The organism is Flavobacterium gelatinilyticum, assembly GCF_027111295.1.
Classification (GTDB): Bacteria; Bacteroidota; Bacteroidia; order Flavobacteriales; family Flavobacteriaceae; genus Flavobacterium; species Flavobacterium gelatinilyticum.
Map to the genome: position 1 here is coordinate 3690973 of NZ_CP114287.1, position 57671 is coordinate 3748643.

Sequence of the window (57671 nt, forward strand, 5' to 3'; positions counted from 1 at the left end):
GCATATCGAAGTTCAGCTCAACTCTTTCAGTCGTTAAATACGTTTGGTTGGTAATTAAACCACGTTTTTCGATACATAAACTCATTACATTTCCAACGAAGTCAGCTTTTGTAATGATGGTAGCTTTAATAAACGGCTCTTCAACTCTGTCTAGTTTTGAAGGTTCTGGTAAATCTGAAGGATTGTTTACAACGATTGCCGTTTCTGGATGTTTCTTAGTGTAAGCCAAGTACGAAACGTTAGGAACTGTTGTAATTACAGTCATATCGAACTCACGCTCTAAACGTTCCTGGATAATTTCCATATGAAGCATTCCTAAGAATCCGCATCGGAAACCAAATCCTAACGCCGCAGAACTTTCAGGAGTAAAAACTAATGAAGCGTCGTTCAATTGCAATTTTTCCATTGACGAACGTAAGTCTTCATAATCTTCCGTGTCAACAGGATAAATTCCGGCAAATACCATTGGTTTTACATCCTCAAAACCAGCAACCATGTTTGTTGTAGGCACTTTTGCATCTGTAATCGTATCACCAACTTTTACCTCACGAGCTTCTTTAATTCCGGAAATCAAATAACCAACATCACCGGCAGAAACGATATTTTTAGGAACCTGATTTAATTTTAAAGTTCCAATTTCGTCAGCAAAATACTCATTGTCAGTCGCCATAAATTTAATTTTCTGGCCTTTTTTGATTTCACCGTTTACAACTCTAAAAATTACCTCGATTCCGCGGAATGGATTGTAAACCGAGTCAAAAATTAAAGCTTGTAATGGTTCTTCAGGATTTCCTTTTGGAGCAGGAATTTTTTCGATAATGGCAGCAAGAATGTTCTCAACACCAAAACCGGTTTTTCCGGATGCATGAATAATATCTTCTAATTTACATCCAAGTAAATCGATAATATCATCACTCACTTCTTCCGGATTTGCACTTGGTAAATCAACTTTATTTAAAACCGGAATAATTTCCAAGTCGTTTTCAAGAGCTAAATATAAGTTTGAAATCGTTTGTGCCTGAATACTTTGTGCTGCATCAACAATTAATAAAGCACCTTCACAGGCAGCAATAGATCTCGAAACTTCGTATGAAAAATCTACGTGGCCGGGAGTATCAATTAAGTTTAAGATATATTCCTCGCCCTTGTATTTATATTCCATCTGAATGGCATGACTCTTAATGGTAATTCCACGCTCACGTTCCAGATCCATGTTGTCAAGCAATTGAGCTTTTTCTTCACGCGCTGTAACAGTTTGAGTAGCACTTAGTAATCTGTCTGCCAGTGTACTTTTACCGTGGTCAATGTGTGCAATAATGCAAAAGTTACGAATCTTCTTCATTGTTTTATATCAGTTCTCTATCGAGTTTTAAGTATTTTTTTGATGTAAAGTGCGTTCCTGCAATTGCTTTAACGCCTCTTATTAAGGGGCAAAGATAGCGCAAAGTTTTGGATTCTGGAATTTAGTTGCGGGATTTTGATTTTTGATGGCAAAAACCTGTTTCTCAGAGTGTAATATATTCTAATTCAAGCCTTGGGTCAGGATTAAAATTTTAAAGAATGAATTTTTTCTTAATACCGTAATAATCAATCTTTACCAAATAAATAGTAAAAAATGAAATCAGATGATAAATCTGTATTTTTTGTCAGAATAATTGTCTTTTTGGCTAAATATGATTATACTTGTAGTCATATTTACCATAAGATTGATCACCTCATGGTTTTGAATGATTTTTAAATCTGTGTACAAGAAATTATTAAATCATTCAAAGACTATTTATTTACTAATTAAACCACAAACTATGGAAAAACAAACTCTTAAGCTTGCTGAAAAATTTGGTAAGCTGACAAAAAACGAAATGAAAAATATTACCGGAGGGGCATTAGGAACTGTATGCGGACCAAGAAATGGCGTGCCCACTTCGATCTGCCCGAGCGGAAAAGGAGTAGCCGCAAATTCCGGAACCGAAGATCCTGCGAGATTCCGTGGGATTGTAGGAGGCTATTGCAACGTAATTATTACCTGTATTCCTTAAAGTATACTAAAAATGCCTAAAATTTTCTTTAGGCATTTTTTTATTAAAACTCAAAATTAAAACCTTTCTGAGTCAGTTTTTTGTAAATTTCATCATCAAACTTGTAGAGTTTTGCTGCGCGATGCGAAACGTCTTGTTGTTTTTCATCAAGTGCAACGAGCAGTTTCATGTGCAGAATTTTTCTTCGAAAATTTGATTTGTCAAGTTCAATACCCAGAATTTCTTCGTAAAGATGCATTAACTGCAATAAGGTAAATTTCTCAGGCAAAAGATTAAAACCTATCGGCGCCTGACGTACGCGGTTTCGAAGATGCATTAAGCTGAAATCTAGAATTTCATTGTGGTCAAAAATCAGATTAGGGATTTCATTGATTTTGCACCATTTGGCTTCTCTTACAGCCAGACTCGCTTTTACATCATAATCTTCCTGATTTATTAAAGTGTAATATCCAATGGTTACGACCCTGCGGTCCAGAACACGTTTGGGATCTGTAAAAGCTTTAAGCTGTTCCAGATAAATATTATCAAGACTGGTAAGTTCGTACAGGATTCGCTGTGCAGCGTCATCGGCGCTTTCTTCTCTTTTGAGCCAGCCTCCAAGTAATCCCCAGCTTCCTTCACTTTCTCCCTCGGCATGTTGTACCAAAAGTACTTCAAGACTTTCTTTCTTAAATCCGAATATCACACAGTCTACTGTGATACCCTCTATGGCAGGCGCAACGGTGTTTGAAGCCGTTTTGCCTTCAGATTTAGAAACTTTTTTTAACGATGATGCTTTCATTTGCTTAATAAGCAGATTTAAAATTCAAAATTAAACCCTTTTTCGGTTAGTTTTTTATAAATATCGGGATCAAATTTATAGAGTTTTGCGGCACGATGCGAAACATCCTGTTGTTTTTCATCCAGATCGGCCAGTAATTTCATGTGCAGAATTTTTCGTCTAAAATTTGATTTATCCATTTCGATCCCAAGAATTTCTTCATATAGGTGCATTAACTGCAGCAAAGTAAATTTTTCCGGCAGCAGATTAAAACCAATAGGAGCCTGGCGTACCCTGTTGCGAAGATGTTTTAGGCTGTATGCCAGGATTTCGTTGTGGTCATAAATCAAATCAGGAATGCTGTTAATTTTATACCATTTAGCATCAGCAGCGGTAAAACCGGCTTTAATGTTATAATCTTCTCTTTTTACAAGTGCATAATAACCTATTGTAATAACACGGCGGAGCGGAAAACGATCAGGATCGCCAAAAACTTTTAGCTGTTCAAGATAAATATTGTCCATGCCTGTAAGCTCATTCAATAAACGATGTGCTGCATCATCAGTACTTTCTCTTTTATAGATCCAACCACCCGGAAGTCCCCATTTTCCTTTACTAATTCCTTCTGCGTGCTGTACTAAAAGTACTTCCAGACTTCCCTTATCAAAACCAAATACAACGCAGTCAATTGTGATTGCATTCATTGCATTTTGTTCGCTTTTTGCAACAGATCCCGCATCTACTTTATTCTCCATGTGCGAATTAATTTTGACAAATTAAGCAAATAATCTGCATTAACTGTCCTTATTGATTACTTAATATTTTTTTAACAAATCAAAAAATTGATAATCAGCTGTTTGTAATTTTTTTAAAAAAACCGGTTTCTAATTTTTAAATCCTTAAACTATTGATTGTCAAAATGCTAGTTGATGTTTTTTTTCGATAATTTTTATTTCACAATACACTTTGTTCTTGTTAGATTAATAAAAATGAATCCGTATAAATCACAATCAAAAAAAAATAACCTTAATATTTTGCTAAAATAGAAAAAAAGTTTTACACTTGTAGTCAAAATTACCATAAGATAAGTTCAAGATGACTATAAGTTTTCAGCATACTCGTCTTTCTCTTTTAAAAACCAGCAGAAAATATTTCATTACAACTGTTTTTTGCAAAAATGATACTCTATGAAACTTACACTATAATCAATATAAAAAACCGTAACTAACTTAATTTAAATCAACTCTTATTTATTATGAAAAGCAAATATTGTATTAAAACACTGCTTACGTTTTGTACGGCCGTGTTTTTTAGCTTATTTATGATGCAGTCGGGTTATGCGCAGGCACAATCCAAAACTGTAAATGGAATTGTAACATCGGCTGTGGACAAAATGGGTGTACCCGGGGCCAGTGTTGCAGTAGAAGGAACAAAAGCAGGCGCCGCAACTGATTTTGACGGGAAGTATAAAATAGAAGCAAAAGAAGGCGATGTCCTTGTTTTTACTTTTATTGGATTCAAAACTCAAAAAATAACCGTAGGAACTCAAAGAACAATCAACGTAGTTTTACAGGAAGAAACTTCAGAACTTAAAGAAGTAGTCGTAATTGGGTACGGAAGCCAGAAGAAAACCCTTGTAACCAATGCTGTTGCACAGGTAAGCGGTGAAGCTCTTGCCAAAACAAATACGACAAACGCATTGCAGGCACTTCAGGGGCAGGCAGCCGGACTTCAGGTTACGTCTACTTCAGGACAGCCGGGAGAAGGTTTAAATGTAGTGATCAGAGGGGTTGGATCTACTGCGGGAAGTACACCGCTTTATGTAGTAGACGGAATCCTTACCAATGATATTTCATATCTGAGCAACTCAGACATTGAGTCTATCTCAGTTCTAAAAGATGCCGCTTCAGCAGCGATTTACGGTTCGCAGGCTTCAAACGGTGTTGTATTGGTAACTACTAAAAAAGGAAAAAGAGGTTCAACAGGACAAATCACCTTCGACCAATATTATGGTGTACAGTCAGTTGCCAGAAAAGTAGACCTTTTAGATGCAAGGGAATATGCTACTATATTAAACGAAGCAAGAGTAAACTCTGGTAATACTCCTTATTTTACAAATGCTCAGATCGCTGCAATGGGATCAGGAACCAACTGGATGGATAAAATGCTTACTGATAATGCTGCTACAAAAAACTATTCTTTTGGGGCATCAGGCGGTTCAGACTCATCAGTTTATTCAACTTCATTGTCTTACTTAGGACAGGAAGGTGTTGTAGGCGGAAAAGATTTGTCAAACTATGAGCGTTACAATTTCAGATTCAACTCAGAACACAAATTATACAAAGATGTTGTTACGATTGGTGAAAATTTAAATTTTGCTTACGTAAACAAAAACGGAATTGGAGTAGGAAACCAGTACAGCAACTCGTTAAGAAGCGCTTTTCAGGTAACTCCTTTACTGCCAATGTACGATGCAAACGGGAATTATTTTGACACATCAAACAGCACAGAGCCTTGGTTAGCCGGTGTGGCCAACCCATATGCTTTAATGACATACAATAACCAAAATGAAAATAATACTCAAAAATTATTAGGTAATGTATATTTACAGATTGCTCCACTTAAAAACCTGACTTTCAGAACTACTTTAGGTCTTGATTATACAGTTAACGAAGGACACTCTTATTTCCCTGCTTATAGATTGTCAACTTATGCAAACGCGGCTTACGATAAAGTAACTCAGTACATGAACAAAAACAAAAGCATCAACTGGGACAATTTATTAACCTATAAGTTTAATGTAGCAGACAGTCATCATTTTGAAGCTTTGGCCGGAACATCTTACATCAAGTACGATTCAACTGCAATCGAGGCATCAAATGGAGATTCTTATTTTAATGACTTAGAGCATGCGTGGTTAGACACTACTACCAATAAAGACGGTGCCAGAATAGCATTGGAAGGAAACAAATTTGAGAACATTTTAATGTCTTATTTTGGAAGGTTAAACTACAACTTCAACGAAAAATACCTTATTAATGCTACCCTTAGAGCAGATGGTTCATCAAAATTTGCAGAAGGACATCAGTGGGGGTATTTTCCTTCAGTATCAGGAGGATGGGTGGCTTCAAACGAAGAGTTTTTAAAAGATTCGAAAGTTTTAAATTTCCTTAAATTAAGAGCAAGCTGGGGACAGGTAGGTAACCAGAGTATCAGATCTTTTCAGTTTTTAGCAGCTGTAGAAGGAAAAAATGTTAACTACAGCTTTGGTGACAAAGAAGGGGTATTGACTCCGGGAGCATATCTTTATAATATTTCAAATCCTTCTCTGAAATGGGAAACATCAGAACAGATTGACCTTGGTTTTGATGCGAGATTCTTAAACAATGCCCTTAGTGTAAACTTTGATGTGTATAAAAAAACAAACAAAGACTGGTTAATCCTGGCTCCAATTTTAGCAACTGCGGGAGCTAATCCGCCATATATTAACGGAGGAGACGTAGTGAATAAAGGGGTTGAGCTGAGTTTAAATTACCAGAATAAAATAGGAGACTTCAACTACAGTGTTACTGCAAACGGAGCGTACAATAAAAATACAGTGGGCTCAATACCTACTGCAGATGGTATGATTCACGGATTGAACAACGAACTTTATGATAATGCAGGTGAATTTTACAGAGCACAGAATGGTTATCCGTTAGGATATTTCTGGGGGTACAAAACAGGAGGAGTGTTCCAGAATCAGGCACAGATTGACAACTACAAATCAGCAAACGGAGTAGTGTTACAGCCAACTGCAGCACCTGGGGATTTGATTTATGTAAATACAAACGGAGATGATAAGATTGATGCTTCAGATAAAACAAGCATCGGGAATCCAAACCCTGATTTTACATACGGTTTCTCTTTATCTGCAAGTTACAAAGCATTTGATTTCTCTCTTAATGCAAATGGTGTGGCAGGAAATCAAATCGTTCAGTCGTACAGAAATCAGACGGGAGCTTTCGGAAATTACACTTCAGCTATTTTAAGCCGCTGGCATGGGGAAGGTTCTTCGAACACAATGCCTAGAGTAACAGAAGACAACAGAAACTTTACACAGTTTTCAGATCTGTATGTTCAGGATGGTGATTTCTTAAGAATCAACACCGTTACCTTAGGATTCGATTTAGCAAAAATGAAACAGTCAAAACCATTCTTTGCAAGCCAGTTTAGAGTTTACTTCTCAGTATTAAATCTTTACACTTTTACAAAATATGATGGTATGGATCCTGAAATAGGATTTGGTTCTTCAAATGATGATCAGAAGTTTTCATCAGGTGTTGATGTAGGGTATTATCCAAGACCCAGAACATTCATGTTAGGACTAAATGTTAAACTTTAATAAATAAAAAAATGAAAAAATCATATTTATATATATTCTGTTTGAGTTTATTTACTCTTGGTTCTTGCAGTTTAGAAACAGAACCTTTGACAAAGCAGACGGAAGAAAATTTTTATAAAGATGCCGATGACGCTTATATTGCATTGGTAGGATGTTATGACGGAATGCAGGTTGCAACTGGAGGTGCCGGTAAAGGAGTTCCGGTAGTAAGTGAGATTATGTCTGATGATTGTTTTGGAGGAACCGGAAATTCTGATAAATACGATTATGCGGCAATAGACGAGTTTGATATTTCACGCGCTCCCGCAGAAATAGATATGTTCAATGATAACTGGATTGCCTACTATAAAGCAATTTACCGTTGTAATGTTCTTTTATCTAAAATGGATGTAATTGACTGGAAAGGCGATACAGGATTAAGAAACCTATACGAGTCTGAAACCAGATTCATCAGAGCCTATTTGTATTTTGAAATGGTACGCCTTTGGGGAAATATACCGTTATTGACAGAACCTTCTACTGAAAATATTCCTCAGGCAGCACCGGAAGAAGTGTACAAAGTAATTGCACAGGATTTAGTTTTTGCTTCAGAGCATTTATCATCAGTATCATACGCTGCAACCACAAGCGGACGTGTTACAAAATGGGCAGCAAAATCATTACTGGGACGTGTGTTTTTATATTATACAGGATACTATGGAAAAACTGATTTAGCAGGAGTCGTAACAAAAGCACAGGCTTTAGCACATTTAGAAGATGTAATCGCATCAAGCGGACACGGTTTGGTTGAAGACTTTTCAACATTATGGCCGGCTGCTTCTGTAGATAAATATGCAGGCGAAAGCAACAAAGAAATTGTATTCTCTATTAAATACACTTTTACTAGTGATTACAACGGAAATACAGATGGTAACCACTGGCTGGTAATGTTCGGAATGAGAGAGTTTTCATCATACCCTTATGGACGAGGCTGGGGTGTTACAGTTAATTCTAAATTATGGAATGCGTATGCTGCTAACGATACAAGACGTACAGCTTCTATTATTGGAATTACAGAAGAGGATATCAAATTTGATAAAATCAGTAATCAAAGAGAATACACAGGATATTACAACAAAAAATATTCGCCTATGGTTAACGAAGAAGGGATAGATTTACCGCTTACAATGGGAAGCCAGTTTTGGGATATCAGCCAGTTTCAGGATTACGTAGTATTACGATATGCCGACGTTTTATTGATGGCGGCAGAATTAGGAAGCGGCGGTGCACAGAATTATTTTGATGAGGTAAGAAGAAGAGCTTACAAAACAGGATTTGTAGCATTAGCGGCAAATCATGACAATATCATGAATGAAAGACATTTAGAATTTGCGCTTGAAGGAGTGAGATACTGGGATTTATTACGTCAGGGAGTTGGAAAAGCTTCTGCTTCTATTGCAGAATCAACAAGTCTGCTTAACGGAGGTGTTGCTACAACAAAAACAATCTCTGCAGGAAATATCGAGAAAACGAAAGGATTACAGCAAATCCCGAACACGCAGATTACATTGTCTAATGGGGTTTTAAAACAAAATGCCGGCTGGTAATTTTAACTAAAAATCAAAGAAAATGAAAAATATTAAACTAATAATCACATCATTTTTGATGTTAGCAATGCTAATATCATCTTGTTCGCCTGACTCTTATTCGTTAGACGCCCCGACAGATAAATCGGATATACATTTTGAAATTACTCAGGATCGAAATGCCGATGCAGGAGGAAATACCGTGATCCTGAAAAACACAACTCCGGGAGTGGTTTTAAACTGGGATTACGGAACAGGAAAATCAAACAAAGCTACAGAAGTTGTAAAATATGCTTTTAAAGGTACCTATACCATTAAAATTTCTGCTGTTACAAACGGTGGTCTTGTAGAATTGGATCCGGTAGACATAACTGTAACAGATGATAACCTGACTTATGTAAACGATCCGCTCTGGACTGCATTGTCAGGAGGAGTTGGAAAACAAAAATCATGGATTCTGGATACGGGTAAATTTGGTCTGGCAATGGGAGCAATGTCTTATGCAGATCCAAGCGGTACTGTTGAATTCGACAACTTTAAACCAAACTGGGAACCGGAAAAAATGCCTCCTGGAAGTACAGATGCTGATATGCACTGGGGAAGATACATGACATTCAGCCTTGAAGGAGGTCCTTTTATGACAGTTCATGAAGCTGACGGGACTAAGATCGAAAACGGAACATATTTCTTGGATGCCACTGCACACACTTTAACTACAACAAATGCTACGATTTTAAGAGCAGACAACTTTATTGCAAGCGCGAGCAACTGGAATAACGGTATCAAAATATTGAAACTTACCGAAAATCAGCTGCAGATTGGAATCATGAGAACAAACAGCGAAGGACCTTGGTGGCTGATCTGGAATTTTGTTTCTAAAAGCTATGCAGATACTTATGTGCCTCCTGTTACCGTACCAACTTTTGATGAAGGATTTAATCCTAAGTTTGCTTCAGGAGAATTATTAAAAATGATTACCGGAGGTGTTGGATCAGGAAGAGTTTGGAGTTTAGATGCGAAAGGAAATCCGGTTGACTGGATTGGTAAAGGAAAAGGATGGACTGTTGATGCAACAAGTTCGTACAACTGGGGATGGAATGATGACTGGACTGCGGCAGCAGGAAATTCATGGATTCGTTTTGACCAATTTGGCGGTAAACTTAATTACACCAGAAGTCAGGACGGTGTTGTAACTACCGGATTATTTACAATCGACGAAGAAAAGAACGAAATTAATTTAGGAAGCAACGTACTTATCCAGAATTCGACAAGCTGGATGAACCCGACAACTAGTGTTATTAAAGTCGTAAAAGCATTTAATAATGATTATCTTTCTAAAGGTATTTGGTTTGGAACATCTTATGATGCTGCAAAAGATGAGTGGTTCGTTTTCCACTACATCATACCAAAAGGATAAAAAGATTTTTAGTTTACTAATAACCCGGAAGCAGTAAAACGCTGCTTCCGGTTATTAAATTTACCCTACTATGTTCAAGCTGACTTCATACAAAAAAATAGGATTACTTTTCGCAGGCTTTCTACTAATGACAGCATGCGGAACATCGACGGACCAAAAATTTAGCAGCCGAAAAGTTTCTTTTAATTCAGACTGGAGTTTTCATCTTAATGACAGTCTTGTTGATAAAGATACCATTGGCGCTTCGACAAAATGGAGAACTTTAGACGTACCGCACGATTGGAGCATCGAAGGAAATTTTGATGAAAAAAGTCTTGCAGGATATGGAGGCGGATCCCTTAGCGGAGGTCTGGGCTGGTATAAAAAAACATTTAAAACAGCTCCGGAAGACAGCACAAAAATAATATCAATTACTTTTGACGGCGTTTACAGAAACAGCGAAGTCTGGATAAACGGGCATTACTTAGGAAAACGTCCAAACGGATACATTGGTTTTCAATACGAAATTACTCCCTACTTAAATTACGGAGACAAAAACAACGAAATAATTGTTAAGGCCGACAATTCAAAACAGCCAAACTCACGCTGGTATTCAGGTTCCGGAATTTTTAGAAACGTCTGGATCGAAACCACAGATAAACTACATGTTGGACAATGGGGAACCTACATTACAACCCCAAAAGTTACAGCCGAAAAAGCTTCTGTAAATATTGAAACTACGATCAAAAATCAGTACAAAGAAGCCAAAAAAGCAACTGTAACCACAACTATTTTTAAAGAAGACACCAAAGTAACATCGGTTACCCAAGATATAACAATTAATGCAGCTGCCAGTCAGACGATCAAACAATTGGCAGAAGTCGAAACCCCGGCATTATGGTCAGATGAAAATCCGGAATTGTACACAGCAGTTACAGAAATTTCGCTTGACGATAAAATCATAGATCAATACAAGACCACTTTAGGAATCAGAGATTTTAAATTCGATTTGAACAAAGGTTTTATTTTGAATGGAAAACAAGTCAAAATAAAAGGAGTCTGTATGCACCATGATTTAGGACCATTAGGTGCTGCAATTAATACACGTGCCATTGAACGTCAGCTGGAAATTCTCAAAGAAATGGGCGTAAACGGAATCAGAACATCACACAATCCGCCTGCTGCAGAACTTTTAGAACTTTGTGATAAAATGGGTTTCATTGTTATGGATGAAGCTTTTGATATGTGGAAACAAACCAAAACCAAATACGACTACGGAAACGATTGGGACAAATGGCACAAACAAGATCTAATAGATCAATTGTTGCGCGACCGAAACCACGCCAGTATTTTTATGTGGAGCATAGGAAATGAAATTCCGGAACAATGGAATGAAACGGGTATTGAAATCGCCAAAGAATTAGCTGCAATTACACGCGAGTACGATAAAACGCGTCCGCTTACAGCAGGAATGAATCCGCCGGTAAATATGAATATTGATGAAGTGACTTTGCAATTTGAGAAAAGAAATGTTTCGATTAATCCGCTTGCCGGATCCGGAGTTTTGGATTTGATAGGATACAATTATGCACATCAAACATTCGAGCATCATTTAAAAAATTTCCCAAATACACCTTTTATCGCAACCGAAACTACTTCGGGTCTTCAGACAAGAGGATATTATGATGCCGTTTCAGATACTATCAAAAAATGGCCGGTAAGATGGGATCTTAAATTTACAGAAGGAAATCCAGGAAACACAGTTTCAGCCTACGATCAGGTACAGACACCTTGGGGATCTACACACGAAGCAACCTGGAAAATTATTAAAAAACATGATTTCTTAGCCGGAATGTACGTTTGGACAGGTTTCGATTATATCGGAGAACCAACTCCATACGAATGGCCATCAGTAAGTTCCTATTTCGGAATTGTTGATCTGGCCGGTTTCCCGAAAGATGTTTATTATATGTATCAAAGCGAATGGACGAACAAAACGGTTCTTCACGTTTTCCCACATTGGAACTGGAAAGCCGGACAAACCGTTGACGTTTGGGCTTACTATAATAATGCAGATGAGGTTGAACTTTTCCTAAACGGAAAATCAGTTGGAAAAAGAAGCAAAAAAGGAGACGATTTACACGTAATGTGGAGAATTCCTTTTGAAGCAGGAACATTAAAAGCCATTTCCCGAAAAGGTGGAAAAGTAGTTTTAGAAAAAGAAATTAAAACGGCTGGAAACCCGTCGCAATTAAAATTAACGGCTGACAGAAGCACCATTAAAGCAGATAAAAATGATTTGTCATTTGTAACCGTAGATATTTTGGATGCCAACGGAACAATTGCTCCAAATGCCAATAACGAAATCAACTTCTCTTTAAAAGGAAACGGAAAAATTGTAGGCGTTTGCAGTGGCGATCCGGTAAGCCACGAACCGTACAAAGGAACTAAACATACAGCCATGGCAGGAAAATGTTTGGTGATTGTTCAATCTGGAGATAAATCCGGAAGATTGGAATTAACCGCTAAAGCGAATGGATTAAAACAATCTACAATTGTAATTACAGCAGAATAAGTTGAGTTTACTTTCCTAACGGGTTTCCAAAACCTGTTAGGTATAATTAAACTTTTTATTGAGATATTAAGTAATACTATGTTCCTGCAAGGTTTCCAAAACCTTGTAGGTATAAATTATAAGTTTCGAATAAATAACAAACCTACAAGGTTTTGGAAACCTTGCAGGACGGAAAATATAAAAATTAACCCATGAAAAACTCACAACTAACCGCACTGTTTTCGGCCTTTATGTTTGGATGTGTTCTGACGCCAAAAGCATCAGCCCAGATTCAAAACGCAGATGTGCTCAATGCGCCAATAGATATCAGTAAAGATTTTCAGAACTATCTGAATACGTTCTATTTCGCAGATGAACTGGCTTCCTTTGATCCTGCAACAGCAAAAGGAACTATAAAATACCTGAGATACAATTATAAAACACGTCAGGCCTTCAACAACATGATGATGAAGCCGGATGTAGAAAAAGCAAACGAATTCCCAACAACAGAATACGAAGAATCTCCTGTTCTGCCATTCGAAATTCAGTTTGTTTCAGACAGAACAATTCGTATCAAAACCACTTCGGGACCACAGTTTCATCCGCAGAAAGAATCCTTAATGCTGATTAATGGAGTTGCGCCAAATCATCCGGAATTATGGAAATATTCTAAAATCGAAGGCGGACACAAATACACCAGCAAACACGGAGTTGTCGAAATTCTAACAAAACCGTGGCATGTAAAAATCTACGATGAAAAAGGAAAACTGCTGACAAGCACACTTCACGATACTGATTTTAAAAGTACCTATACGCCGACACTTCCGTTTTCGTATGTTCGCAGAAACAGCGATTACTCAAGAAGTATGGGCGCTGCTTTCAGTTTAGAACCAGACGAAAAAATATTTGGCTGCGGTGAATCTTTTACACAATTCAACAAACGCGGTTCAAAAGTGGTTTTATGGACAGATGATGCAAACGGAATTCAGAATGAAACGATGTACAAACCAATTCCGTTTTACATGAGCAGCCGCGGATACGGAGTTTTCATGCACCATTCAACGCCTATTACAGTTGACTTCGGGAAGTATTTCTCAAGTGCCAACGAAATGTACATTGGAGATGACGAAGCCGATTTGTTTTTCTTCATTGGAGATCCAAAAGAAATCTTAGATCAGTATACAGACTTGACCGGAAAAGCAGCTATGCCGCCACTTTGGTCATTTGGTTTCTGGATGAGCCGTATTACGTATTTCTCAGAAAAAGAAGGGCGTGATGTTGCCAGAGATTTACGTAAATACAAAATCCCGACAGATGTAATTCACTTCGATACTGGCTGGTTTGATGTAGACTGGAGAAACAACTACGAGTTCGCAAAATCCCGTTTCCCGGACGCAACAAAAATGATGGCCGATTTGAAAAAAGACGGTTTCCAGGTTTGTCTTTGGCAGTTACCTTATTTCACGCCAAAGAACACTTTGTTCCCGGAAATTATGGATAAAAACTTAGCGGTTAGGGACAGAAAAGGAAACCTTCCGTACGAAGACGCTGTTTTAGATTTCTCAAATCCAGAAACGATTTCTTGGTACCAAGGAAAATTAAAAAAGTTATTCGATGAAGGCGTAGCCGTTTTCAAAGTAGATTTTGGAGAAGCCGCACCACCAGACGGAATTTACCATTCAGGAAGAACAGGTTTTTACGAGCACAATTTATATCCGTTACGATACAACAAAGCCGTTGCAGAAATTACTCAGAAAGAAAAAGGATATACCTTAATCTGGGCGAGAAGCACCTGGGCTGGATCGCAGCGTTACCCTTTACACTGGGGAGGAGATTCTGAAACGACCAACGGAGCCATGTCGGCAGAACTACGCGGCGGACTTTCATTAGGTCTTAGCGGATTCAGTTTCTGGAGTCATGATGTTGGAGGTTTCGCCACTAAATCTCCTGAAAATATTTACAGAAGATGGACACCATTCGGAATGCTGACATCTCACGTAAGAAGCCACGGAGAACCGCCTCGCGAACCTTGGTTGTACAGCAAAGATTTCCTTGAAGGATTTAGAAAAGCAGATAACATGCGTTACGAATTAATGCCATACATCTACGCTCAGGCAAAAGAAAGTTCAGAAAAAGGATTGCCAATGATGAGAGCTTTATTTGTAGAATATCCAAACGATCCTGGAGCATGGTTAATCGACAATCAATATTTATTCGGGTCAAGCATGCTTGTTGCACCACTTTTTGAAGAAGTTACAGAAAGAGACGTTTACCTTCCGGAAGGAACCTGGATCGATTATCAGACTAAAAAAGTATATCAGTCAGGCTGGCATAAAATCAAAGCAGGTGAAATCCCGATCGTAGTTTTGGTAAAAGACGGAACTGCAATTCCGCATATCGGTTTAGCGCAGTCTACAAAAGATATGGACTGGAGCAAACTAACCTTAAAAGTATTTGCAAGCGATAAAACAGCATCGGCGTCAGCCAAAGTATTTTTACCAAACGACAATACCGTTCAGGAAATAAAAGTAACCAAAAACGGAAACAATTTTGACCTGAGTGCAAACCCGTTAAACGGAAAAACCACTTTTAAAACCGAGTGGGCTAAATAAAAAGTTAAACACGACCCGGGCAATAGCGAACAGCCACAGCAATTCCACGAATTAAATTTGTGATAATTTGCGGAATTCGCGGCAAAAAATAAAATTGTTGGTTAATAATTCTTAACACATAGAAACATAGAATTTATCTCTTTTAAAGAGTAAAAACAGAAACAATGCGAGTTTGAGTTAGTAAGAACACCTTATAAGTTTCTTAATCTATGATTCTATGTGTTTTAAAAAATGACTATAAAAATATAAGCCACAGATAAAATTCTCTAATCTGCTGCAAAATAAAATCCGATAGGATAAAAAATTAGTTTTTGTTGAGTTTGTAAATCGGGTTGAAGCATTTGCCAAACCCGGTTTATTGTAATGAATTAAGAAAAAATGATCATGAAAAAACACCTTATTCTCCCTGCCTTATTACTTTCAGTCTCGATTGGATACAGTCAGAAAAATAAAAACGCGTACGAACTGGCATCGCCAAACGGACAAAACAAGATTAAATTCGAACTGGTAAAAAACACTCCAAAATACGCCGTTTCTCACGGAAAAAGCGAAGTGATTTCTCCATCAGACATGGGATTTTTACTGAAAGGAAATGAAGACCTGAGCACAAACTTCGAAATTAAAGGAGCAAAAACATCTACGTTTGATGAAACCTGGGAACAAGTTTGGGGAGAAAAGAAAAATATTAGAAACCACTACAATCAATTGGTAGTTGATTTACAACAGAAAACGGGAAACAAACGTAAATTACAAATTCAGTTCCGCGCTTTCGACGACGGAGTAGCGTTTAGATACGTTTATCCAAAACAAAATGTAAAAGATAGTATTTTCATCATGGATGAAAAAACGACTTTTAACCTGAAAGAAGACGGAAAAGCATGGTGGATTCCGGCAAACCGAGAAAACCGTGACGAATATTTATTTGAAGCGGCACCGGTAAGTAAATTAGATACCGTTTTGACTCCATTAACAATTGAAAGCAAAAACGGATTGGCGATCAGTTTTCATGAAGCAAACCTGATTGATTTTGCCAGTATGACATTGGTAAACACAAAAGGAACCGAATTAAAATCAGATTTAGTTCCTTGGGCCGATGGTGTAAAAGTTCGTGTAAAAGATACTTTCACTTCATCATGGAGAACGATTCAAATTGGAGAAAATCCGGGAGAATTAATCACTTCTTATATGGTTTTAAACCTTAACGAACCAAACAAATTAAAAAACACAAACAGCTATTTCAAACCCTACAAATATTTAGGAATCTGGTGGGGAATGCACATTGGTAAATACACGTTCTGGGAAAGCGACAAACAAGGCGCCACAACCAAACACGCAGAAGAATATATCGATTACACGGCAAAAGAAGGTTTTCACCATTTACTAATCGAAGGATGGAATAAAGGATGGACACCGGGCTGGTACGAAAACCGTATGCACATGTTCAGCTTTACCAAAAATGCCGACAATTTTGACTTAGAAAAAGTAGTGGAATATGGCAAGAAAAAGAACATCGAGTTAATCGGATATCACGAAACAGGTTCAAACTTAATTAACTACTTAAAAGAAGTTGACGAAGGTTTCGCTTTATACAAAAAGCTGGGAATCCACACCGTAAAAATTGGTCACGTAGGTTCTAAATTGAACATGAAACAAATGCACTTCGGACAATTTGGAGTGAACTATTTCAGATACATTTTAGAAAAAGCGGCACAATATGATTTAGCCGTTTTATACCACGAATCAATTAAAGATACAGGAGAAAGAAGAACTTTTCCAAACATGGTTTCGAGAGAAGCAGCACGTGGACAAGAATACAATGCATGGAGCGAAGGAAATCCGCCTAATCATTTAAGCATTATTCCGTTTACAAGATTACTTTCAGGACCAATGGATTTCACGCCTGGAATTTTTGATGTTGAAGTAAAACAAGGATATCCGGGAAAAAGAATTCAGGGAACTGTGGGGCAGCAATTGGCATTGTACGTTACGATTTATTCGCCAATCCAGATGTTAGCCGATCTTCCTGAAAACTACGAAGGAAAACCAGCGTTACAATTCTTAAAAGATGTACCTACAGATTGGGAAGACACAAAAGTTCTGGAAGGGAAAATTGGTGAATACATCACAACAGCAAGAAAAGACAGAAACAGCGCCGACTGGTATTTAGGAACCTTAACAAATGAAAACCCTAGAAAAGTAGACGTTTCATTATCATTCTTAGATCCAAACGCAACTTACGAAGCTCAAATTTATGTAGATGCCGAAGGAACAGATCAAAAACACAATCCGGAAGCCGTAGCCATTTCTAAGAAAACAGTAAAATCTACAGATTCTCTAAAATTGAATTTAGGAGGAGCCGGAGGAGGTGCTGTAAGATTTAAGAAATTGTAATTGAGCTTAACGGGTAAATGTTAAATGTAACAATGCACTTGTAGAGACGCACCGCAGTGCGTCTCCTTATGAAAAACATAAACCCAACACACTTTTAAACCCTATCAGGTTTCAAAACATAGAAATAAAAATTATCCTAACAGGTTTCCAAAACCTGTTAGGTATTTAATAAAGACAACCCAAAAAATTAGTCCTTCCAACAAAAAATGAAAAATAGTATACTCTATATCTTTTTTCTTTTATCTGCTAATTTGATGTTATCACAGCAAAAGCAATATCCTTTTCAGAATCCGGATTTGGATACTGAAAAGCGTATTGATAACTTGTTGTCATTGATGACACTGGACGAGAAAGTTCAGGCTTTAAGCACAAATCCATCAGTAAAAAGATTAGGACTTACAGGTACAAGTCATGTTGAAGGCTTACACGGACTCGCTCTTGGCGGGCCCGGAGAATGGGGAGGAAAAAACAAACAGCCTTTAACTACAACCACTTTTCCGCAAGCCTATGGTTTAGGAGAAACCTGGGACGTTGAAATACTGCAGAAAGCAGCACAGGTTGAAGGTTACGAAACACGTTACGCTTTGCAGAAATACAATCGCGGCGGATTAGTAGTCCGTGCTCCAAATGCTGATATTGCAAGAGATCCGCGTTGGGGACGCACCGAAGAAAGTTATGGCGAAGATGCTTTTTTTAACGGAACCATGACCGTTGCTTTTATAAAAGGTTTACAAGGAAACCATCCAAAATACTGGCAGACCGCTTCGCTGATGAAACACTTTTTGGCTAACAGCAACGAAGACGGAAGAACCTACACATCATCCGATTTTGATGAAAGACTCTGGCGTGAATATTACGCACTTCCATTTCAGATGGGAGTGGTCGAAGGAGGATCGCGCGCCTATATGGCTGCCTATAATAAAGTAAACAGAATTCCGGCAATGGTACATCCCATGCTGAAAAATATTACTCAGAAAGAATGGGGACAAAATGGGATTATTTGTACAGATGGAGGAGCGTTTAAACTACTGCTTTCAGACCATAAATATTATGCAGACCAATATCTGGGAGCTGCAGCAGCTATAAAAGCAGGAATTAATCAATTTCTGGATGAATTTACAGAAGGCGTTTACGGAGCACTTTCAAACGGATATTTAAAAGAAAAAGATCTCGATGAAGTTTTGCGCGGGAATTACCGAGTAATGATAAAACTTGGAATGCTGGATAATGCCTCGGATAATCCCTATTCAAAAATCGGAAAAGAAAAAGATACAATTGATCCGTGGAAAACAGAAGCACATAAAAAAATCGCTTTAGAAGCCACCCAAAAATCGATCGTTCTTTTAAAAAATGAAACCGGATTACTGCCATTTCAAAAAGAAAAAATAAAAACCATAGCCGTTATCGGACTCCGTGCGGATGAAGTGCTTCTGGACTGGTACAGTGGGACGCCTCCTTATGTGATTACACCTCTGCAGGGAATTAAAAATAAGTTAGGCAATAACGTAGAAATCCTTTATGCAAAAAACAACATCGACGGTAAAGCAGTCCAAATAGCAAAAAAAGCCGATGCCGTAATTGTAATTGTGGGGAACCATCCGGTCTGCAATGCCGGCTGGGCGAATTGTCCCGTTCCGAGTGAAGGAAAAGAAGCCGTTGACCGTCAGTCCCTGACATTAGAACAGGAAGATTTAATAAAAGTGGTCTATCAGGCCAATCCAAAAACGGTGGCTGTCCTGATAAGCAGTTTCCCGTACGCCATCAACTGGACGCAGGAAAATGTTCCGGCAATTGTACACATGACACAAAACAGTCAGGAAACCGGAACCGCCCTGGCCGATGTTTTATTTGGAGATTACAATCCTGCCGGACGTTTAACGCAAACGTGGGTAAAAGACATTACCGATTTACCGGAATTACTGGATTACAATGTAAGAAACGGCAGAACCTATATGTATGCCAAAAAGAAACCATTATACGCTTTTGGACACGGATTAAGTTATACGACATTTAAATACAATTCGGTTGAAACCAATTCAGAAACCATTGCCAAAAACGGCGAAATAAAAGCAACCGTTTCAATCACCAATACCGGAACTAAAGACGGCGATGAGGTAATTCAGTTATATGTAAAACAATTAGAATCAAAAGTCGAACGTCCTCAAAAAGAATTAAAAGCATTTAAAAGAGTTTTCTTTAAAGCCGGAGAAACCAAAAAAGTCGATTTGGTTGTAAAAGCCAAAGATTTAGAATACTGGAACACAGCCAGACAAACATTTGAACTAGAAAAAAATACAATCGAAATCCAGATTGGAAGTGCTTCGGATGCAATACTTCTCACAAAAAAAATAACCACACGATGATAGAGAAGAAAAGATAATCTATTAAAAAAACTAACTATGAAAAAAAGCCTGATATTATTTTTCGTTTTTGCCGGATGGATTGCAAATGCCCAAACCAGAACCATTAAGGTGGATTATACCAAAACAGCCGGAAAACTAAACACCATGTTTAAAGAATGCATTGGTGCCGGAAGAGCAAACGAAGGTCTGCGAGCCGACTGGCAGCAGCAATTGGCCATGGTAAAAAAAGAATGCGATTTTAAATACATCCGTTTTCATGGCTTACTGACAGATGATATGGCCATTTACAGAGAAGATGAAAAAGGAAATCCCGAATACAATTACCAATACGTAGACGTGCTGTTTGATTATATCCTGAGTCTCAAAATGAAACCATTTGTTGAATTAGGATTCATGCCCTCAGCATTAGCAAGCGGAAAAGAAACCATTTTCTGGTGGAAAGGAAATGTCACACCACCAAAAGATTATAAAAAATGGGAAGATTTAATTAAAAACCTAACGGCACATTTTACAGAACGTTACGGTGTAGAAGAAGTAAAAACCTGGTATTTTGAAGTCTGGAACGAACCCAACCTTTCACCGGGATTCTGGAGCAGCACTCAGGAAGAATACTTCAAACTATACGATTATGCTGTTCGGGGCGTAAAAAGCGTAAACAAAGATTATAAAGTAGGCGGACCAGCAACAGCAGGAGCAGCCTGGGTTCCGGAAACAATCGAGTTCTGCCAGAAAAATAATGTACCAATCGATTTTATTTCAACCCATACGTATGGCGTAAAACATGGCTATCTGGATGAATTTGGAACATCGGGAACCATATTAAATAAAGACGATTCAAGTGTAAGCGGTGAAGTTATCAATTCACGTAAGCAGATTTCAGAATCGGCTAAGCCAAACCTTGAACTGCATTACACAGAATGGAGTTCATCCTACACACCTGCAGATCCTATTCACGATAGTTACCATTCAGCAGCATATATTCTGCAGAAATTAAAACAAGTTGGAAATGCTGCGAACTCTATGTCGTATTGGGTTTTCACCGATATTTTTGAAGAAGCAGGTCCAAGATTTACGCCTTTTCACGGAGGTTTCGGATTGTTGAATACACAAGGAATCAAAAAACCGGCCTATTTCTCCTATTACTTAATGAACAAATTGGGAGAAACCGAACTTCAAAATACCGATTCATCTTCATGGGTAAGCAAGAACGAAAAAGGCGATGTACAGCTCCTTTTTTGGGACTTTACCAATACACATCCCGGAGATAAAGTTTTAAACCAAACCTATTACATTCAGGATCTGCCTTCTAAATCAAAAGGAAATATCAAGATTGAACTGAACAATTTGCAAAAAGGAAATTACAATCTCGAAATCTATAAAGTAGGCTACAAAGTTCACGACGTTTATGCCGATTATCTGGCCATGAACAAACCGGCACAGCTGAACAGAGAACAGGTAAATACATTAAAAGAGAAAAATAAAGACTGTCTGCTTTCGACAGAAAAAATAAAAATCGATTCAAAAGGAACATTCAATAAAGAAATCGCCATTAACGAAAATGATGTGTACATGTTCCGCTTTGTAAAACAATAAAAACCTAACTATAATCACAAAAACTAAAAACTATAATCAATGAAAAATAGAATATTAAAATTTTCTGCGGCACTGGCAGTCATGCTGTTGGTTTCGTGTAAAAACGATGCGCAGAATACAGGTTCTGAATCCGTAAAAGCTGAATACGTGGGAAAAGAAATAGGCTCTGAATACGATGCCGAAATAGATAAATTAGTTTCTCAAATGACACTTGAGGAAAAAATAGGAATGCTTCACGGTAACAGTATGTTTACCAGCGGCGGTGTAAAACGCTTGGGTATTCCGGAATTAAAAATGGCCGACGGACCGCTTGGTGTTCGTGAAGAAATTTCGCGCGACAACTGGGCACCGGCGGGATTAACCAATGACTTTGCAACGTATTATCCTGCCGGAGGAGGTCTGGCAGCAACATGGAATACCGAAATGGCTTATACTTTTGGGAACAGCGTTGGACAGGAAATGCGCGCCAGAGACAAAGACATGTTACTTTCGCCGGCAATCAATATTGTAAGAACACCACTTGGAGGAAGAACTTACGAATACATGACCGAAGATCCGTTCTTAAACAAAAAAATCGCTGTGCCGTTAATTGTTGGTTTACAGGATAATGACGTTATGGCCTGCGTAAAACACTATGCAGCAAATAATCAGGAAACCAATCGTGATTTTGTAGATGTGCAGATCGACGAACGTACCCTTCGCGAAATTTACCTTCCGGCATTTGAAGCTGCTGTAAAAGAAGCAAAAGCATACAGTATTATGGGGGCTTATAATAAATTCAGAGGCGAATATTTATGCGAGAACGACTATATGCTCAATAAAATCCTTCGTGACGAATGGGGATTCAAAGGTGTTGTAGTATCAGACTGGGCTGCGGTACATTCTACAGTAAAATCATTGCAAAACGGACTGGATATCGAAATGGGAACGCCAAAACCATTTAATGAATTTTTCCTTGCCGATAAATTAATCGCGGCAGCAAAAAACAAAGAAATTTCAGAAGCAGAACTTGATAAACACGTAAAAAGAATTTTACGCGTACTGTTTCAGGTAAAAGCGATGGGCGGAAAAGAACGTGTTAAAGGAAGCATTGCTACAGAAGCACATTATCAGGACGCTTATAAAATCGCAGCAGAATCGATAGTTTTATTAAAAAATGAAAACAACGCACTGCCTTTAAAAGTTGACGGAATCAAATCGATTGCCGTAATCGGGAACAACGCAACCAAGAAAAATGCTCTTGGCGGATTTGGTGCCGGAGTAAAAACAAAAAGAGAAGTAACACCGCTTGAAGGTTTAAAAAACAGACTTCCGGCATCGGTAAAAATCAATTATGCCGAAGGATACTTAGAGCGTTACGATGAAAAAAATAAAGGAAACTTAGGAAACATTACATCAAACGGTCCGGTAACGATTGATAAATTAGATCCTGCTGCATTGCAGGCTGCCATCGAAGCTGCTAAAAACTCAGATGTCGCGATCATTTTTGCAGGTTCAAACCGTGATTACGAAACAGAAGCTTCAGACAGAAGAGATTTAAAATTACCATTTGGGCAGGAAGAATTAATTCAGAAAGTATTAGCAGTTAACCCAAAAACAATTGTGGTTATGGTTGCCGGTGCACCTTTTGAAATCGAAGACATCAGCAAAAAAACAACAGCCTTAGTCTGGACGTGGTTTAACGGATCTGAAGGAGGAAATGCATTAGCCGATGTACTATTAGGAAAAGTAAATCCGTCAGGGAAATTACCTTGGACAATGCCTAAAACCCTGAATGATTCTCCGGCACACGCAACAAACAGTTTCCCGGGAGACAAAGCAGTAAACTATGCCGAAGGAATTCTGGTAGGATACCGCTGGTTTGATACAAAAAATATTGCACCTTTATATCCATTCGGTTACGGATTATCATATACCACTTTTGGGTTGGAAAAGGCAAAAGCAGATAAAGAATCTTACACAACAGACGAAACGATTTCAGTTTCTGTAGAAGTAAAAAACACCGGAAAAACAGATGGAAAAGAAGTAGTACAATTGTATGCTTCTAAATCAGATTCAAAAGTAACACGCGCTGCCAAAGAATTAAAAGGATTCAAAAAAGTATTGGTAAAATCAGGCGGTTCAGAAAATGTTACCATTAAAGTTCCGGTAAAAGAACTGGCTTATTACGATGCTGCATCAAAAAAATGGGTGGTAGAGCCGGGAAAATATACTTTGAAAGTAGGAAACTCTTCCAGAGATATTAAACAAGACATTGCGATTACGATCAAGTAACAAAACGATTATATTTTTTAATGAGTACCAAAGCAGCGCCGGCAGTAAAAAGCCGGCGCTGCTGCTAAAATTTTAAATGATATAGAATGAAAAAGACAGTAAAAGATTATTTGTTAAGCATACTTTTAAGTTTTGCTTTTTTAGGAGTTTTGGCTTGCAGTTCAGACAAAGAAACCACTCCGGAAACAACCATTAAATCACTTACCGCAAGTACAACTAAAATTGATTTCGACAGCAAAGAAAATGTATCGGATATCACGGTAAACTCAGAAGCCGCGTCATGGACAATTGCCAGTTCTGCAAGCTGGGTAAAAGTAAGCCAGACAAGCGGTACAAAAGGATCGGTTATTGTACGAATAACAGCTGAGGCAAATACAGAAACTGCAGCTAGAACAGCTTCGGTAACCTTAACATCAAACGAGGCCAAACCAGTTACCATTGCCGTTTCACAATTGGCAGGAACGGTTAGTACAGGATTATACCCAAGTTACAATACCAATCCAATTGCGGCAGATGCTTCCGGAATGGGAAGTACAGCAGTACAATTAGCAGCAAAAATTAAACTGGGCTGGAACATTGGGAACACATTAGAAGCAACAGGCGGCGAAACAGCATGGGGGAATCCACGAGTAACCAAAGCCTTAATTGATGCTGTAAAAGCAAATGGTTTTAATGCAATACGAATTCCGTGCTCATGGAATCAAAACATGGAAAATGCAGCAACGGCAAAAATCAAAACCGACTGGCTGAACCGCGTTAAAGAAGTAGTGCAGTATTGCGTAGATAACGATATGTATGTTGTAGTAAACATTCACTGGGACGGCGGCTGGCTGGAAAACAACATCACCGAGGCCAAAAAAGTAGAAAACAATGCCAAACAAAAAGCATTCTGGGAACAAATAGCAACACATTTGCGCGGTTTCGACGAACATTTACTTTTTGCAGGCGCCAATGAACCGGCAGTTGAAGATGCAGCACAAATGGCCGTTTTAACTTCATACCACCAGACTTTTATTGATGCTGTTCGTTCTACAGGAGGTAAAAATGCATACCGCGTTCTTGTAGTTCAGGGACCAACAACAGATATCGAAAAAACCAATAAATTAATGACCACTTTGCCAACAGATAAAACGGCTGACAGAATGATGGTCGAAGTACATTATTATACTCCATGGAATTTTGCAGGTTTAACCAAAGACGAATCCTGGGGTAAAATGTTCTACTATTGGGGAGCAGGAAACCATTCAACAACAGATACCGACAGAAATGCAACCTGGGGAGAAGAAGCCGATTTAGAGAAAAACTTCAAACTGATGAAAACCCAGTTTGTCGACAAAGGAATTCCGGTTCTTTTAGGAGAATTTGGAGCAATCCGAAGAACCACTTTAACCGGAGATGCATTAACATTACATCTTAAGTCAAGAGCCTATTATTTAAAAACGGTCGTGAAAACAGCAAAAGCAAATGGATTATTACCGTTTTATTGGGACGAAGGAAGCTTAGAAAATAACGGATTTGGAATCTTCAAAAGAGCCGATAATACCGTCTTCGATACTCAGGCATTAAACGCCTTAAAAGAAGGGTTACAATAAGAAAAAAGCCTTAAAACCACGTAAGTGATATAAGTAAAATTAAATAAAGGAATAATTATAAAATTAAATTATCTTATATCACTTAAGTGGTTTAAAATATTAAAATCAGAAAAAAATGAAAAAAACTATTTCTTTTATTTTATTGATATTGAGCATAATTGCCAATGCCAATGTAAGGATGCCTTTAATATTTTCTGACGGAATGGTACTGCAAAGAAACAAACCAATTCCAATTTGGGGGTTTGCAGATGCAAATGAAAATGTAGAAATCCGTTTTAACAAACAAATTAAGAAAATACAAGCCGATAAAAACGGAAAATGGACGGTAAATCTCAACGCCGAAAAAGCAGGCGGACCATTCGAATTAATCGTCATCGGAAAAAATAAAATAACCATCAAAAATGTTTTGGTTGGAGAAGTCTGGATTTGCAGCGGACAATCGAATATGGAATTTCAGGTGTATAAAACCATGAATGCCGAAAAAGAAATCAACGATTCAAATTATCCAATGATTCGTCATTTTGGCGTTGCGCAGGATTTAAGCGGAACTCCAAAAGATGATTTAAAAGAAGGAAAATGGGAAGTTTCAAGCAAAGAAACCGTTGGTAATTTTACGGCAGTAGGGTTTTATTTTGCCAGAAAATTATATTCAGAGCTGAAAATCCCAATCGGAATCATCAATACCTCCTGGGGCGGCACCAATGTAGAAACCTGGACAAGCCGAGAAGCTTTTCAAAACAGCGATGAATTTAAATCGATGATCGCTGATGTTCCGGTGGTAGACATCGATGCTATTTTTGAAGTCTATAAAAAATCCGTTTTAGACAATCTTAGAAAAGTACAGGGATTTGATGTAACAATGGAAAACGAAAACCAGTTTAAAAATCCTGACTTTCAGGATAAAAACTGGCCGGAAATAAAAGTGCCATCACTTTGGGAAAACCAGCAGATAGGCAATATCGACGGAATTGTCTGGATGCGAAAAACAATTGTACTGACAGCAGAACAAGCCAAAAAAGAAGCCGTTCTGCATCTTGCAAAAGTAGACGATGAAGACAAAACCTATATTAACGGAGTTGAAATAGGAACCAGCAATCTTTGGGACAAACTGCGAGTGTATAAAATTCCGGCAAATGTTTTAAAAGAAGGTGCAAACGTAATCGCAGTACGAATTACAGATTACAGCGGCGGCGGCGGTATTTACGGCGATCCGGCTGATCTTAAAATCGATTTTAAAGATTCAAATCTGGCATTAGAAGGACTTTGGAAATTTAATGTCATTCAGGTAAAACTGGCCATATCGCCAAACAGCTATCCGTCATTATTATACAACGCCATGCTGAAACCGTTGATTCCGTATGCCTTTCAGGGCGTTTTATGGTATCAGGGCGAAGCCAATGTCTGGAGAGCCAAACAATATAAAAAGGCATTCCCCTTAATGATTACCGACTGGAGAACTCAATGGAAACAAGGCGATTTTCCATTCTATTTCGTTCAGTTATCTACTTTCGACGAATTTGGCGGCAACAGCCAGAAAGGAAGCCGATGGGCAGAACTTCGCGAAGCACAATCAGAAACCTTAAAATTACCCAATACCGGAATGGCTGTTACAACCGATATTGGAAACGCAAAAGACATTCACCCAACCAACAAACAAGACATTGGTTTACGTTTAGCGGCAATTGCAATGAACAATCTTTATGGTAAAAAACAAGTTCACAGCGGACCAGTGTATAAATCTCAGGAAATAAAAGGAAATCAAATCATCCTGACTTTTGATAACATTGGCAGCGGATTGTCAACGCCAAATAACGATGAGCTGCAAGGATTCGAAATTGCAGGAGCCGATAAAGTTTTTCATCCTGCAAAAGCCGTAATCAAAGACAACAAAATCATCGTTCACAGCGATCAGGTTCAAAACCCTGCTGCGGTACATTATGGCTGGGCCGATGACGATACAGGGATCAATCTTTTTAATAAAGAAAAATTTCCGGCATCACCATTTAGAACCGATAACTGGCAAATGGTAACCGAAAATGAAAAATACAGCGTAAGCAAATAAAAGAAGAATCATGAAAAAAATAATTTTATTAGTTATCGGATTCATTTCCTTTATTAGCAGTGCCCAGCAGCAAAAACCGGGTATTGGCGATGACTATTATCAAAACCCAATATTTGCGGGAGATTATGCAGATCCGTCGATAATAAGAGACGGCGAAGATTATTACATTGTACACTCTTCTTTCAACTATTATCCCGGATTATTAATCTGGACATCCAAAGACCTAATCAACTGGAAACCCGTAACCCATGCACTTAAAAAAAGCGTAGGTTCAGTCTGGGCACCGGATTTGGTCAAATACAACAACAAGTTCTACATTTATTTTCCGGCAAACGAAACCAATTATGTAGTCTGGGCCAATTCCATCAACGGGCCGTGGAGCGATCCCATCGATTTGAAAATCGGAAATATCGACCCAGGACATTTTACAGATGATAAAGGAAACCGCTATTTGTATTTTAGTAACGGAAACTATGTACCATTATCAAAAGACGGTTTAGCCATAACCAGCGAAGGAAAACATGTATACGACGGATGGAAAATTCCCGAAGAATGGTCAATAGAATGTTTCTGTATGGAAGGTCCAAAAGTCCTGAAAAGAGGAAATTATTATTACTTAACCACAGCAGAAGGCGGTACAGCCGGTCCGGCAACAAGCCACATGGTCATATCGGCAAGATCAAAATCACCGCTCGGACCTTGGGAAAATTCACCTTACAACCCGATTATCAGAACTAAGGACAGTTCAGAAAAATGGTGGTCAAAAGGACACGCCACCATCATCGATGATGTAAACGGAAAATGGTGGATGGTTTTTCACGGCTACGAAAAAGATTATCATAACATGGGGCGCCAGACGCTTCTCGAACCGGTTGAGTGGACAAACGACGGCTGGTACAAAAGCCCTGAAAATACCAAAACCGAAAACCCGATAAAAAAACCGGCAGGCAAAAACATAAAAAACAATTTCACACTTTCAGATGATTTTTCCGGTTCAGAACTAAAACCGCAATGGCAGTTTTTTAATGAATTCGACGCCGAAAGATTCAAACTCACACAAAACGGAATTCAGCTGAAAGCCAAAGGAAAAGGAATAGGCGAGAGCTCTCCGCTTTTATGCACACCTCCCGATCATTCGTATACAGCACAAGTCGAAGTTGAAATCGAAGGCAATGCCACCGCAGGACTTATCCTGTTTTACGACAGTAAATTATACACCGGAATTGCTGCCGATAAAGAAAACGTGCTGGCAATTTTAAGATCATGGCAGTTTCCAACCCAAAAAGGAGTTAACAAAACCCATTTGTTTCTGCGTCTCGAAAAGAAAGAACAACTCGTAAATATGTTCTATAGTCTGGACGGAAAAGCATGGAAAAAAATCGAGAACTCAGCCGAAGTTTCCTCTTTCCACCACAACGTGCTAAGCGGCTTTATGAGCCTTCGATTAGGACTTTCGGCGGTTGGCGACGGACAAGTAACGTTTAAAAATTTTGTTTATCAATCCAACTAATACATAAAATAATTATATTAGGCTCAAAATTATAACGATGTCGATAATTAGGGCGTGACCGCAGCGGGATAAAAAGGCAGACATACTTAACGTAAATACGCCTTCTTATCCCGGTGCGGTCGGGCTATACGCACTACTTCGGTAGTTTGCTCCTATCCCTCACGCGAGCGTATCCTAATAAAATTTCGTATCCTGACAGGTTTTTAAAACCTGTTAGGTATCAGATGATAAACAGAAATAATTAAAAAGTTCTGTTAGAAAAAATATAAGCAGTAAAGAGATTTCAAACCATTGAAAAAAATCAATGGCAATACCTAACAGGTTTTAAAAACCTGTTAGGATAGAAATATAGATTAATCCGGGATATTCTGTCAGGAACAAAATGTGGGCAGCAACAGTATTTAATCCGTTGAAAATAAATTGGAATTCCAATTAAAGTTTCGCAGTGACGACATATAAAATTAAAACGCAATAAAATGAATTCAAACAACATCAAAAAAACAATTTTCATTTTACTTTTTGCATCTTTCTGCATCAAAACCACGGCACAATCCGGTCATGTTTTATGGTACAAACAGCCCGCAGAATTCTTTGAAGAAAGTTTGGTTTTAGGAAACGGAAAAATGGGAGCCACCGTTTTTGGCGGTATAAATTCAGATAAAATCCATCTGAACGATATTACCCTTTGGTCAGGAGAACCTGTAAATGCCAATATGAATCCCGAAGCCTACAAAAACATTCCAGCCATTCGCGAAGCGCTTCAAAACGAAAACTACAAACTGGCCGAAGAACTTAACAAAAAAGTTCAGGGAAAAAATTCCGAGAAATATGCCCCTTTAGGAACTTTGGAAATTAACAATTCCGAGAAAGGCAAAGCAACTAATTACTACAGAGAACTTGATATTTCGAATGCCACATCAAAAGTAACGTACGAAATGGACGGTGTAAAATATACCCGTGAATATTTCGTTTCGGCTCCGGATCAAATCATGATTATTAAACTGACCAGCAGTCAGAAAGGCGCTTTAAATTTTGATGTTAATTTAAAAAGCCAGCTAAAATCAGAAGTACATACAAGAAACAATACGCTGATCCTAAACGGAACTGCCCCAATCAATGAAAACGCAGGCTATACCGTTCAACCCAAATTTTTATCAGTAAAAGAAAGAGGCACAAGGTTCACCACTTTAATACAAATCAAGAAAACCGACGGGCAGATTACAAATTCTAATGCGTCGCTGACTGTAAAAAATGCATCCGAAGTTTATATTTACATTTCAATTGCAACCAGTTTCAACGGCTTTGATAAAAATCCGGCATCCCAAGGTGTAGACGATATGGCTATAGCAGCCCAGAATCTCAACAAAGCATTTGCAAAACCATTCGATAAAATCAAAGAATCGCATATTACCGATTATCAGAAATTCTATAATCGTGTCGATTTAAATCTGGGCAAAACCACCGCTCCGGATTTACCAACAGACGAACGTTTACTACGCTACGCCGACGGAAAAGAAGATAAAAACCTTGAAATCCTGTATTTCAATTTCGGGCGATATTTATTAATCAGTTCTTCAAGAACACTGGGTGTCCCGGCAAACCTGCAGGGACTTTGGAATCCGCATTTGAGTCCGCCTTGGAGCAGTAATTATACCATGAATATCAACTTAGAAGAAAACTACTGGCTGGCAGAAAATACCAACCTTTCAGAAATGCATAAATCGCTTTTAAGTTTTATAAAAAACCTTTCGGTAACCGGAAAAGTAACCGCAAAGACTTTTTACGGAGTCGACAAAGGCTGGGCTGCCGGACATAATTCTGATATCTGGGCCATGACCAATCCTGTTGGACAGTTCGGAAAAGAAGAACCAATGTGGGCCTGCTGGCCAATGGGCGGAGCATGGCTGAGTACGCACATTTGGGAACATTATATTTTTACTCAGGATGCCGCTTATTTAAAGAAAGAAGGATATCCGTTAATGAAAGGCGCAGCCGAGTTTTGTTTGGGCTGGCTGGTAACGGATAAAAACGGAAATTTTATTACTTCGCCATCAACTTCACCGGAAAATCAATATAAACTGGCAGATGGTTTTGTAGGCGCAACGCTTTACGGAGGAACAGCAGATCTGGCTATGATCCGCGAGTGTTTTGACAAAACCATAAAAGCATCAAAAGTGCTCAATACAGATGCCGCTTTCAGGGAAAAACTCGAAAAAACACTTGCAAAACTTCACCCTTACCAAATTGGAAAAAAAGGAAATCTGCAGGAATGGTATTTCGACTGGGAAGATCAGGACCCAAAACACCGCCACCAGTCACAGTTGTTCGGACTTTTCCCGGGAGATCATATCACACCTTTAAAAACGCCGGACTTAGCCGAAGCTTCAAAGAAAACTTTAGAAATTAAAGGAGATGAAACTACCGGCTGGTCAAAAGGATGGAGAATTAATCTCTGGGCAAGACTTTGGGACGGAAATCGTGCTTATAAAATGTACCGTGAATTATTACGCTACGTAGATCCTGACGGTAAAAAAACAGAAAAACCAAGAAGAGGAGGCGGAACATATCCAAATTTATTCGACGCCCATCCGCCATTTCAAATTGACGGGAATTTTGGAGGCGCAGCTGCCGTTGCTGAAATGCTGGTGCAATCTAATGAAAACGAAATCAGATTACTTCCTGCATTAGCAGACGCCTGGGAAGAAGGTTCTGTAAAAGGAATCTGTGCACGAGGCGGTTTCGAAATCGAAATGACCTGGAGAAACAAGAAGCCTGAAAAAGTGATTCTTTCTTCTACGAAAGGAGGAAAAACCACTTTGATATTTGGTGATAAAAAACAGGAAATTGTTTTGGGCAAAGGAGAGAAAAAAGAAATTAACTGGTAAAACAGTTTTTAAATTTTAAACAGCAAACCCGACAGGTTCTTAAGAATCTGTCGGATTTGCTTGTAGAATAGGCACAGCTATGTGTGAAAATATGATTTTCATTAAACTCTTCGCACTAAATTTAAAACGATGTTCTTATTAGTATTTAGAAGATCAATCCAATTTACAATTATACCCCAATTGTAAATAAAACGGAATTAAAGGTGCTGTTTTAAAATCTTCGGTTATCACTTTTCCGGCTCTTAAAATCAAATCACTTTTGCGAAATGAATAACCGCCCTGAATACCGAAGTTAAAATTTCCTCCTGTTGTGGGTTCGTACCAGCCGTTTCTGACTTCAGGAAAAACCTCTTTATAAATACGGGTATGTTCAAAATGCGTTACGATTGCTTTGTCAAAACCAAATTCACCTGCCAAAAACCATTTCGGTTTATAATAGCCGATGGTTGTCGAAGCATCGGCACCAAAATTTTGTAAAGTCACGAGCGGATTTCCATAACGTCTGTAAATTCCATGAATCGCTGCGTTAAAACGAAAATTATCGATTTTATAAACATTAATTTGTCCACCGATTTTAGTTTTAAAATCATCAAAAATAACTTCGCCTGATGCAAACGAAATCGAACTTTCCAGAACAATCGGTATTTTGGAATTTAAATGATAACCGTAACTCAGACCATAAACAAAACTGTAGTCCCAGCCCGCATTTATATTTAAGATATGTTTTTCTTCTTTTTTTAGATTTTCCCAGTTTAAAGTTTGTGCCTGCGAATGGTGAGAGGTAAACAGAGAAAGAAGAAATGTGATTACCAGTAATATTGCTTTCATATCCGGATTATTTTAAATCGTTTAAATAATTCAACACGATTGGTTCTACATTTTCCCACTTAAAATAAATCATTTCATGTCCGGTTCCTTTTACTTCGGCAATTTCCGAAGCAGGAAAATAAGCGGCTTCTTTAAGGGCAAAATGTAAACCGTACGACTGATTCAGTTCTCCGTATAAAAACAGCACTTTTGGATCGTATTGTTTTAGATTTGTTGTAAAATCAAAACCCTCATTTTCAGAAATATCAATGAAACTTTCCAGAACCGATGTACCGATTCTCCAAAATGGCGACGGCCCGGGAATACCTTCTGTATTTCCTTTTGCATACGAAAAACTGGAAGAAATACCATATTTATAATCCAGGATGGCGTGTTCGTTTTCTTTTCCCGTCAAAAACTGATCTACATATAAAAGATTGCTTGTCACTTCAGAAAAAATGTTGATTTTACGGCTCATTTCGCCATAATCATCCAGAAGTTTTTTATTGAGTCCGCCCGGTTCTGCCAGAATTAATCCGTCGATTCTATCAGGATACGAATTGACATAAGCCGTTCCCAGCATTGCGCCCCAGGAATGCCCAAAGAGAAAAACCTTTTGATTGGGAGAAGTTCTGTAATATTCGATTACTTCGGTTAAATCATCCAAAACTAATTGAATCGAATAACTTTTTTTGTCATGTCTTTTGGATAATCCTGATCCGCGCTGATCATAAAAAACGACATAATACCCCTTGTCAGCCAGTTGCTGCACATTTAGTCCGTTGCGGTAATCAGAACCCGGACCGCCGTGCAGAAAAACCAGCATGGGATTGTTTGGATTTCCAAAGGTTTCAGAATGTAACTGCGTTTCGTTTACAAAAATTGAGGGAAGCGAAGGATCCTCATCTACAGTTTTTGGAACTAAGTATCCGGATTCGTTACTGTCGTTTTCGTTTTCGCAGCTAAGAAAAAAGAAAATCGAAATGGCTGCCGTCCAATATAACACCTTGTTTTTCATTGCATAGTTTTTAAAAGTTTATGCAAAGATGTTGTTCAGATGTATATGGGTCGCCCCAACTTGTAAGGTGGTTCTTTTTTTTAGAGATGCTAAGTTACTAAGGGACTCAGGTGCTAAGTTTTTTTCTTGTTGAAAATTGCGAGATTAAAAAAATTACTTCAAATACTCAGAAGGAGAAAGACCTGTTACTTTTTTAAAATTTCGGTTAAAAGCCGTTTTCGAATTAAAGCCGCATTCAAAAGCAACAGAGAGCAAAGTAAATTTTTGGTTGTCGGGCAGAAGAATCATTTTTTTAAATTCCTCTACTCGCTGTGAATTGATGTAATCGTAAAAGTTTTTATTTTCTGCCGAATTAATTACCTGCGAAAGCACATTAGGATGCACGTTTAATTTTTGAGATAAATCGGCTAAGGTCAAGTCCGGATTTTTGTACAGCTTTTCATCCATCATAATCTGATTCAATTTTTGATGAAGGAACAAAAGTTCATCGGCGGTCAGGGCTGATTTCTCGTATTTTATTTTTTCAGAGGTTCTTTCGGGTTCCGGATTTTCAGATGAAAGAACACTTTCAGCAGTATTTTGATTGGTAAAAATTCCAACCTGCTTGATCCCGAAATACCCAATAAACATCAGATAAAATACAACAACCGAAAAAATGTATTCGTCTTCATAAAAAATCACAACCAGCCAGATAATAGCAGAACCTAAAATCAAATACTGCAGCCAGCGAAGATTGATTTTTTCACTTGAAGAAAATTGATCGGATATGTTTTTACGGTGTTTTGAAAGTTTTTGAAGCGAAAGCAGCGCATAGACAATTCCGGAAAGTAAAACAAAGCCGTATAAGATCATAATCAGATTTTCATATCCTTTTCCTTCATTTTGAAAAACTTGTAATTTTTCGGAAAAAGGCAGCATAAAAAAAGGCATTAAAACCAGAACTGCGATTAGAAAAGGCAGAAAGTGGAGTACATTATATTTTTTGTTCTGATTTTGATTCGTCAGAGCCGAAGTGTACAAATATAAAAACGGTCCCTGAAGCAACGGCATCGGTAGTTCGAAACCCAGTAGAAACGGAAATGAAGCAAAATCTTTTTTATAATGCAGGTAATATAAAAACAAATGAAATCCGGTAAAAAACAGCCAAAGCGCCAGAATTTTATCGGCTTCACTTTTATTCTTTTTACTTGTAAGAATCACAACCAGAAAAAAAGTAATGATAATGCCCGCTAAATACAACATGGCCGGTTTAGGTTTTGGGTTAAACAGGTTTTTGAAAATACGAGGCAAGATACTTTATTTTGCTTAGATTTTTATAATTGGTTTATTGCCAAAAAGTGAAGTTTTTAAAGTAAAATCATTCATTTATATTGTAATAACTTTTCTGAAATTTTGCAGGGAACTTATTTTAAGTAACTTTGAAAAAACAATAATTCTAAGAAAATGGCTTATAATCCAACAACAGTAGCCAATTATTTTATAGGTAAATATTCCAAAACCGGAAACCTTACACCTATGAAAATAATTAAACTGACTTATATTGCCTATGGCTGGTATCTGGCCTTAACAGATAAAAAAGACAGATTAATTGATGAAAAACCAATTGCCTGGGATTTTGGACCTGTTTTTCCTTCTTTATATTACAGTATTAAGCAATACAAGAAAAATATTATTACAGAGAAGATTCCAAACTCTGTGAATAATGACAAGATTTCGAGTGAAGATGAAAAATTCCTGGATAAGATATGGGAACTCTACGGAAGATTTGACGGAATTTATCTGAGCGCTTTAACACATACTGAGGACAGTCCGTGGACAAAGGTGTACCGAAAGGACATGAATGCAGTTATCTCAGACGATGATATTTTTGATCACTATAAAACGAAACTAAAACCAATACTGTAAAGATGGCCCTGGATCTAAATCGTATTTCAATTGACAGCTACTCCTCCTTAACATCAGAAGATTTAACCTATGCCAGAACACAGAACCAGATTCTGGAAGATCGTTTAGGCAGTGCCAAAGTAGGAAGGTTTTTAGAAGATACAAAGCTGAGAAGACATTTAACCTACATTTTCTCGTTTATCATTTTTATGTGGCTGGGTTCTGTAATTTCAATTTTGTATTTTAATGATAATTTATTGAAATTGAATCTTTCAGAAAACGTATTAATCACTCTGCTTACTACCTCATGTGTAAATGTGATTGGCATGATGCTGATTATCCTTAAAAATTTATTCCCAAAGCCAATTGGTGATCCGGAATAGTTTATTCTTTTTCGGTTTCAGAAGCTTCTTTTGGTTTTTCGGAATGTTTTTCTTTAAAAGTCTCGTACCATTTTTCGATTGAGGGATACACAAAAGCAGCGACTTTTTTTATCGGATTATAAAAAATGAAATTATCCAGAGTTTCTTTTTTGGCAAAAGTATTGTTGAAATTTATTTTTTCGAACAAAGCAATAAAAATACTCAGGATCAGGATCGTTTTTAAGATTCTGAAAAAACCGCCTCCCAGTTTATTAAGCCATCCAAGCTGTGCAAAATCGGCAATTCCGGTCAGCATTTTTGCCAGTAAATAAACCCCGATTACAACCAGAATAAAGGTTAAGATAAAAGCCGTAATCTGAATATTAGTCGGATTCCAGGAAACATGTTTTGAAATCATCTCTGTCATTAAGGACGAAAACTTAATAGCCAGGTAAATTCCTAAAAGCAAAGAAATAAAAGAAGCAATTTCTACAAAAAGTCCGTTTTTAATGCCTTTGTATAAACTGTAACACAAAAGTGCGCCAACGATAATATCAAAAAAACTCATGTTTTCTGTTTGTGTTTAATGAGGCGCAAAGATAGATTTTTTTTTGAGGGACAAAGACTCAGAGAGACAAAGTAACAAAGGTTTTTGGGGTTAAAAACAACTACAAATCTTCTGTTATATATTTTATGTAAAGAGTATGTATCTTTGCCAATTCATATTTTAGACTTTAGACTGCGGTTTCGAGGCATCGAAATAGATTTTAATCTGCATTCTAAAAATCTAAAATCTAAAATTACAAATAAAAATGTCCAGAGATACACAATTAAAAGAGCGTTGGGAAAAGCTCGTCGATATACTTTCAAATCAATTTTCGCAGGGCGAAGACTTAGATTTGGATGCCATAATTTACCTGATTGGTGTTCAGGAATTCGGTAAAGTGCACCGTCAATTCAAAAAAGATGAAAAACTGAACCTGATGCACATTGCAATCTGCCGACTGCTGGAACCGTACGGATTTTACGAATTTGAATATTTTGATGAAGACGGATGGCCGCATTATAAAATAAAAGAACAGCTGCCATCGTTAAAAGCAGGAGAACAATCGGTTTTAATGAAAGAAGCCATTGTGAATTATTTTTTAGAAAGAAAACTTATTGAATAGTTTTTGTGGTAAGTCGCAGTCTCGGTTTGCTGTACAGAGACTAAAAACCGTGATTGAAAACTTAAAAAAGATGTGTAGATACGCAATGACATCCTATAAACCTCACTATGCTTGTTTTAAGTGTCGAAAAACATTTAAAAGAAGATTGATGGGCGATATAAAAAAAGGAGAAAAATCGGTTTTTGAAGCGAAATGTCCGGAATGCTGTGAATTAATGGCGAATATGGGACTCGATTTTGAATCGCCTAAGAAAGACGATTTGAAGAAATGGGAACATCTGAAAAGCTTATATTCTGTTGGCATTACGTTTCATTCCTGCGGCTGCAGCGGGCCGGGCTATATTCCAAATTCTAAAGAAGCAATAATTCAATATTTTGAAGAGATAAAAAGTACCTATCTTAAAAATATGGAATTTTGGCGTAATAGGGTTGAACCTTCAACTAAAAAAGAAATAGAGCGCGATGCCAATAAAAACTGGTATGAATTAGGACGGATTTCTTCTAATTATAAAAAAGAAATAGTTCTAAATCAGGAAGGTTTAGATTATTGGCATGAAAAGGTTAAGAAAATAGAAGAAAAGCTAAGTCTGATAAATTAGTTTTAAAAAGACTTAGAAACAGATAAATTTTACAGATTTAACGAGTTGTATGGTAATTTAAAGATTCTGTTTTTTAGTTGTGAAGGAAACTTTGAACTTTAAACATTAAACTTTGAACAAAATACTTAAATTTGTATTCTCAAGAACTGAATGAAAATGATAGATAAGATAAAAGAATATATTGGGGAAGCCCAATCTTTTTCAACAGAAAACAAAGAAGAACTAGAAGCATTCCGTATAAAATTCTTAGGAAAAAAGGGTATTTTAAATGACTTTTTTGCTGAGTTTAAAAACGTTCCAAACGATCAGAAAAAGGAATTTGGCCAGTTTACAAACGCATTGAAAAATGCGGCCGAAGAAAAAGTGAAGTCAATTGTAGAAACTTTAGAAAGCAAAGAAGAAACAAAAGGCGTTTTTGGCGATTTAACTCGTGCTGCAGAACCGGTTCTTATTGGTTCTCGTCATCCAATTTCGATTGTTAAAAATCAGATCATCGATATTTTTGCTAATATCGGATTCAATGTTTCCGAAGGTCCGGAAATCGAAGACGACTGGCATAACTTTACCGCATTGAACTTACCGGAATACCATCCGGCACGTGATATGCAGGATACATTTTTCATTCAGACAAACCCAGATGTGTTATTGCGTACGCATACATCATCTGTTCAGGTGCGTTATATGGAAAATCACAAACCGCCAATTCGTACGATTTCTCCGGGACGTGTTTTCCGTAATGAAGCAATTTCGTCACGTTCGCACTGTATTTTCCATCAGGTTGAAGGATTGTACATTGACAAGGACGTTTCTTTTGCCGATTTGAAACAAACATTGCTTTATTTCACAAAAGAAATGTTTGGGAAATCTAAGATTCGTCTTCGTCCGTCGTATTTCCCATTTACAGAGCCAAGTGCTGAGATTGATATCTATTGGGGATTAAAAACCGAAACGGATTATAGAATTACAAAAGGAACCGGCTGGCTGGAAATTGGTGGCTGCGGAATGGTAGATCCAAACGTTTTGAAAAACTGCGATATCAACCCGGATGAATACAACGGATTTGCTTTTGGAATGGGAGTAGAGCGTATTGCAATGCTTTTATATCAAATTGGTGATATCCGTATGTTCTACGAAAATGATGTTCGTTTCCTAGAGCAGTTTAAAGCAAATATATAATTTAAGTCATAAAGTCGTAAAGTCGAAAGTTGAAAGTCTCAGAGGGGGTTTTGACTTTCGACTTTATGACTTTCAAACTTTCGATTCATATGAAAAAAGATATAATAATTCCAGAGGTTGAAAACGTGTTTCTTGCTGCAGTGCAGGAATGGAGCGACGATTTTATGGAAAAAGTGTGGTACGCGTATTTAGTAAACGACAGCGATTTTAACTTAGACAGCGTAATGGTGGTTTCAAAAGCATTTGGAACTATTGATGGCGAAATGAAAAAAACATCAATTCTGCGTCATGCTTTTGTTGAGGTGCCTTCTGTTTCTGTTGTAAAAATAGAATTGGTAGAAAAAAGTCTTTTAGCCCTTAATAACGAGTTTATGGTAACTTTCTTTATCGGGAATACTTTGTATGATAAGAAATTCATCTTCAAAGCCAATTCAATCAATGAAAATGATACGGAAGAAGTGCCTATTTTATTTGTTGAGGGAATTATGGTGAAATAAGAAATTTAAAAGAATATATTATAAATCACGATCTGTTTACGATCGTGATTTTTTATTTCAAAAAAATAGTTGTCAATTTTTCGGTTGCAGAAGGTTTCGTCTCAAAAGTACCTTTGTCAAAACGAAACGTGATAAAGTATGACAACAAAATTTGAAGAATTTAAAAAAGGGCACCACAACGAAACGCCGTTGTTACTTGGAAATGTATGGAATGTTCAGAGTGCCCTGCAATACGAAAAATTAGGATTTAAAGCTCTTGGAACTTCAAGTGCTGCAATTGCTTCTGATTTAGGATATGAAGATGGAGAAAACATGCCGTTTGAAGATTATTTTTTTATGATTCAAAGAATTAAATCAGCCGTAAAAATTCCGTTAAGTGTAGATTTGGAAGCCGGTTATGGAAATACTGTTGAAGAAATAACAGCTAATATTTCAAGATTGCATGAAATTGGGATAGTTGGAATTAATATTGAAGATTCGATTGTTGTTAATTCTAAAAGAGAAATAACAGATGCAGAAAGTTTTACATCGAAACTAAAAGCGATTACAGAAAGTTTAGCAAAGAACAACATCGATATGTTTATAAACGTACGTTCTGATGTGTTTCTTTTGGATCTGCCTAATAAAATTGAAGAATCTAAACGAAGATTAAAACAATATGAAACGACTGGTGTCGATGGTATTTTTCTTCCCTGTATTACAAATGAAGAAGATATAAAGGAAATTACTGCAGCGATAAAACTTCCTCTTAATGTAATGTGCATGCCTAATCTTCCTAATTTTGAAAGATTGAATGCCTTAGGAGTAAAGCGCGTTAGTATGGGAAATTTTGTAAATGCTTTTTTAAACAAACAATTGGAAAAAGTTACTTTACAAATACTAGAGAGTAAAAGTTTTTCTCCTGTTTTTGAATAATTGGTTATGGAACTTACAGACGATATAATGTATCAGGCAGCAGTAAACAAGGATACTTCTTTTGAAGGAGTATTTTTTACTGCGGTTAAAACAACCGGGATTTTCTGCCGGCCGACTTGTACTGCGAGAAAACCTAAAAGAGAAAATGTAGAATTTTTTACCAGCTCAAAAGAAGCTGTTTTAAAAGGATACCGACCTTGTAAAGTCTGCTTTCCATTAGAAAAGTATAACGAAACACCCGATTTTATAAAGGAGATTTTAAAAGAACTTTCAGAAAATCCATCCCTGAAATTTAAAGATTCTGATTTAATCCAACGCGGAATTGAACCTAGTAAAATGAGACGCTGGTTTTTAAAGAACCATAAAATTACTTTTCAGGCGTATCAAAGAATGTTTCGTATTAACAGTGCTTTTAAAAAGATAAAAGAAGGAGAAAGTATTACTTCAACAGCTTTTGATACGGGTTATGAATCTTTGAGTGGTTTTAATGATTCTTTTAAATCGATATTCGGCGTTTCTCCTAAAAACAGCAAAGCACAAAGTATAATTGATCTTAAAAGAATCGAAACGCCATTAGGCACAATGTATGTCTGCGCTGTAAAAGAAGGAATTTGTCTGCTTGAATTTACCGACAGGAAAATGCTGGAAACGGAATTTAAGACATTAGCAAAAACGTTGAATGCCACAATTATTCAGGGAGATAATCCGCATTTTGAAATTTTGGAGCAACAGTTAAAAGAATATTTTGAAGGCAAAAGAAAAGATTTTACAGTACCGCTTTTTTCTCCCGGATCTGATTTTCAGAATAAAGTCTGGACTGCCTTACGAAATATACCTTATGGGGCTGTACGATCTTATAAAGAACAATCTCTTGCAATTAATAAACCAGAAGCCATTAGGGCTGTAGCCAATGCAAATGGAGCAAACAGAATTTCGATACTTATTCCGTGTCATCGTGTGGTAGGTTCAAATGGAGAACTCACAGGATATGGAGGCGGATTATGGCGGAAGAAATGGCTTTTGGAGTTGGAGAAAAAGAATACTTAGTGGCGTGTAGAGGAAGCAAGAGGAAAGACTGGGCGCTTTTGAGAAAAATAGAAGCAAAAAGCAAGAGAAAAGACTTTTTCTGTTGTACTGAAATAAAAAAAGAGCCAAACTGAAATTCCTCTTTCCTCTTTCTTCTTTCTTCTTTCCTCTTCTTAAAACTACTGCGGTAAAACAGGCGGTCTCATTTTATACCCTGCCGTTGACAAACTCATAATAAAATCTTCTAAAGCGATTAGTTCTGATTGGCTTAAATCTAATTTTTTTATCAGTTTTGATGTTGTTGGAAACAAAGTATCGTTTAGCTGATTTTCTTTTCTTTTTGGCCTTGCCATTCCTGCATTATAGATGTTTAAAACCCCGCGTAAATTGGGGAATAAACCGTTGTGCATATAGGGCGCATTTTGAGCAGCGCCTCGTAATGACTGTGTTTTAAACTCGCCAACATTTTCTGCTTTTCCGGTTACATTGTATCTTCCTAAATCTTCGTATTGTCTTCCGTAATAGGTTAATCCGATGTTGTGGAATTTATTATCTGAAAAATTCGCACCATTATGACAATTAATGCAGCGTGCTTTGGTGCGAAACAAATGCAGACCTTCAACTTGTTTGTTGGTTAATTGTGTAGAATCTCCTTCGATGAATTTATCGAATTTACTTTTCGGACTAATTAAAGTTCTTTCAAAAGTAGCAATTGCTTTTAGGATTTCTTCCTGAGTGAGTTTCTCTTTACCGAAAGCTTTTTTGAAATACGGTTTGTAGCCTTTTATTTTGTTTAAACGTTTTGTTGCCAAGTCAATATGAAAGTTCATTTCTTTAGCATCCTGAATAGGAAAACTCGCCTGATCTTCCAGAGTTGCGGCTCTTCCGTCCCAAAAGAAAACTTTAGAATACGCGATATTCATCAAACTTGGCGAATTTCGATTTCCCTGTTGTCTGCTTTCTCCATATGAAACTCTTCTGGCATCGCCCCAGTTCAATTCGGGATCATGGCAGTTGGCACACGAAATTTGTCCGGATTTTGACAATCTCGGATCAAAGAAGAGTACTTTGCCTAATTCTGCTTTTTCTTCGGTATACGGATTGTTTTCCGGAAATTCAGGTTTGCCCAGAATTCCAATGTCTTCAAAACCTTGTGCGTATACAAGTGAATCTACTTCCGGTTTTGGCCATTTGGTGTAATCGCCGCCACTGTAAAGTCTTTTTAATTCAGAAATTGAAAGGTTTGGTTCAACCTTGTTATAAGAAAGTATAAGTAGTGAAAATACCATTGCCCCAAAGGCAATTAACTTCGTTTTCATTTTTTAATAATTTAATTGTACACCCATTTGAACCCAATAGGTGGTATTGGTAGTAATACTAACCGGATAGTCAGTTTGTTTTTTAAGTGCAATTTTCTCTTTTAGATTGGTAAAGAAAACTACTGTTTTGTTGTTTTTTGTTGGATAACTGTATTGTAAACGCAATGCCGGAGCAAAATAATTAGTTGTACTTACGGTGTAATCATGTAAAATGACTTCATCAAAAAATCTAATATTTGTTCCACCCGAAGTATCATAATATTCGAGTTTTGACGGAAGTGGAAAATACATATTGAAATTTACAGTTGTATTTAATTTACTTTTATTAAAAGCAAAATCTTTACTTGCATAAATTCCCGTATTTAATGAATTTAGTTCGATATGTGTTGTGGCCAGAACATCATTGTATTCATTTTGCTGGTAAAGCAAATTCAAACCAAATAAATAATCGATTTTAGAATCTGTTTTTTTAGAAATTGAGGTTGTCCAGTTTATTTTATGTAAAGAATTGGTATAGTTGTAACCGTTACTTTGTTTGTCAAAATTTTTTGCATCGCTTTGATCGAATTGTAAAGTCGACTGAATTTCTTTTTTATTCCATTTGTACATACCAAATATCTCAGCATGATTTGAAGCTGTTTTAAGTTTTAATCTTTCAGTTTCTTTTAATTCATATAAGCTCGGATAAAATATGTTATTGGAGTTTTGCTTGTAATACAAAGCGGTTAAAATTGTTTTTTTATTTGAAAAAGTATACCCTAAACCTATTTTGTCAATAAGATCTTTGTACAAATAACTTCTGCCTTGTTCAATCGATTTAAAATAATTCAGAATTCTTCCGTAACCCGCATTAAAACGAAGATAAGTGTCGGGATAGGCTTCAGCGTTTAAATTGTTGTTGCTATAACTGAAGTTAAAATCCTTTTTGTTTTCGGCATAAGCGCCCAAAATAAATGCTTTGTGATTTTCTGATATTTGATAGCCAATCTGCGCTTCTCCTCCCAATTTTCGGTTCGTGATCTGCGCTCTTGGATCTAAAACCCTGCTGTATTTTTCGGCACCGTAATTGGCTTTTACAGCAATAGATACATGATTGGTAATGTCTTTAGAGAAACCACCGCTTAAATTGTAAACCTGATTATCCCAGTTGGCTTTTCTGGGAACAAAAAAATAATGCGGCGTAATAACTTCCTGTTCTTCCGCACGATCATCGGAGAGCACCCATCCGAGATTTTTTTCAAGCATTTTTTTAATTGCCAGATCACCAAATAACTTCCATTTGGATTTTGTTGTAAAATAGCCTTGCGCTAAAAATTGATACGTGTTGATTTCTTCAGCAATCTGTTTTCGGGCAAATTTATTCTGCTGATTTTCATACGAAACTTCAGTAAAGGTAAAATCTTTAATGTTCGGGCTTGTGTAGGCAATCGGATAGTTGAAAATTTGATTTTTAATCTGATTATCAATAAGATGATTTTGCACCTTTATGGTGTCTTGTGCATTCACACTAAAAGCGAAAGAAAACAACAAAAGAAGTAATGCCCGGTTTTTCCAGACATTACTTTTAATGTTATTTATTATAATTTTATTGATTTTCATTAAAGAAAATTTTAGTTGAATCCTCTTGGATTTGCTGTTACTTCTACAAAGTCATTAGTAGAATTGTTTGTGTCCTGAAGAATAATTCTTCCTGCAATTGTGGTTTTGGTTTTTCTCATTACCGATTTTGAAGAATAAGCTCCGGATGGTAAGTAGGTGTTTCCTCCGTCAATTTCAGATGGCAGTTTTTTAGGAATTAAATTTGAACCTAAATCTTTTGTTGTATCAACACCATCAATAAGAACCGAGTTAGGAATTTGAAGGAATACATTTTTGTCTCCTTTTGGGTTTTTGTATTTTTTCAGTGCTTCAAATTCTCCTGCTTCCATTTTAAAAATAACATAAGCCTGTCTTCCGTTTGCATCTAAAATCATGTCATTGTTGCTGTTTCCCCAATATGCAATATCTACATCCGGAACAGCAGGATTTTGAATGTCATATTGATAAAGATCGCCTGAGTAAGTTCCTAAAAACGATTCGAAGTCGGCTGTACTTAAATCTACAGTCAATTCCGGACTTAAAATAGTAACCGCTTTACCGTTATTGTCAAAATAATTGGCTTTATGATTAAGTGCATTTTGTGCAATAACAATACTTGTACCCGGTTGTACAGGATATTGTGTGCCTGTTCCAGGAATTTTAATAATGTTTATTCCGTACACAAAATTAGTATTTGCATCGTTTCCTATCGTCATTCCTTCAGATTTGCTCCAGTCAAACTGCCCGTTTGGCAAAGAGTAAGCTAAAACATTGGTTGAAGTAGACCCGGTCAGCTGTGCCATGTATAGGCCATCTGCATACTGAACGGTGTTAGAGTTATTATAAATTTCGATAAACTGATCTCTAAATATGGCTCCTTTTTTAGTGTCAGATCCGCCATAGTAAATTTGTTTAATTACAAAATCACCTACTTTAGAAGTTTTCATTTCGATGTTTTTTACAGCAGTTGCCGCATTTACAACAACATTGCTTTCGGCACCATTAAAATTAATTTCAGCTTCAGTGGGCGTGTAACCAAAAGTCTCTGTAAACTCAGCAGACTGCATTACTTTAGTTGCCGTAATAGAATAATTTCCGGGTAAAATTTGTTTGAAAACCGCAATACCGCTTTCGTCAGATTCTACAGTATATTTATTTGCAGTCTCGGTATTCACAATCGTTACACTTGCCTTTTTAGCACCCAGGCTGTTAAAAGCAGCATCATATTTAAGCGAAACGCTGAAGTCTACAGGCTGTAAAGCTTCGTTTTCGTTATCATCATTGCTGCACGACTGGATGAGTAATCCAAAGAGTATTATAAAAATAGAGAGAGTTTTTTTCATTATATATAGATTTAAAATTGATAATTAAGCCGGGTTCCAAAAGAAAAATTTGCGATGTCTGACTGATACCTTTCGCCGTATTTATAGTAATACGGTTTTAGATTTAAGAAATTGGAAGAATAGAAGGAAACACTAAATCCGTTTTTAAAATCTTTAGAAACACGCAGATGGAAATTATGAAGCACACGCTCAAGCTCAGATTGCGAAGCGCTTCGATCTCGAATAATGTGACCGTATTTTTGTATGTCTGTACGCTCTTCTTCCGGAATTTCATGGTAAACCAATTGATTGTCCAAATACCCATTTGGAAAATAACTGTGAGGAGAATTTGAATCCTGCAGTATAATATGCTCACTTCTCAATGACAATAACAAACCTGCTTTTGGAATATGATAACTAAAGTTAAAACTTGCAGTAAACCGGTCGTTTGCCATCGGAATGGAAGGATAAACACCGTATCTTTCAGCCGATGTTAAACTCGAAGAAGACTCATACGTTATCGTTTTACTGTTGTCTTTAGACCTGACATAAGATGCATTCATGCTTACATCGAGATTAAGTGCTTTGATTTTGCGAAAATTAATTATCGTTTCAATACCTGTATCTGTAGAGTTTGTATTGTTTTCAATGCTGTTTGTGAGATAATATAATTTCTCTGTTCCAATAACCTCATAAGTCGGGATTTCCTTTCCGTTAGTAATTACGTTTAATTTTGGAATGTCTTTCGAAACCGGAATCTGCTGGCCGGTAAAACCATCAAACAATCTATTATAATATCCGGTTAGGTTTATATTCGCAAAAGGAAGGTTTATATCGATTCCGCCTTCTGTTCTGTACGATTTAGAAGGTTTTAAATTCAGGTTGTCGCCGGGAGTTACCACGGTCATAATCCATGCTTTTTGATAAACCTCAGGATACGAATAAATTCCGTTGCCCAATAATCTATCTAAATAGCGTTCTCCGGTATATAATTGATTAAGCGAAGGAGCTTTGGACGATAATCCAAATCCGCCGCGGACTCTAAAAGTTTTATTCATAGAATAAGAGGAATTGATACGCGGCTGAATTAACATATTGCCTGATTGATTTTCAAGGCGCATTCCGTAATCAATATTCAGGATCTTGTTAGCTGCAAATTTCTTATATACCCTGTCTTCCAGATAAGCAGAAAATTGGTTTTCTGTCCTGGCTCTTTTAAAATCGTAATCTCTGTAACCCAGTTTACTGTCACCTCCATTATCCAGAACATAAAAATTTAGTAAACCCGTAGCACTGCTTTTTCTCCCTTCTCCTTTGTTAGAGCTGGATCTTCCGGAGACTCCAAATACCAGACTGTGAACCCAGCCGGCTTTATTGGTTATCGTTTTGGTGAGATCAAGATTTACAAATGTAGAAATCGGAATACCTTCAACCGTACTTACGCTGGTATATTGTGAGGGAAGAATATAAGCATCATGAATTCCTTCTTCTTTACTGTCTGTTGCGGCAGTTAAAGAGCGGTTTATCCATCTTTCTTTTCTGGAAAACTGCCTGTCGTAAGAGAAACCGCTGTTTATGTTTATACCGTCAAGCCATAGATTAGAAGGTTTCCACATCAAATTGTTGGAAATAGAAAACCCTTGTTTTTCATTTTTAACGACCGCCGCTGTAATATCATCAGGATCATGTTTTGCATCATCAAGATTTGATCTGAAAGATACATTTAGAGTGTTTTTTACTTTAGAAAATTTATCTGTGGTTTTCCATGCCAGATTTCCGCTGAGACGCTGATAGTTTAAGAGATTATTTCTTGGATCGGCTTTAGAATCCAGAAAGTTGATTCCAAAATTCATTGAATTGTTAGAATTAAGTTTAAGCCCTTTGGTCAAATTCAATTCAGTTGTAGCATCTCTTATCGAAGCAGAAACCCTGTAAGGACTGTTTCCAACTTTGGTTGTTATTAAAACAAGTCCCGAAGTCAAATCTCCATACTTTGCAGAAGGAATTCCCTGAATAACCTTTATTTCTTCGATATTATTTGTTGAAATTTCCCTAAGATCGACACCCACATTTGGATTTGTGAAAGTTCTTTGAGGTACACTATAATCATTGCCGGCTGAGGTAGGGGTATTAGGATTTAAAGCCTGCATGTTTTCGTTGTTTGAAATGGGAATATCATTGATCATAAATGAGGTTCCAAAAGCCTTAGCGTCTGATAACACCGATGCTGTTCTGAAAACAATATTTTTATACTCATTCAGACTAAAATCGGTGGTTATCTGTCCCGGAAGCTGCTGCAGTACATCATCAAGAGAAAAAGCCTGAACATTATTGATGGCATTTGTTCCCAGAGTCAGTTCAGAATATTTACGTTCTTTATTGGCTGTAACCATTACTTCTTTAAGATGAAGCGTATTATCTTCCAAATAAACGGTAATCGAAGTCTGGTCGTTTTTTAAAACCTGATTAGTATCTTTTTTTCCAAGAATAGAAAAATTCAGTTCGATATCCTGAAAATAGGGTAAAGTGATGCTGAAGTTACCGTCTTTATCAGAAATGGTCCAGTTATCTGTTTTCGTATCACGAACAAAAACGCCGGACAAAGCAGTAGAAGTTTCCTTAGAAAAAACTTTACCTGAAATTGTTTTTTGCGAAAAAAGTACCTGAGTAAATAAAAGAAGAATTATAATAAAACGCATCTGTGTTTAATTAGAACGAATAAAAATAATGATGCAAATTTATCGATAATTCTTCGGGAAGCAAGAAAAAATAAGGACTTGTGAAATTGTGAAAGGATGACTTTGTGAGAAAAACAAAGTCAATTGGTTTTTAAATTATAAGTTTATGTTGTTGATAAACAGTAAAATGCAGTCCGGTTGATTTTGTAAGAGTTATTGGCTGGCTTTTTTTTGACGCGATGTAGGTTTGATGTATTCTGGGTAAAGTTATTTCTTGTTAATCGGATTGTTTAGTTTCATTTTTCAATGGTAATTTCATTTTTCAGTCTTACTTTTTAGTTGAAATGCGCATAAAAAAAAGAGTCAGAATAAGTAATTTATCCTAACTCTTTAAAATTTTAATATCTAAAAAAGTTTACTACTAATCCAAAGATTCCGTTAATTTCCTGAAAACAGATTTTGCATCTTTTCCTTCGTATAAAACCGCATAAACCGCATCGATAATTGGCGTTTTGGCACCATAACCCTGATTTAATTTGTAAGCACTTTTTGTAGCGTAATAACCTTCGGCAACCATGCTCATTTCCATCATGGCACTTTTTACCGTATATCCTTTACCAATCATGTTTCCGAACATTCTGTTTCGTGAGAAAACCGAATAGCCTGTAACCAATAAATCGCCCAGATAAGCCGAGTCGTTAATGTTACGTTTCATTCGGTGTACTTTTCTAATGAATTTCTTCATTTCGCGAATGGCATTACTCATTAAAACCGACTGGAAATTGTCGCCATAACCTAAGCCATGTGCAATTCCGGCAGCGATAGAGTAGATATTTTTCAGCATTGCGGCATATTCGGTACCGATAATATCATCAGAAATTTTAGCTTTAATATAATTGCCCGAAAGTGTTTTGGCAACCGTTTTTGCTTTATCAGGATCACCGCAGGCGATGGTTAGGTAAGAAAGTCTTTCTAAAGCCACCTCTTCGGCGTGGCACGGACCTGTAATTACTCCAATGTTGTAGTATGGAATATCGTATTGAATATGGAAATGTTCGCCCACGATCAGGCTTGTTTCCGGAACAATTCCTTTAATGGCTGAGAAAATAATTTTGTCAGACAAAGAAACCGTCATATTTTGTAATTCTGCATCAAGAAAAGCCGACGGAATAGCGAAGATGATATAATCAGCATATTCGATTGCTTCGTTGATATTGCTCGTTAACTTAAGTTTACTGGTGTCAAATTCAACCGAACTTAAATAATTTGGATTGTGTTTGTACTTCTGTATATGTTCGATTGCAGATTCATTACGCATGTACCATGCAATTTCGGAAAGATTAACGCATAACATTTTTGCAATTGCCGTTGCCCAGCTTCCTCCACCAATTACTGCAAATTTTAATTTTTCACTCATTATTTTACCAATTTGAAACAAAAGTACTTAATAATGTGCTAATAAAGCAAAATCTGATTTAAGAAATTTGCCAAAGCCTCTCTGGATCGTTTCTTTTTAAATTAAAAAGGTTCTGTATTTGAGAATATACTCAGCTTTAAAACTCATTTTAAATAAAAAACAGTATTTTTGAGAAATTTCTTTCAATTATGATAAATAAATTTTTGACCTTTATTTTTGTTTTTACATCACTATTTTCTTTTTCCCAGAGTATGGAACCACTTTATTTCGACGCGAACTGGAAAACAACAACTAAAGAAAACGCTTCTTTTTACAGAATCAACCCTTCAAAAAAATCAGGTAATTTGGTTTTAATTGAAGATTTCTACAGTAATAAAACACCTCAATTTCAGGCATACTCTCTTGAAGATAATGAACATGATTATGTAGGCGATGTTATTTGGTTTGATGCAAATGGTTTTGATTCTTCTTTTTACCAATTTTATAATTTCTCAGCCGTTTCCAGTTTGGTTTATTATTATCCAAGCGGCAAAAAGCGGAAGACAATTCAATATAAAAACGGAAGAAAAGACGGTGAAACAATCATTTACCATGAGGATGGAACCGTATTAATGAAGGGGAAATATGATGCCGGAAAACCTGTAGATGGTGATTTTGATGAAGTTGTAAAATGGGATGATTATCGCCTAAACCGATCCGATAATGCTATAGGAAAAAAAGAACCAATTAAAACGATAGAAGGCGTAATTATTAGGGATTACGATGACACCGCGAAAAAAAGACAAGTAGTAAAAAAGAAGATATTCTGGATAAACTCCAAACAGCCTGCTCAGGAAATTTGGTATGATATTGTAAACGATTATACAGAACCGTTTAAACAGATAGATTACGATAAGTCTGGAAAAATTTTACAGACCATTAACGAAAAAGATTTTGCGCAATACGGACGTGAGGTTTCAAATGGAATTATTTTCGATTATTACTCTCAGAATAAATTTGCTGTTGCTCTCAAATCCAAAACGAATTACAGAAACGGACAGAAAAACGGTGAAGAAATTCAATATTATCCAAATGGAAAAGTTTTAAAAATTGTACAATATTCCGATGGAAAACCAGAAGGTAATGAAATTGAATACTATCCTGACGGAGCTGTAAAAGTAAAGAGAACTTATAAAAACGGACAGCCTTTTGAAGGTAATTTTGATCAGAAATTTACAAGGGATCTTATTATAAATCTAAACTATAAAAATGGTTTAAAAGAAGGTGAGGTTATTGTAATAGATGAGTTCGGAAATATTGCTGCAAAAGGAATTTATAAAGACAATAAACCTTTTAACGGGACATTTGTTATCAAAAATGAAAATGAACAGAACGAATTAATTAATGTTACCGAATATAAGAAAAACGGCGTACAGAAAATCTTTAATTATTATCTCGATGATCCTGTTATGACTTATACCGTTGTAAACGGCATAAAAAATGGGGAGACTATTTTTTATGATAATAAGGAAGTAACCGGAAAACTCGAATACAAAAATGATTTGCCGTATGAAGGTACATTGACAGAAAAAAAACAAAGCACCATCTATGCAAAAGGAGTTGTAACAGAAGAGATTTATTATAGAAGTGAATATGATAAAAAAGAGAAAAGCAATGTTGCAAAAACAATATATTTTGAAAACGAAAAAAGGATAAAAATTGTCAATAGATCTTTTTTAATTACTTCAGATAAACAGGATTCTTATACTGGGATTTATAAAAAAGATAAACCTTATTCGGGTTATTTTTCAACAGATTTCAACGAATTTAATCATGTCGATTATTATGAAAATGGAATTATCAAATACCAATATTCTAATAATTATTTAGAAAATCTGGAAAAGTATGAGTATCCAAATTACAATATAAAATCAACTTATAAAGACGGGAAAATAGTTGACGGCCCTGAGTACATCAAATTAGACCGACAGTTTATTACCAAAAATTGGAAAAACGGAGTTCTGCAAAGCTTTGATTTTGATGTTTTTGCTATGCATTATTTTAACCGTTATCATTTTGAATTAAAAAACAATGCTATTGAATTTGAAGAGTTTGATAAGAAAGTAAAAGGGAAAATTGTTTTAGAAAAAGAAAACAATAAAACAATTGGTAAGCTTAGTATTGGTAATAAAGTACTTTTTACAAGCTCATTATTAAAAATTAATGAAATTGTTCCTTCAGAGCCTGGCAGTGTTTTGTATTATGAAACAGATAATACAATTGAGGCAAAATTATTTAAATCAATTGGTAATGAAGAACTAAGAATAGATTCTGAAATTTTTAGTACTGTATTTAGTTCGTATTTAGATCCTGATAAAACTATTCAGGAAAATTTTAATCAGATTGCCGCAAGAATCTCCTTAGAAAAAGATGTGGAGTTATTATTTGGAAAAGGAAATAAAAGAAGTCCAATTGCCGGACTAAGAATAAATGAAGCAAAAAAGCCTGAAATAGGAACTTTGATTCTTAAAAACAAAAGCAATTCGTATGATTTGAAATTGTTTTTAAAAGAAAAGATTTTAGAAGAAAAAAAGAATGTTGATTTAAAAAATGTGAAGACAGAACTTGAAATTCTGACCCAGATATTAGAAAAGAAAATGAATGATGACTTTAAATAAATTAAGCTTCAGCTGCATTTCAATTTAATTTTTAAAAATATTTTGCACTTTATACAATAAAACAAAACCTCTTGCGTTTAACTGATTGTAAATTAGAATTTTAATGAATTTATCAAGATTTGAGTTAGTTAGTTTTGTTTTAGTAATTTGAAAAGGCGTTCCTAAACTTGTTAAGAACGCCTTTTCTATTTAGTGTGCAGGCTTTATTTAGTATTCAGCCGCAATTACAGTTTTCAGTCTGTTATTAGTAACTAAGTTCAACAATAGACTTCACTTTGTCTAAAGTTACCAGTTGGTTTTCTCCTAAACCTTTCCAGCCTCTTTCGTCAAAACGTTTTACGATAAAATCTGCTGTGTTTGAGTAGTCATTTGTGTATTGCGACAGTTTAGTATCCATTCCCATTGTGTGGAAAAATTCAACTGTTTTATTGATTGCCTCTTTTGCCGCTTCATCATCAGAACCTGTTAAATTGAAGATTCTTCTTCCGTATTGTGCCAGTTTTGCTTTTTTAGATTCAAACATTACAGTATACAAACTTGGTCCGATAATCGCCAGAGTTCTAGCATGGTCAATTTCGTAAAGCGCTGTTAATTCATGGCCGATCATGTGCGTTGCCCAGTCGCTTGGAACACCTTTTTGAATCAATCCGTTTAATGCCATTGTACAGCTCCACATAAAGTTTGAAGCCAGAGTATAATCGTTTGGATTTTCAACAATTCCGGGACCAACTTCAATTAACGTTTGCAAAATACCTTCTGCAATTCTATCCTGAAGAAAAGCATCAGCCGGGTACGTTAAATATTGTTCCATTACATGCGTGTACGCATCTACGACACCATTCTCGATTTGTCTTTTTGGTAAAGATGAAATCACTGTCGGGTCGCAGATAGAGAATTGAGGAAACAAAGCGCTTCCTCCCGAAGATAATTTTTCCTGAGTCGCTTCGATAGTAACCACATAACCTGAATTCATTTCGCTTCCTGTTGCCGGAAGAGTCAGGATAGTTCCAAAAGGCATGGCATTTTCTTTAATCAGGATTCTTTTTTGAAGAATGTCAATTGGATTTCCTTCAAAATTAACCGCTGCCGAAATGAATTTCACACCATCGATAACAGATCCGCCGCCAACAGCCAGAATAAAATCGATTTTTTCTGCTTTTATCACATCAACCGCTTTCATTAAAGTTTCAAATCTTGGATTTGGCTCAATACCGCCAAATTCTACCACTTCAAAACCTTTTAAGCCAGCCGTTACCTGATCGTAAATTCCGTTTTTAAAGATACTACCCCCGCCGTAAGCCAAAAGAACTTTAGCATTTTTTGGAACTAAAGTCGAAAGTTTTTCAATTTGTCCTTTTCCGAAGATTAAATTCGTCGGATTGTATAATTCAAAGTTTAGCATTTTTTTTTAAGATTCTAAGATTCTAAGATACTAAGGTTCTGAGGTTCTAAGTTTTTTATTAGAACGTAAAAAAATCAGAACCTTAGCAATGTTTATTTATTTAATTTTTTTATTGACAGTGTATAAAGAGTAAGCTTTTAAGTTTCTCAGCACCTTTTTTACTTCAATTCCTGAAGCAATTTCCCTGCTACCAGTTTAGACGATGCCGGATTTTGACCTGTAATTAAAAGACCATCGGCTACTGCGTAAGGCTGCCAGTTTGGACCTTTAGAAAAAATTCCTCCGTTTGCAGATAAGGCATCTTCTAATAAAAAAGGTACTACTTTAGTTAATCCAACCGCTTCTTCCTCATCATTTGTAAATCCGGTTACTTTTTTGCCTTTTACCAGATATTCACCTTTTACTTTTACGTTTTTCAAAACCGCAGGAGCGTGACATACAAAAGCGACCGGTTTTTTGTTGGTGTAAAAAGCTTCGATCAGGGCAATCGAATTTTTATCTTCAACTAAATCCCAAAGCGGACCGTGTCCTCCTGGATAAAAAACAGCATCATAATCTTTCTGATTCACTGTAGAAAGCTTCAAAGTATTTTTTAATTTTTCCTGTAAAGCGGTATCGGCATCAAAACGTTTTGTGTCTTCTGTTGCAGATGCCGGATCAGCACTTTTAGGATCAATTGGCGGCTGGCCTCCAAGCGGAGATGCAATTGTAATATCAACTCCCTGATCTAATAATTCATAATAAGGTGCTGCAAATTCTTCTGACCAGAATCCGGTTTTCTCTCCTGTATTGCCCAGTTTATCATTGCTGGTAACAACAAATAATACTTTTTTCATACCTTTTTTATTTGATTTTTGAGCCGCAGCTGAAAGGCTTACGACTGTAAATGCAATTATTGCGAATAGCGCTGTTTTTCTCATGTTGTTAAAATTTTGAACAAATTTACGTCGATTGTGATATTTGTAAAAATAAAATAAACTATGTTTGTTATAAATAAATTTATGTCATGGTCAATTTAGAATGGTACAGAACATTTAAGGCAGTTTATAAAAACGGAAATTTTTCGGTGGCGGCAAAAGAGCTTTTTATGAGTCAGCCTGCCGTTAGTCAGCAGATTTCTATGCTCGAAGCTCATGTGGGAAATAAACTATTTAACAGGAAATCAAAAGGGGTAGAACCCACCGAGTATGCTAAGTTACTGAATAATTTGATAATAGATGCGCTGGACCGTCTCGAAAATGTCGAAACCACTTTCAGGACAAAAGCCGAAGATGCTAACCGCTTAATTTCTGTCGGCATATCGCAGCATCTTTTTAGCTGTATTGGCAATCTTTTGATTTCAAAGTTTGATTTAATCGATTTTACTTTTGCCGAAAATGATGCGCTTTTTGAATTGGTCGACTCGAAGAAACTTGATTTTGCCATCGTAACAAAAGGGTACGAAACATTTGATACGGTTTATGAAATTGTGGGTAAAATCAAATTGATCATGGTCGCACCAACAAGTCTTGACATAACCGAATTCCGCCAGAAATTAAAAGCCGATAATTATACCGAAATTGAACAATGGCTCAATGAACAAAAATGGTACAGCCATGACGCAAGAATTCCGCACATAAAATTATTCTGGCTCCATGCTTTTAATAAAAAAAGGCCATCGATGGTGCCCAATTATATTATTCCATCAGAATCTGAAATGCTGCGCCTATTATCAAAAAATGAAGGAGTGGCCGTAACCTGGAACTGTAATGCCAGAAAACTGATTAAGGAAAATAAATTGCAGCTGATGTGGAACAGTTTTCATGTACCCGAACAATTTGTTTATCTGTTAACTTCAAAAAACAATAATGCCAATTCGTTTTTTGATACGATTTCTAAAGAACTTAAATTGTTTTTCGGTAATAGATTGTAGTAATTTTTCCCTATTTTTGGTTGTACAAACCGCTAAAAATTCCAATTATGAAAAAGATTACTATTACTTTAATGTTTGCTATGACATTTTTCATCATTACTTCTTGTAGCAAAAGTGAAGAGGAGCATATAGTGGATTGTGTAGGCGACTCTTTATTTATGGAGCTGAAACATCCTGTTGATGCATCCAATTCAAAGAAAATTAATTTTTCACTGGAATACAGCGGAAGCACCAGAACATTAAGTAATGTAAAATGGAATTTTGGCGACGGACAATCTGCAATCGGTATCTCAGTTTCCCATACTTATAGTACAGCAGATACTTTTGTAGTCACGGCCGAAGTTACAACTACAGAAGGAAATTCTTCTGAATGTACTAATACTAAAAAAAGAACCATTACGGTCAATTAGAAAAACCAAAAAAGATATTTCTTAAGAGCCAGTTTTATAATCAAAAAACATTCGATTATAAAATTGGCTCTCATTATTTATATTTGTTAAACAGGATTATGAATTATGGAAAAATTACAAAATATTAGAATAGCCGTTGATGCGATTGTTTTTGGTTATAAAAACAACGGATTGTATGTATTATTGATTGAACAAAAGTTTGGTTCTGCCGATAAATACTGGGCATTGCCGGGCGGTTTGGTGCAGAATGATGAATCATTGAGTGATGCCGTTATCCGCGAACTGCACGAAGAAACCAATGTACAGCTTAATTTCATGGAACAATTATACACTTTTGGAGATGATATTTTCAGGGATTCCAGAAACCGTGTAATTTCTGTTGCTTATTATGCTTTGGTTGACGCTTCCAATTTAGAAATTAGAGCCGATACAGATGCCGAAAGAGTACAATGGTTTAAAATTGATGAAATTCCGTCTTTGGCATTCGATCATAATTTGATTCTTAAAAAAGCCATTACGCGATTGAAAGCAAAACTGACGTATGAACCAATTGGTTTCGATTTGCTTCCGGATGAGTTTCTATTTTCGGATCTCGAAAACTTGTATTGCACCATTCTGGAAAAAGAAATCGACCGAAGAAACTTTAGGAAAAAAATACTGAGTTACGGTATTTTAGAACAAACAGAAAAAATTGCACCGGTAAAAAACGGAAGACCAGCAAAGCTTTTTAGGTTTAATAAGCTGAAATATAATTCATTAGTGAAAGAAGGCTTTCACTTCGAAATAAAGTTTGCGTAATTTTTACACAAAATAAATTGTTTATTTAAAAATAAATTCTACATTTGCGTATAATTAACGCAAACCTAAATGCTATGATACTAAATCTCGACCCAAAATTCGCTCCTTTTCAAAATCAGGACGAAATTAAATTTCAAAGTTTTACTTTTTCAGGAGGAGAACCGCACATCAAAATTGTTCCGGATTTTGATACCAACAGAAAAGTAACGATTACACACAGATTAAACTCATTCAACGATTTAGGTTTGTTGTGTATTACAGTCGATGCTTTACGCAGAATGGACGTTAAAATTATAGATCTTTTTATTCCGTATTTTCCGGCTGCGAGACAAGATCGTGTTATGATTCCGGGCGAACCGTTGTCTGTAAAAGTATATGCCGATATTATAAATGCGATGCAGTTGAACAAAGTATTTGTTTTTGATGCACATTCTGAAGTAACTCCGGCTTTATTGAACAATTGTACCGTAATTCCGAACTATAGTTTCATTAAAGATGTTTTAAACAGAATAGGCGAAAATGTAAAACTGATTTCTCCGGATGGCGGTGCTTTAAAGAAAATCTACAAAGTATCTGAGTTTTTAGGAGGTGTTGAGGTTGTAGAATGCAGTAAAAGCCGAGATGTAAAAACCGGAAAATTATCTGGTTTTAAAGTTTACAATGACGATTTGCAGGGAATAGATTGTTTAATAGTAGATGATATCTGCGACGGAGGAGGAACTTTCGTAGGATTAGCAGAAGAATTAAAA

General features: G+C 36.6%; 41 protein-coding genes (2 of these 41 only partly in view). 27 read left to right on the forward strand and 14 right to left on the reverse strand.

The features are described from left to right. Positions 1-1342, reverse strand: partial view of a translation elongation factor 4 gene (lepA, locus tag OZP11_RS15630; RefSeq protein ID WP_281231488.1) — the 5' portion only. Its footprint begins 455 nt before the window's first position; 1342 of the gene's 1797 nt are visible here — the first part of the coding sequence; the start codon lies at positions 1340-1342; the stop codon falls past the left edge of the window. Positions 1343-1802: 460 nt separating this feature from the next. On the opposite strand from lepA, the gene OZP11_RS15635 reads away from it, so the two are divergent. Continuing rightward, a complete protein-coding gene (locus tag OZP11_RS15635; protein WP_281231489.1) occupies positions 1803-2036 on the forward strand; it encodes a hypothetical protein in 234 nt (77 codons plus the stop codon). A 43-nt stretch (positions 2037-2079) separates the two neighbouring features. On the opposite strand, the gene OZP11_RS15640 is transcribed toward OZP11_RS15635, so the two are convergent. Both OZP11_RS15640 and OZP11_RS15645 read right to left on the reverse strand, forming a co-directional pair. Continuing rightward, positions 2080-2817, reverse strand: coding sequence for an NUDIX hydrolase (locus OZP11_RS15640; protein WP_281231490.1), 738 nt, complete (start codon positions 2815-2817; stop codon positions 2080-2082). A gap of 17 nt (positions 2818-2834) precedes the next feature. Next, complete coding sequence (locus OZP11_RS15645) at positions 2835-3551, reverse strand: NUDIX hydrolase (protein ID WP_281231491.1); 717 nt, start codon at positions 3549-3551, stop codon at positions 2835-2837. Between the two features lie 500 nt (positions 3552-4051). Here OZP11_RS15645 and OZP11_RS15650 point away from each other — a divergent pair, with 500 nt between their 5' ends. The 13 genes from OZP11_RS15650 (at position 4052) to OZP11_RS15710 (ending at position 31977) form a co-directional block, all read left to right on the forward strand. After that, complete coding sequence (locus tag OZP11_RS15650) at positions 4052-7180, forward strand: SusC/RagA family TonB-linked outer membrane protein (protein WP_281231492.1); 3129 nt, start codon at positions 4052-4054, stop codon at positions 7178-7180. A gap of 11 nt (positions 7181-7191) precedes the next feature. Beyond that, positions 7192-8766 (forward strand): RagB/SusD family nutrient uptake outer membrane protein, encoded by a 1575-nt coding sequence (locus tag OZP11_RS15655; RefSeq protein ID WP_281231493.1) that lies wholly within the window; start codon positions 7192-7194, stop codon positions 8764-8766. A 22-nt stretch (positions 8767-8788) separates the two neighbouring features. Then, positions 8789-10162, forward strand: coding sequence for a hypothetical protein (locus OZP11_RS15660; protein WP_281231494.1), 1374 nt, complete (start codon positions 8789-8791; stop codon positions 10160-10162). Positions 10163-10232: 70 nt separating this feature from the next. Further along, positions 10233-12716, forward strand: coding sequence for a glycoside hydrolase family 2 TIM barrel-domain containing protein (locus OZP11_RS15665; protein ID WP_281231495.1), 2484 nt, complete (start codon positions 10233-10235; stop codon positions 12714-12716). A 191-nt stretch (positions 12717-12907) separates the two neighbouring features. Beyond that, positions 12908-15307 (forward strand): glycoside hydrolase family 31 protein, encoded by a 2400-nt coding sequence (locus OZP11_RS15670; protein ID WP_281231496.1) that lies wholly within the window; start codon positions 12908-12910, stop codon positions 15305-15307. Between the two features lie 384 nt (positions 15308-15691). Continuing rightward, complete coding sequence (locus OZP11_RS15675) at positions 15692-17698, forward strand: glycoside hydrolase family 97 protein (RefSeq protein WP_281231497.1); 2007 nt, start codon at positions 15692-15694, stop codon at positions 17696-17698. Positions 17699-17904: 206 nt separating this feature from the next. Next, the gene (locus tag OZP11_RS15680; RefSeq protein WP_281231498.1) at positions 17905-20061 is read left to right on the forward strand and encodes a glycoside hydrolase family 3 C-terminal domain-containing protein; all 2157 of its coding nucleotides are present in this window, start codon (positions 17905-17907) and stop codon (positions 20059-20061) included. A gap of 36 nt (positions 20062-20097) precedes the next feature. Then, complete coding sequence (locus tag OZP11_RS15685; RefSeq protein ID WP_281231499.1) at positions 20098-21654, forward strand: GH39 family glycosyl hydrolase; 1557 nt, start codon at positions 20098-20100, stop codon at positions 21652-21654. Positions 21655-21693: 39 nt separating this feature from the next. Beyond that, positions 21694-23928, forward strand: a complete 2235-nt coding sequence (locus OZP11_RS15690; RefSeq protein ID WP_281231500.1) for a glycoside hydrolase family 3 C-terminal domain-containing protein — start codon at positions 21694-21696, stop codon at positions 23926-23928. Positions 23929-24014: 86 nt separating this feature from the next. Further along, on the forward strand, positions 24015-25520 hold the full coding sequence (locus OZP11_RS15695; RefSeq protein WP_281231501.1) for a cellulase family glycosylhydrolase: 1506 nt from the start codon (positions 24015-24017) through the stop codon (positions 25518-25520). Positions 25521-25635: 115 nt separating this feature from the next. Then, on the forward strand, positions 25636-27582 hold the full coding sequence (locus OZP11_RS15700) for a sialate O-acetylesterase (RefSeq protein WP_281231502.1): 1947 nt from the start codon (positions 25636-25638) through the stop codon (positions 27580-27582). Between the two features lie 10 nt (positions 27583-27592). Beyond that, positions 27593-29092, forward strand: a complete 1500-nt coding sequence (locus OZP11_RS15705) for a family 43 glycosylhydrolase (RefSeq protein ID WP_281231503.1) — start codon at positions 27593-27595, stop codon at positions 29090-29092. Between the two features lie 476 nt (positions 29093-29568). Then, positions 29569-31977, forward strand: a complete 2409-nt coding sequence (locus tag OZP11_RS15710) for a glycoside hydrolase family 95 protein (RefSeq protein WP_281231504.1) — start codon at positions 29569-29571, stop codon at positions 31975-31977. 153 nt (positions 31978-32130) lie between these two features. Here OZP11_RS15710 and OZP11_RS15715 read toward each other — a convergent pair whose 3' ends face one another. From OZP11_RS15715 to OZP11_RS15725, 3 genes are all read right to left on the reverse strand, one after another. Continuing rightward, on the reverse strand, positions 32131-32805 hold the full coding sequence (locus OZP11_RS15715) for a hypothetical protein (protein WP_281231505.1): 675 nt from the start codon (positions 32803-32805) through the stop codon (positions 32131-32133). Between the two features lie 7 nt (positions 32806-32812). Further along, positions 32813-33802 (reverse strand): alpha/beta fold hydrolase, encoded by a 990-nt coding sequence (locus OZP11_RS15720; RefSeq protein WP_281231506.1) that lies wholly within the window; start codon positions 33800-33802, stop codon positions 32813-32815. Positions 33803-33955: 153 nt separating this feature from the next. Beyond that, the gene (locus OZP11_RS15725; protein WP_281231507.1) at positions 33956-35044 is read right to left on the reverse strand and encodes a helix-turn-helix domain-containing protein; all 1089 of its coding nucleotides are present in this window, start codon (positions 35042-35044) and stop codon (positions 33956-33958) included. Between the two features lie 201 nt (positions 35045-35245). Here OZP11_RS15725 and OZP11_RS15730 point away from each other — a divergent pair, with 201 nt between their 5' ends. Together OZP11_RS15730 and OZP11_RS15735 are read left to right on the forward strand one after the other, a co-directional pair. Beyond that, positions 35246-35707, forward strand: a complete 462-nt coding sequence (locus OZP11_RS15730; protein WP_281231508.1) for a Panacea domain-containing protein — start codon at positions 35246-35248, stop codon at positions 35705-35707. 2 nt (positions 35708-35709) lie between these two features. After that, positions 35710-36069: a hypothetical protein gene (locus tag OZP11_RS15735; protein WP_281231509.1), complete on the forward strand. Its 360-nt coding sequence runs from the start codon at positions 35710-35712 to the stop codon at positions 36067-36069. 1 nt (position 36070) lies between these two features. On the opposite strand, the gene OZP11_RS15740 is transcribed toward OZP11_RS15735, so the two are convergent. Further along, the gene (locus tag OZP11_RS15740) at positions 36071-36616 is read right to left on the reverse strand and encodes a CvpA family protein (RefSeq protein ID WP_281231510.1); all 546 of its coding nucleotides are present in this window, start codon (positions 36614-36616) and stop codon (positions 36071-36073) included. A gap of 244 nt (positions 36617-36860) precedes the next feature. On the opposite strand from OZP11_RS15740, the gene OZP11_RS15745 reads away from it, so the two are divergent. The 6 genes from OZP11_RS15745 (at position 36861) to OZP11_RS24885 (ending at position 41450) form a co-directional block, all read left to right on the forward strand. Beyond that, positions 36861-37217, forward strand: coding sequence for a hypothetical protein (locus OZP11_RS15745; protein WP_281231511.1), 357 nt, complete (start codon positions 36861-36863; stop codon positions 37215-37217). Positions 37218-37365: 148 nt separating this feature from the next. After that, positions 37366-37815 (forward strand): hypothetical protein, encoded by a 450-nt coding sequence (locus OZP11_RS15750; protein WP_281231512.1) that lies wholly within the window; start codon positions 37366-37368, stop codon positions 37813-37815. A 156-nt stretch (positions 37816-37971) separates the two neighbouring features. Then, entirely contained in the window at positions 37972-38991 is a 1020-nt protein-coding gene (gene pheS, locus OZP11_RS15755; RefSeq protein WP_281231513.1) for a phenylalanine--tRNA ligase subunit alpha, read from the forward strand. Between the two features lie 89 nt (positions 38992-39080). Continuing rightward, positions 39081-39488 carry a hypothetical protein gene (locus OZP11_RS15760; RefSeq protein WP_281231514.1) on the forward strand — a complete coding sequence of 136 codons (408 nt, stop codon included), beginning with the start codon at positions 39081-39083 and terminating at the stop codon, positions 39486-39488. Between the two features lie 138 nt (positions 39489-39626). After that, positions 39627-40403: an isocitrate lyase/PEP mutase family protein gene (locus tag OZP11_RS15765; RefSeq protein WP_281231515.1), complete on the forward strand. Its 777-nt coding sequence runs from the start codon at positions 39627-39629 to the stop codon at positions 40401-40403. 6 nt (positions 40404-40409) lie between these two features. Continuing rightward, a complete protein-coding gene (locus OZP11_RS24885) occupies positions 40410-41450 on the forward strand; it encodes a bifunctional transcriptional activator/DNA repair enzyme AdaA (protein ID WP_349293765.1) in 1041 nt (346 codons plus the stop codon). A gap of 158 nt (positions 41451-41608) precedes the next feature. Here the strand turns inward: OZP11_RS24885 and OZP11_RS15780 are convergent, their stop codons facing one another. The 5 genes from OZP11_RS15780 to OZP11_RS15800 form a co-directional block, all read right to left on the reverse strand. After that, positions 41609-42748, reverse strand: a complete 1140-nt coding sequence (locus OZP11_RS15780; RefSeq protein WP_281231516.1) for a cytochrome-c peroxidase — start codon at positions 42746-42748, stop codon at positions 41609-41611. A gap of 3 nt (positions 42749-42751) precedes the next feature. Beyond that, a complete protein-coding gene (locus OZP11_RS15785; RefSeq protein WP_281231517.1) occupies positions 42752-44347 on the reverse strand; it encodes a DUF6850 family outer membrane beta-barrel protein in 1596 nt (531 codons plus the stop codon). A gap of 11 nt (positions 44348-44358) precedes the next feature. Continuing rightward, complete coding sequence (locus OZP11_RS15790; RefSeq protein ID WP_281231518.1) at positions 44359-45669, reverse strand: DUF4876 domain-containing protein; 1311 nt, start codon at positions 45667-45669, stop codon at positions 44359-44361. An 11-nt stretch (positions 45670-45680) separates the two neighbouring features. Further along, entirely contained in the window at positions 45681-48347 is a 2667-nt protein-coding gene (locus OZP11_RS15795; RefSeq protein ID WP_281231519.1) for a TonB-dependent receptor, read from the reverse strand. A 400-nt stretch (positions 48348-48747) separates the two neighbouring features. Continuing rightward, complete coding sequence (locus tag OZP11_RS15800) at positions 48748-49743, reverse strand: NAD(P)H-dependent glycerol-3-phosphate dehydrogenase (RefSeq protein ID WP_281231520.1); 996 nt, start codon at positions 49741-49743, stop codon at positions 48748-48750. A 251-nt stretch (positions 49744-49994) separates the two neighbouring features. Here OZP11_RS15800 and OZP11_RS15805 point away from each other — a divergent pair, with 251 nt between their 5' ends. After that, positions 49995-52400, forward strand: coding sequence for a toxin-antitoxin system YwqK family antitoxin (locus OZP11_RS15805; RefSeq protein ID WP_281231521.1), 2406 nt, complete (start codon positions 49995-49997; stop codon positions 52398-52400). Between the two features lie 244 nt (positions 52401-52644). Here the strand turns inward: OZP11_RS15805 and OZP11_RS15810 are convergent, their stop codons facing one another. Both OZP11_RS15810 and OZP11_RS15815 read right to left on the reverse strand, forming a co-directional pair. Then, complete coding sequence (locus OZP11_RS15810; RefSeq protein WP_281231522.1) at positions 52645-53802, reverse strand: iron-containing alcohol dehydrogenase; 1158 nt, start codon at positions 53800-53802, stop codon at positions 52645-52647. A 158-nt stretch (positions 53803-53960) separates the two neighbouring features. Then, positions 53961-54722: a type 1 glutamine amidotransferase domain-containing protein gene (locus OZP11_RS15815; protein ID WP_281231523.1), complete on the reverse strand. Its 762-nt coding sequence runs from the start codon at positions 54720-54722 to the stop codon at positions 53961-53963. An 86-nt stretch (positions 54723-54808) separates the two neighbouring features. Between OZP11_RS15815 and OZP11_RS15820 the strand changes: the two genes are divergently transcribed. The 4 genes from OZP11_RS15820 to prs all read left to right on the forward strand — a co-directional run. Further along, positions 54809-55714: a LysR family transcriptional regulator gene (locus OZP11_RS15820; RefSeq protein WP_281231524.1), complete on the forward strand. Its 906-nt coding sequence runs from the start codon at positions 54809-54811 to the stop codon at positions 55712-55714. 47 nt (positions 55715-55761) lie between these two features. Next, a complete protein-coding gene (locus OZP11_RS15825; RefSeq protein WP_281231525.1) occupies positions 55762-56124 on the forward strand; it encodes a PKD domain-containing protein in 363 nt (120 codons plus the stop codon). Positions 56125-56229: 105 nt separating this feature from the next. After that, complete coding sequence (locus OZP11_RS15830) at positions 56230-56922, forward strand: NUDIX hydrolase (RefSeq protein ID WP_281231526.1); 693 nt, start codon at positions 56230-56232, stop codon at positions 56920-56922. Positions 56923-56996: 74 nt separating this feature from the next. Continuing rightward, positions 56997-57671: the 5' portion of a ribose-phosphate diphosphokinase gene (gene prs / locus OZP11_RS15835; protein WP_281231528.1), read on the forward strand. Its footprint extends 153 nt past the window's final position; only the first 675 of its 828 coding nucleotides appear in the window; its start codon is at positions 56997-56999; its stop codon lies beyond the right edge, outside the window.

What these genes read in the sequence shown, in the direction of transcription:
- OZP11_RS15780 (WP_281231516.1), bottom strand. Translation starts at nt 42,748, where the DNA reads ATGAAAACGAAGTTAATTGCCTTTGGGGCAATGGTATTTTCACTACTT.
- OZP11_RS15795 (WP_281231519.1), bottom strand. Translation starts at nt 48,347, where the DNA reads ATGCGTTTTATTATAATTCTTCTTTTATTTACTCAGGTACTTTTTTCG.
- OZP11_RS15725 (WP_281231507.1), bottom strand. Translation starts at nt 35,044, where the DNA reads ATGTTGTATTTAGCGGGCATTATCATTACTTTTTTTCTGGTTGTGATT.
- OZP11_RS15645 (WP_281231491.1), bottom strand. Translation starts at nt 3,551, where the DNA reads ATGGAGAATAAAGTAGATGCGGGATCTGTTGCAAAAAGCGAACAAAAT.
- OZP11_RS15705 (WP_281231503.1), top strand. Translation starts at nt 27,593, where the DNA reads ATGAAAAAAATAATTTTATTAGTTATCGGATTCATTTCCTTTATTAGC.
- OZP11_RS15680 (WP_281231498.1), top strand. Translation starts at nt 17,905, where the DNA reads ATGAAAAATAGTATACTCTATATCTTTTTTCTTTTATCTGCTAATTTG.
- OZP11_RS15815 (WP_281231523.1), bottom strand. Translation starts at nt 54,722, where the DNA reads ATGAGAAAAACAGCGCTATTCGCAATAATTGCATTTACAGTCGTAAGC.
- OZP11_RS15655 (WP_281231493.1), top strand. Translation starts at nt 7,192, where the DNA reads ATGAAAAAATCATATTTATATATATTCTGTTTGAGTTTATTTACTCTT.
- OZP11_RS15675 (WP_281231497.1), top strand. Translation starts at nt 15,692, where the DNA reads ATGAAAAAACACCTTATTCTCCCTGCCTTATTACTTTCAGTCTCGATT.
- OZP11_RS15765 (WP_281231515.1), top strand. Translation starts at nt 39,627, where the DNA reads ATGACAACAAAATTTGAAGAATTTAAAAAAGGGCACCACAACGAAACG.
- OZP11_RS15745 (WP_281231511.1), top strand. Translation starts at nt 36,861, where the DNA reads ATGTCCAGAGATACACAATTAAAAGAGCGTTGGGAAAAGCTCGTCGAT.
- OZP11_RS15665 (WP_281231495.1), top strand. Translation starts at nt 10,233, where the DNA reads ATGTTCAAGCTGACTTCATACAAAAAAATAGGATTACTTTTCGCAGGC.
- OZP11_RS15650 (WP_281231492.1), top strand. Translation starts at nt 4,052, where the DNA reads ATGAAAAGCAAATATTGTATTAAAACACTGCTTACGTTTTGTACGGCC.
- OZP11_RS15805 (WP_281231521.1), top strand. Translation starts at nt 49,995, where the DNA reads ATGGAACCACTTTATTTCGACGCGAACTGGAAAACAACAACTAAAGAA.
- OZP11_RS15690 (WP_281231500.1), top strand. Translation starts at nt 21,694, where the DNA reads ATGAAAAATAGAATATTAAAATTTTCTGCGGCACTGGCAGTCATGCTG.
- OZP11_RS15790 (WP_281231518.1), bottom strand. Translation starts at nt 45,669, where the DNA reads ATGAAAAAAACTCTCTCTATTTTTATAATACTCTTTGGATTACTCATC.
- OZP11_RS15660 (WP_281231494.1), top strand. Translation starts at nt 8,789, where the DNA reads ATGAAAAATATTAAACTAATAATCACATCATTTTTGATGTTAGCAATG.
- OZP11_RS15785 (WP_281231517.1), bottom strand. Translation starts at nt 44,347, where the DNA reads ATGAAAATCAATAAAATTATAATAAATAACATTAAAAGTAATGTCTGG.
- OZP11_RS15715 (WP_281231505.1), bottom strand. Translation starts at nt 32,805, where the DNA reads ATGAAAGCAATATTACTGGTAATCACATTTCTTCTTTCTCTGTTTACC.
- OZP11_RS15735 (WP_281231509.1), top strand. Translation starts at nt 35,710, where the DNA reads ATGGCCCTGGATCTAAATCGTATTTCAATTGACAGCTACTCCTCCTTA.
- OZP11_RS15670 (WP_281231496.1), top strand. Translation starts at nt 12,908, where the DNA reads ATGAAAAACTCACAACTAACCGCACTGTTTTCGGCCTTTATGTTTGGA.
- OZP11_RS15830 (WP_281231526.1), top strand. Translation starts at nt 56,230, where the DNA reads ATGGAAAAATTACAAAATATTAGAATAGCCGTTGATGCGATTGTTTTT.
- OZP11_RS15710 (WP_281231504.1), top strand. Translation starts at nt 29,569, where the DNA reads ATGAATTCAAACAACATCAAAAAAACAATTTTCATTTTACTTTTTGCA.
- OZP11_RS15695 (WP_281231501.1), top strand. Translation starts at nt 24,015, where the DNA reads ATGAAAAAGACAGTAAAAGATTATTTGTTAAGCATACTTTTAAGTTTT.
- OZP11_RS15700 (WP_281231502.1), top strand. Translation starts at nt 25,636, where the DNA reads ATGAAAAAAACTATTTCTTTTATTTTATTGATATTGAGCATAATTGCC.
- OZP11_RS15685 (WP_281231499.1), top strand. Translation starts at nt 20,098, where the DNA reads ATGAAAAAAAGCCTGATATTATTTTTCGTTTTTGCCGGATGGATTGCA.
- OZP11_RS15640 (WP_281231490.1), bottom strand. Translation starts at nt 2,817, where the DNA reads ATGAAAGCATCATCGTTAAAAAAAGTTTCTAAATCTGAAGGCAAAACG.
- OZP11_RS15750 (WP_281231512.1), top strand. Translation starts at nt 37,366, where the DNA reads ATGGGCGATATAAAAAAAGGAGAAAAATCGGTTTTTGAAGCGAAATGT.
- OZP11_RS15720 (WP_281231506.1), bottom strand. Translation starts at nt 33,802, where the DNA reads ATGAAAAACAAGGTGTTATATTGGACGGCAGCCATTTCGATTTTCTTT.
- OZP11_RS15825 (WP_281231525.1), top strand. Translation starts at nt 55,762, where the DNA reads ATGAAAAAGATTACTATTACTTTAATGTTTGCTATGACATTTTTCATC.
- OZP11_RS15760 (WP_281231514.1), top strand. Translation starts at nt 39,081, where the DNA reads ATGAAAAAAGATATAATAATTCCAGAGGTTGAAAACGTGTTTCTTGCT.
- OZP11_RS15635 (WP_281231489.1), top strand. Translation starts at nt 1,803, where the DNA reads ATGGAAAAACAAACTCTTAAGCTTGCTGAAAAATTTGGTAAGCTGACA.
- pheS (WP_281231513.1), top strand. Translation starts at nt 37,972, where the DNA reads ATGATAGATAAGATAAAAGAATATATTGGGGAAGCCCAATCTTTTTCA.
- OZP11_RS24885 (WP_349293765.1), top strand. Translation starts at nt 40,410, where the DNA reads ATGGAACTTACAGACGATATAATGTATCAGGCAGCAGTAAACAAGGAT.
- OZP11_RS15730 (WP_281231508.1), top strand. Translation starts at nt 35,246, where the DNA reads ATGGCTTATAATCCAACAACAGTAGCCAATTATTTTATAGGTAAATAT.
- OZP11_RS15810 (WP_281231522.1), bottom strand. Translation starts at nt 53,802, where the DNA reads ATGCTAAACTTTGAATTATACAATCCGACGAATTTAATCTTCGGAAAA.
- OZP11_RS15800 (WP_281231520.1), bottom strand. Translation starts at nt 49,743, where the DNA reads ATGAGTGAAAAATTAAAATTTGCAGTAATTGGTGGAGGAAGCTGGGCA.
- OZP11_RS15740 (WP_281231510.1), bottom strand. Translation starts at nt 36,616, where the DNA reads ATGAGTTTTTTTGATATTATCGTTGGCGCACTTTTGTGTTACAGTTTA.
- OZP11_RS15820 (WP_281231524.1), top strand. Translation starts at nt 54,809, where the DNA reads ATGGTCAATTTAGAATGGTACAGAACATTTAAGGCAGTTTATAAAAAC.